This window comes from Microbacterium kyungheense (assembly GCF_006783905.1).
Classification (GTDB): Bacteria; Actinomycetota; Actinomycetes; order Actinomycetales; family Microbacteriaceae; genus Microbacterium; species Microbacterium kyungheense.
On the sequence record NZ_VFPE01000003.1, the window covers coordinates 225,397 to 283,067 of the forward strand.

Below are 57,671 nucleotides of genomic sequence, written 5' to 3' on the forward strand. Positions count from 1 at the left end.
ACTGCGCGCGGTCGTGCACGCCGGCGGATCCGTGAAGGGGCACGTCAGCCAGGAGTTCTGGGATGCCGGCGTGCTCGTCACGAGCGCCGCCGAGGCCAACGCCGTCCCGGTGGCCGAATTCACGGTCGCCACGATCCTCCTGGAGGGCAAGCGCGCCGCCCGCTATGCCGAGGGGTACGCGCAGGAGCGCACCATCGACGGCCGGTGGCGGGATCGGATCGCTCCCACCGTCAACTTCGGCGGCACGGTCGGGATCGTCGGACTGTCACGGGTCGGAAGGCGCGTCGCCGCACTGCTACGTCAGTTCGACCTCGAGGTGCTCGCCAGCGATCCCCTCGTGGACGCGCGGCAGGCCGCCCTGCTGGGCGCCGAACTCGTCGACCTCGACGACCTGCTCCGCCGCAGCGACATCGTGACGCTCCACGCTCCGGAGCTGCCCGAGACCCGTCACCTGCTCGATGCCCGGCGGCTGTCGCTCCTTCGTGAAGGGGCCGTGGTCGTGAACACCGCCCGAGGGCCGCTGATCGACGGCGAGGCGCTCGTGGCGCGATGCCGCGCGGGAGTCCTGCGCGCGATCCTCGATGTCACCGACCCCGAGCCCCTGCCGCCGGATTCGGTGCTGTTCACGACGCCCGGCGTGGTGCTGACCCCTCACATCGCAGGAGCCATGGATGCCGAGACGCACCGATTGGCCGACGCGGTACTGGACGAGCTCGAACGCATCGCGCAGGGCCGCCCCCCGCGCCACCCGGTGGACCGCAGGAGCCTGGAGTTCATCGCGTGACGGGTCGACGGAGGGAGCGACGATGATCGGGGACGCCGAGTTCGTTAGTCTGGGCGCGCAGCGGGAACGGAGGGGACACATGCTCGCAGCGGAGCGGCGTGCTCGGATCCTGGATCTCGCGCGCCAGGACGGCGCCGTCAGCATCTCGCGTCTGGTGAGCGACCTCGGCGTCTCGCACGTGACCGTGCGCCGCGACCTGGACGCGCTCGTGGCCGATCGACTCCTCGACAAGGTCCGTGGCGGGGCCATCATCGCGTCGGAACCGGGCGACACCGCCGGCCTCGCGACCACCGTGACGATCGGCGTCGTCATCCCGACGTCCTACTACTACCGCTTCGTGGTCGACGGCATCGGCGACGCCCTGAGCGGTCGCGGAGAGATGAAGCTGGCGATCTCCGAGTACGACCTGTCCGAGGAGTACCGCCTCGTGCGCGAACTCGTCGACAGCGGCGTTGACGGTCTGCTGTGGGTCCCCTCGATCTCGGAGCGCGAAGAGTCCGCGGACTTCGACGCGTTCGTGGACGAACTGAGCGTGCCGGTCGTGTTCGTGGAGCGCGAGACCCCCGGCGGCGGACTGGGCTCGGTGTCGTCGATCCGATCCGCGCACGAGCGTGGCGCGATAAGCGCACTGCGCCACCTGCGCGACCTCGGCCACCGACGCCTCGTGATGGTGAGCCGGGGCAGGTCTCAGAGCGCCGAGTTCGTCCGTCGCGGATGGGTCGACGCGCTCGGCCGGCTCGGCCTGGACCCGGCGAGCACCATCCTCGGCCCGAACGAGCTGGGCGCCGGCCCGACGTGGGAGCGCGGCAGCGCGGACGTCGTCCTCGACACCGTGCAGCGCATCGGCGCGACGGCGGTGTTCAGCCACGGCGACGAGAACTCACTGTTCGGGCTCGTCCAGAACGCGCGCGGCCGTGGGCTTTCGGTGCCCGAGCAGTTGTCGATCGTCGCGTACGACGATGACGTGTCGGCCCACGCCGATCCGCCGATCTCAGCGGTCGCGCCCGACCGACGCCGCGTCGGCGCCCACGCCACCCGCATGCTGCTCGAGCTCATCCGCGAACCCAGCGCAGAGCCGCCGCTGCAGCTGCAGGTCGAGCCGCGCCTCATTCTGCGTGCGTCGACCGCGCCGCCGTCAGCGGAGTGATCAGCGGTCGGATGCCGCGGCCAGCAGCCGCAGCTCGCGCAGGCGCGGCGTCGCCAGGCCGGCGCCGTCGATGCGGACGGTCAGGTCGACCGTGCCCGGCTCGAGGTGCAGCGGCACGTCGCGCGCGCGTGAGGGCGATCCGGACGGGACGGCCTCGTCGAGGACGACGGCATCCCCCACCGTCACCCGCAGACGAGCGTCCTCGTCGCCGCCGAGCCACCACAGTCGCAACGAGTCGGCAGTGCCGCTCCAGTCGCGCAGCGCGAGGGTGATGGTCCCGTGCGTGCGGCGCCAGCGGGTGTCGCCGTCGACCCCGGTGTGCTCGTCCGAGGCCGTGAGCCCGTGGTCGGACTCCGGCTGCTGCTCCCCGAACGTCACCAGGTCGCGAGTGCGCGCTTCGAGGCCGAGAGAGGCGGCGTCGATCGCCTCGAGCGCGGCCCGCCGTTCGGCGACGGATGCGAGGGCGATCGGCCATGACACGGTGTACCGCGCGTCGTGGATGCCGGAGAACGGCTCCAGCTCGACGTGGCGACCGTCGGCGGCCCGCACCCGGACGCGCCCCGGCCCCCGCCGCACCGCGCCGTCGAGCGCGTCGGGCGCGAGCACCGGCGTCTGAGCGAGCGGGCGGAGCGGCCCGGTCGCGATGTGGCCCATCCGCGCTCCGCTCCCCCGGTACGCGATGTCGTCGTCGGGGATCCGCTGCGCGAGCACGTCGGGTCCGTCGACGATCCACGCCCATTCCGAGCCGTCGGCCGGGCGCTCGATGCGGAGCCGACGCGGCAGGGCGAACCGCACGACGGTGGACCCGGCGTCGACCTCGACCACCGCGCGCGTGCCGGCAGGGACGCGGCGGGACGCGGCATCCATCGTCACGACGGCGTCACCGTCGACCCAGTCCGGGATCAGCACCCCGACGCGGGCGCGATGCTCGGCCTCCACCTCGAGCGTGGCGTGCACGACGGAGGCATCGCCCGCGTCGTCGACGGCGAGCACCAGCCGGACCGCCTCGAACCGCGCCCGAGACGGCACGAACGCGTTCACACGCACCTCGTCCGCGGCCTGCGAGTACACCAGCGCCGCGTGCCGCGCCTGCGCCTCGAACCCCGAGCCCATGCAGCACCAGAAGCCCTCGGCCTCCGGGGAGTAGACGCGGTAGTGCCCGGGGCGCTGCGGCGTGAAGTACACGAGGCCGCCGTGCTCGGGATGCTGCGCAGAGCGCAGGTGGTTGGCCCGGGCACGCTCGGCCCACAGCAGATACGCGTCGTCGCCCGTGAGCAGATGCAGCTCCGCGGCGAGCTTCACCATGTTGTGGGTGTTGCAGGACTCGGGCCCCTCGCGCGCGATGAACATGCTCGCGAAGCCGGACGGGAAGTGCTCGCGCACGCTGTCGCCGCCGATCGCGGCGCTGCGGTGCCGGGCGACGCGATCGAAGAACACGCGGGCCGCCGCTCCCTCGCGCGCCTCGACCTCGGGCAGCAGCTCGGGGGCCAGCGCGCGCGTCGCCCGCTCGATCGTCGCGAAGCCGACGGCGACCGGGATCTGCGTGTTGGCGTGTAGGCCGTCGAGCTCATCCCGCCCGGCGGCGAGAGGCTCGACGAGCCCTCGGCGCGCGAATCGCCGCGCCAGACGCAGGTGGGCGGAATCCCCGGTGACCAGCGCAAGCCGCGCGAACGCCTCGGTCATGCCGCCGAACTCGCACTCCAGGATGCGGTCGAACGTCGTGTCGTCGAGGTCGGCGGCCACGCGCAGCCACCACGCCCCGAGCTCGTCCCGCGCGGCGCGCGCCTCGGGGTCGGCCGTGAACTCGGCCGCGTCGATGAGCCCGGCGAGGATCTTGTGCAGGTTGTACAGCGGCACCCAGCGGCCGTTGAGGTGGAACGCGCCCGCGTCCACGCGGCCGGCGCGCAACTCGTCCCACAGCGCCTCACCGTCGGGCACGCCGCCGACATAGCCGGTGCCGGCCGCGAGCTGGCACTCCCGGATGCCGTCGACGAGCGTCCGCACGAGCGTCGCGGCCGCCGCATCCCCTCCCGCGGCCAGCGCGCTCGCGGCCGAGAGCACGTGCCCGGCGGTGTGGCCGTCGAGGCCGTCGGACTCCCAGCCGGGATACGTGTCGGCGTGCGCGAGTCCCGCCTCGCGGCGGAACGGGGCGAGCAGACGCTCGGGGTCGAGTCGCATGAGCGTGGCCGTGACGGTGCGCTGTGCGTCGAGATCGATGCCCGGCTCCAGCCGCACATGCGTCGACGTCGCGAACGCCGGCGGGACGATGGCGGGCATCATGCTCCTTCGCGAGGGTGCGGCTGCGGGTGCAGATGCGCGGGCAGTGCGGTTCCCGATGTTACCGGTAACGCGGAAATCGCTTCCCGGGCTCGATGGCGCAACCGGACACAGGCTCTAGACTCTGCCCTGTGAGCGACTCATCCGCGCCCTCCCGAGGCGCTGCCACCCTGCACGACGTCGCACGCGAGGCGGGCGTCTCGCTGGCCACCGCGTCGCGGGTGCTGAACGGCTCCACCCGCAAGGTGGCCGAGAGCTATCGCGAGCGCGTCGAGACCGCCGCCGAGAAGCTCGGCTACACCGCGAACCTGTCAGCGCAGGCCACGGCGCGCGGCACCGCGGCGATCGTCGCACTGCTGGTCGCCGACATCGCCGACCCCTACTTCGGACAGCTCGCGTCCGGCGTCGCGCGCGGCGCCGACGAGGCCGGCCTCGTCGTGACGATCGCCATCACCGAGCGAGACCCGCAGCGCGAGGTGCGCCTGGTCCGGGCGCTGCGCGGTCAGCGGCCGAGAGGGCTCATCCTGGCGGCATCCCGCACGGAAGGAACCGACGCGGTCGGGCTGGCCGGCGAGCTCGAGGCCTTCTCGAACATGGGCGGCCGCGTCGTCGTGGTGGGTCCCGGAGGAGGGACGGCACGCAGCGTCGCGCTCGACAACCGCGGCGGCGCGGCGGCGCTGGGCGCCGAGCTGGCACGCCTCGGATATCGCGAGGCGGTCGTGGTCGCGGCCTCCGAGGGGATCCGCACCTCCGACGACCGCGTCGCCGGCTTCAGCGAGGGCTTCGGCGCCGGCGGCGGGACGGTGCGCGACGTGCGACGCGGCGGCTTCACCCGCGACGCCGGGTACGAGATCGCGCAGCGGCTGCTGGCCGACGGGCTGCCCGAAGGGACCCTCGTCTTCGGCATCAGCGACGTGGTCGCGATCGGCATCATGTCGGCGATCCGGGATGCCGGACGCCAGGTGGGCTCGGACGTCGCGGTCGCGGGGTTCGACGACATCGCGACCGGCCGCGACATCCGCCCGGGCCTCACGACCGTGCACGTCCCGCTGGAGGAGCTCGGCTACCGCGCCCTGCACGCGGCGACCGATGCGGAGTGGGACGACACCGCACCGCCCCTCGCCCTCGACGTGGTCGTGCGGGGCTCGACCCCGCCGCGCGGCTGAGGGTTCCACAGGAAGCGTTTCCTGCCCGGCTAGGCTGAGCCGACCGGAAGGAGACGCATGACCCGACGCAACGACGGCGCGACCCGCGTCACGATCGCCGACGTCGCCGCGCGGGCCGGAGTGTCGCTGTCGACCGTGTCGCGCGCGCTCAACGGCAATCCGACGGTGGATCCCGCACTCGCCGAGCGGGTGAAGGATGCCGCTGCCGCCCTGGACTACACCGCGAGCCCCGTCGCCCGCAGCCTTGTGCTCGGGCGCACGCAGACGGTCGCGGTGGTGGTGCCTGACCTCGGCAACCCCACCTTCCAAGAGATCCTGCGCGGACTCAGCCGCGCGGCCGCGGCCGACGACTACCACGTGCTCGTGGCGGACTCGGCGGAGTCCGTCGACGAGGAGCGCGTGCTCGCGGGCACCACCCGCCGCCGCACCGACGGCGTGATCCTGTGCGCGCCGCGCCTGCCGCAGGACGAGCTCGATCGCCTGGTCGGAGGCCTGCGCCCGGTCGTGCTGATCAACCGCAGCGCCGGTGAGGCGCCGTCGGTGCGCGCCGACTACCGCAGCGCGCTGACGGCCGAGCTGGAGCACCTGCACGATCTCGGACACCGTCGCGTCGTGTATCTCGCCGGCGCCGCCGGCAGTGTCGCCAACGCCGCGCGCCTCGACGCGATCGCGGAGTTCGTCGCCGCCCACCCCGACACCCAGGTGTCGGAGATCCCGTGCGGCGTCGACTTCGAAGCGGGGGCCGAGGCGGGTGCGGCGGTGCTGGCGTCCGGCGCGACGGCGGCCCTCGCCTTCAACGACCTCGTGGCGATGGGCCTGCTCAGCGCGGTGCAGGAGAGTGGATGCCGCATCCCGGCCGATCTGTCGATCGTCGGCTTCGACGACATCCCGTTCGCCCGGTACACCACGCCGCCGCTGACGACCGCCGCGGTTCCGGCGGCAGAGCTCGGCGCCCAGGCGTGGGCGCGCATGCACGACCTGCTGGAGGGCGCCGAGCCGGGGCATCCGCTCACCCTCCGCCCCGAGCTCACGGTGCGCGGCTCGACCGGCCCGGCGGCCTGACCCAGGAGTCGCCAAGCGAGGAACCGCTTTCTCTCTTCCGTGGTAGTCTGAGAAAACGTTTCCTGAAGGAGTGAGATGAGCCATCGCCGGTATGCCCTCGTCGGTGCAGGTCACCGCGCCCAGATGTACGTCGAGGCGATCATCGGTCGCTACGCGGACGACGCCGCCCTGGTGGCGATCTGCGAGCCGAACCCGGTGCGCGCGCAGTACTACGTGGACCGCGTGACCGAGGCGGGTCACCGCGCGCCGGCGGTCTACGGGCCCGACGATCTGGAGGCGATGGTCCGCGACCAGCAGGTCGACCGTGTCGTCGTCTGTGCGCGCGACGACCTGCACGCCCCGCTCATCGTCCGGTCGCTGGATGCCGGCGCCGACGTCGTGGTCGAGAAGCCCCTCACGATCGACGGGCCGAGCGCCGCGGCGATCGAGGATGCGATCGACCGCACCGGCCGCGAGGTCGTCATCACGTTCAACTACCGGTACTCGCCGCGCAATTCGGCGCTGCGCCAGGTGATCCAGGACGGCACGATCGGCGAGGTCACCTCCGTCGACTTCTCGTGGGTGCTCGACACCAAGCACGGTGCGGACTACTTCCGCCGCTGGCACCGCGAGAAGGAGCACTCGGGAGGCCTGCTCGTCCACAAGGCCAGCCACCACTTCGACCTCGTCAACTGGTGGATCCGGTCGGCCCCGCGCCGGGTGTACGCGTCGGGCGGGCTGCGGTTCTACGGCGCCGACAACGCCGCCGCCCGCGGCCTCGGCGATCGTCCCGCCCGCGGCACCCATGACGGTGGCGACGCCTTCGAGCTCGACCTGCGCGACGATGCGCGGCTGAAGGCGCTGTACCTCGACGCCGAGCAGCACGACGGTTACCTGCGTGACCGCGACGTGTTCGGCGAGGGCATCACCATCGAAGACAATCTCGCGCTCGTCGTCGACTACGCCTCCGGCGCGACGCTCAGCTACTCCCTCAACGCGCACTCGCCGTGGGAGGGCTACCGCGTCGCGGTCAACGGCACCCTCGGCCGCGCCGAGCTGGAGGTCGTCGAGCGCGGCGCCGTGCTGGCCGACGAGGGCCTGCACCCCGTGCTCGATCCGTCGGCCGTGCACGCCGGCGCGTCCGGGTCGCTGCGTCCCGCGGGCGAGCGCCTCGTCGTGCAGAAGCACTGGGAGGCCGCGTACGAGGTTCCCATCATCAGCGGCGACGGCGGTCACGGCGGCGGAGACGCCCTGCTGCTGGCCGATGTCTTCGAAGGGCCCGGCGACGACCCGCTGGCCCGCCCCGCGGACTGGCGCGACGGCGTGCGCTCCATCGCCGTCGGCATCGCCGGAAACCGGTCGCTCGAGACCGGCCTGCCCGTCCAGGTCGCCGACCTCGGCATCCGCTTCCTCGCGTCGGGCGCCGCAGCGGCGGTCCGAGGATGACCCGCATCGCCGTCACCGGCGGCGCCGGCCGCCTCGGTCGGAGCCTCGTCGCCGGGCTCGCGGCATCCGGGCACGACCTGGTCTCGCTCGATCGCGCCGTCTCTGACGCCCCCGAGCTCGCCGGCGTCGAGCAGGTCGCCATCGACCTGAGCGACGCGGATGCCACGGTCCAGACGCTCGCCGGCACGCGCGCCGACGCGCTCATCCACCTCGCCGCGATCGCCGTGCCGTTCAGCGCACCCGAGGACGTCATCATGCGCACGAACGCCGGGCTCGCCGTCTCGGTGCTGGGCGGAGCGGTGAAGGCCGGCATCCGCCGAGTCGTCGCGGCATCGAGCCCCACCGTGCTCGGCTACGGTGCTCCGACCGGCTGGGTCCCCGACCGCTTCCCGCTCGACGAGAGCACCCCGGCGCGGCCTTGGAACGCGTACGCACTGTCGAAGCTGCTCATCGAGCAGACGATCGCCATGCTCGCACGCCAGACCGGCGACGCGACGCGGTTCGCGGCGTTCCGCCCCTGCTACGTCATCGCCCCCGAGGAATGGGCCGGCGCGCTCACCCAGCAGGGCCACACCGTGCGCGAACGGCTCGACGACCCCGCACTGTCGGCGCCGGCGATCTTCAACTACGTCGACGCGCGCGACGTCGCGGTGTTCGCCGACACGCTGCTGGCGGCGCTCCCCGAGATCCCGAACGGCGAGACGTTCTTCGTCGCCGCCGACGACGCGCTGGCCCGCGAGCCCCTCGCCGAGCTCGTGCCCCGCTTCTACCCGGGCACCGAAGAGGTCGCCGCGGTGCTCACGGGCACGACCCCGGCGTTCTCGAACGCGAAGGCCCGCGACGTGCTGGGCTGGCGTCCCGCGCACTCGTGGCGCGGCGAGCTCCGCGACGCTCCGACAGGCCCAGCGACCGCGACTGATTCGGTGACCGCGACCGATCCCCTCCCCGACCTCGCCCGAAAGGACGTGCTGGCGTGAACTTCGACGGCATCCTCTTCTTCCCCGTCACCCCCTTCGACGCGCAGGACCGCGTCGACGAGGACCTGCTGCGGCAGCACCTCGAGACCACGCTCGCGCACGCGCCGGGCGGCGTGTTCCCGGCGTGCGGCACGGGCGAGTTCCACGCGCTGTCGACCGAGGAGGCGACCCGTGTCGTGCAGGTCGCGACCGAGACCGTCGCCGGGCGCGTGCCCGTCGTCGCGGGCACCGGCGGTCCGCTCGGGCACGCGAAGGCACTCGCCCGCGCGGCCGCCGACGCCGGAGCCGACGCGCTGCTGGTGCTGCCGCCCTACCTCGTCTCGGGTCCGCAGGCGGGGCTCGTGGCGTACGTCGAGGCGGTGGCCGCGGCATCCGATCTTCCCGTCGTGATCTATCACCGCGCCAACGCGCAGTTCTCGGCCGACTCGGTGCGCCGCCTCGCGCAGAACCCGAAGGTCGCGGGCTTCAAGGACGGCGTGGGCGACGTCGGCCTCGCGCAGCAGATCGTGCGGGCGGTCGCCGCCGAGGGGCGCGACGACTTCGCGTTCTTCAACGGCCTGCTCACCGCCGAGCTGACGCAGGGCGCCTATCGCGGCATCGGCATCCCGCTGTACTCGTCGGCGGCGTTCGCCATGATCCCCGAGGTGGCGAACGCGTACTACCGCGCGTATGTCGCCGGCGACGAGGACCACCGCAACGCCCTGCTCGACGGCTTCTACTCGCCGCTCGTGCGCCTGCGCGACGAGACGCCCGGCTTCGGCGTCTCGCTCATCAAGACGGGTCTGCGCCTGGGCGGCCTGCCCGTCGGCTCGGTGCGCGCACCGCTGGTCGACCCGACCCCCGCGCAGCAGGACCGGCTCGCCGAGATCCTGGCCGCTGGACGGGCGCTGCTGTGACGAGTGCGTCGGTGGATGCCGCGGGCGCGGCCTTCGACGCCGGCCCGACGATCGCCCGCTTCGAGGCGCGGCTGCTGCGGGTCCCGCTGACACGGCCGTGGGCCGCCGACGTCACGTCGGTGGGCGTCGTCGCGACGCACGTGGTCCGATCGGACGGCGCGGAGGGCTGGGGCTTCTCGTGGACCCCGCAGATCGGCGCCGAGGCGGTGCACGCGCTGCTCGCCCATGACATCGCGGCCTTCGCGCTGGGCCGGTCCGCCGACCCCGGGTCGGAATGGCTCCCCCTGTGGCAGCACCTCCACGAGGCCGGCGGCGGCGGCATCACGACGATCGCGATGGCCGGGCTGAACCTGGCCCTGTGGGATGCCGCCGTCCGGGCTCACGGAACCTCGCTGTCGGGATTCCTCGGCGCGCAGCGCGACAGCGTGCGCGCGTACGGCTCGGGCGTGAACCTGCATTACAGCATCGACGAGCTCGTCGCCCAGGTACGCCGCTGGGTGGACGCGGGCTACGAGGCGGTGAAGGTCAAGGTGGGCAAGCCCGATGTCGCCGAAGACCTCGACCGCATGCGGGCCGTGCGGGAGGTTCTGGGTCCCGAGCGAGCGCTCATGATCGACGCGAACCAGCGGTGGGAGCTCGACCGGGCGACACGCTCCCTCGAGGTGCTCGCCGAGGTCTCGCCCGCCTGGATCGAGGAGCCGCTGCGGGCAGACGACCTGTACGGGCACGTCGAGCTGGCGCGCCGGCTGGCGGTCTCCAGCGGAACACCGATCGCCGTCGGCGAGAACCTGCACACCACCTATCGCTTCGACGACTTCCTGCGCACGGGCGCCGCCCAGATCGTGCAGCCCAACGTCGTGCGGGTCGGCGGCATCACGCCGTTCCTCGGCATCGCCGCGATCGCGGCCGAGTATGGAGCCGCCCTGCACCCTCACCTGCTTCCCGAGCTCTCGGGGCAGCTCGCGCTCACCCTTCTCGCCGTCGCCGGGGTTCCCGCGCCGATGGCAGAGGACGTCGAGGATGCCGGCTTCGGCGCGCTCGGCGCCCTCGCCGATCCGTCGCCCGTGCGCATCGTCGACGCCACCCTCACCGAGACGCCGCACGCAGGCCTCGGCCTCCGCTTCCGCTGACCCCGCTCCCCGCACCTCGTCTGCTCCCCGCAAAGGACACACCATGACCACTACGACCGCCGAACTCGATGCTCTGACCGCCGCAGCCGCAGCCGCAGCGCCGGTCTGGCGCGCCGCCGACGCCGCCACCCGGGCCTCGTGGCTGCGTGCCGCCGCCGACACGCTCGACGCCCACCTCGACGAGCTGGTCGCCATCGCCGACGAAGAGACGCGGCTCGGCGAGACCCGCCTGCGCGGCGAGGTCGGACGCACGACCGGCCAACTGCGGCTGTTCGCGACGGTCGTCGAAGAGGGCTCGTATCTGGAGCTGACCGTCGACGACGCCGACGCGTCCGCCGCCCGGCCGGAGCTGCGCCGCATGCTCACCGGCGTCGGTCCGGTGGCCGTGTTCTCGGCCTCGAACTTCCCCTTCGCCTTCTCGGTCGCCGGCGGCGACACCGCGTCCGCGCTCGCCGCCGGCAACCCGGTCATCGTGAAGGCGCACTCGGGGCACCCGCGCCTGTCGGAGCGCACCGCCGAGCTCGTGGCCGCAGCGCTGGTCGAGGCCGGGGCGCCCGAGGGCTCGCTCGGGCTCGTCGAAGGCCGCGAGGCCGGCAACGCGCTGGTGCAGCATCCCGTCATCCAGGCGGCGGGCTTCACCGGTTCGCTGGGCGGCGGCCGAGCCCTGTTCGACCTCGCGTCGGGGCGCCCCGACCCCATCCCGTTCTACGGAGAGCTCGGCTCGGTGAACCCCGTCGTGATCACGGCTGCCGCCGTCGCCGCCCGAGGCGAGGCGCTCGCGCAGGGCCTCGTCGGCTCGTTCACGCTCGGCGTCGGCCAGTTCTGCACGAAGCCCGGGGTGGTGTTCGTCCCGGAGGGGGCGGGCTTCGAAGAGCTCGTGGCCGGCTTCGCCGCGGGCGCGGCGGGCGGTCCGCTGCTCACCGAGCGCATCACCGAGGCCTTCCCCTCGGGCGTGGCCCATCTGGAGGGCGATCCGTCCGTGGCCGTGGTCGCACAGGGCCTGCCGGCAGAGCCCGGGTCGGCGCAGCCGGTCGTGCTGTCGACGGATGCCGCGGCCGTCGCCACCCGCCCCTCGGTGCTGCTGGAGGAGTGCTTCGGTCCGGTGACCCTCCTCGTCCGCTACTCGTCGCAGGACGAGCTGCACGCGGCGCTGGAGGCGGTGCCCGGTTCGCTCACCGCGACCCTGCACGCGGAGGACTCCGACGACGTCGCGGCCGTCCTCGAGGTGCTGACCCGCAAGGCAGGGCGCGTGCTGTTCGCCGGCTGGCCCACGGGCGTCGCGGTCACCTGGTCGCAGCACCACGGCGGTCCGTGGCCCGCGACGACGTCACTGCACACCTCGGTGGGCGCGACGGCGATCCGCCGCTTCCTGCGGCCCGTCGTGTTCCAGGACGCACCGGCCGCTCTGCTGCCCGCCGTACTGCGCGACGAGTCCCTGGCGCGCCTGCCCCACCGCCGCAACGGCGTGCTGCAGGTCCCCTGAACACCCTGAACCCGCTCGACGACCGGGAGTGCTGACCCGGTCGTCGAGCGATCGCCTCACAGCCAGCGCTTGAGCTTGAACACCCCGTACAGCCCGAACCCGAGGCCGACCATCATCAGCAGGGCGAGCGGATAGCCGAACGTCCAGTGCAGCTCGGGCATGTGGTCGAAGTTCATGCCGTACACGGTGCCGATGAGCGTCGGCGCGAACAGGATCGCGGCCCACGACGAGATGCGCTTGATCTCCTCGTTCTGCGCGAGCCCGGCCTCGCTCATGCGCCGCATCTCTTCGTTCTGGCGCTGCGCCACGAGCGTCGACTGCACGTTGAGCGCGTTCTCGAGGATCGAGCGGAACGCCCCGGCGCGCTCGACGATGCGCAGCACGTGGTCCAGCACGTCGCGGAGGTACCGCTGCAGCTCGAGGTCGACGGCGTACTTGTCGGAGCCGCGACGCAGCGCCTCGAGCATCCCGGCGAGAGGCTGCGCGGCCCGCTGGAAGTCGATGACCTCGCGCGACAGGTCGTAGATGCGGCGCGACACCGCTTCGACGTCGGCGTCGGCGTTGCCGAAGAGCTGGTCCTCGATCTCGTCGATGTCGTTCTCGAGCCCGGCGATCACCGGCCCGTACTCGTCGACGACCTCGTCGAGCACGGCGTACAGCACCGCCTCCGGTCCCATCGCCAGCAGCTCGGGTGCGGCTTCGAGCCGGCGGCGCACCTTGCCGAGGTTCGGCGCCTCCGCGTGGCGGATCGTCACGACGAAGCCCGGGCCGACGAACACGTGCAGCTCGCCGAACTCGACCTCTTCGGCGGCGTCGAGGTAGCGCGCGGGGCGCAGCACGACGAACAGCGTGTCGCCGTAGCGCTCCAGCTTCGATCGCTGATGACCGGTCAGCGCGTCCTCGACCGCCAGCGGGTGCAGGCCGAACTCGTCGGCGATGGAGCGCACCTCGCCCGCCGTCGGGCGGTACAGCCCGATCCAGGCCATTCCGCCGCGGTCGCGCATGACCTCGTACGTCGCGTTCAGGTTCGCCGGGTCCTGTGTACGTCGCCCCTGGACGTACACGGCGTTGTCGATCAGGGCCATCATGATTCACCTCGATTGCTCGCGCGTCGGCACGGCGCCGCAGGCACCGTGAAGGAGGGCGCGCGCAGACGCGCGCACCGGCGCCACCGCTCGCCCGCGAGGGATCAGTGCATCGAGATGCCGACCAGCGAAGACGAAACGGTGGCGCGGCGACTATCACTGGACATCGCGCATCACCTGCCTTCCTGGTCTGAGGGCCGAAACGGCCTCCGCCACCTTAGGCGACAGTTCCTGAGAGGTCAACCGGCGCCGGGCAACGTGCGCGCGAGCTCGCGCCCCGCGGCCACCAGCCAGCGGACCGGGTCGGACATGGCCGCCTGCGCCGACCCCGCGAGCTCTGTGAGCGAGGCGGTCGCAGCGAATCCCGACACGTCCGCGTCGGCCGTGATGCGCCCCGCCACGAGAGCCACCGGCACGCCTGCCGCGGCCGCGAGCGCACCGACGTGCGCGGGGACCTTGCCGGCGGCAGACTGCCCGTCGTAGGACCCCTCGCCCGTGACGACGATGGATGCCGCCGCCACCGCGTCGCCGAGCCCCACCAGCTCCGCGACCGCCGCCGACCCGGGCACGAGCTCGGCGCCCCACGCCAGCAGGCCGAAGCCGGTGCCTCCGGCCGCACCTGCGCCGGCGGCACTCGTGCTGAGCGAGGCCGCTTCGTCTCGCCGGCGCTCGCTCAGCGACCGACTCGACAAAGCATCCCGATCCGCGGCGGCGGCGCCGAGCACGTCGGCCCAGCGGGCGAGTCCGGCGTCGAGCACGGCCACGTCGGACGCCGACGCCCCCTTCTGCGGGCCGAACACGGCCGCGGCGCCGCGCTCTCCGAGGAGCGGATTCGTGACGTCGCTGAGGACGGTGACCCCGCCGGGCGGAAGCGCCGCGAGCTCTGACAGGTCGGCGGTCGCCACGTCCGCCAGCCCTCGGGCGCCGTCAGCGATCGGTCGTCCCGCGGCGTCTGCGAACCGGGCGCCGAGCGCCGCGAGCATGCCGGCACCGCCGTCGGTCGACGAGCTCGAGCCGATCCCCAGCACGAGCCGCGAGACGCCGTGTGCGAGGGCGGCCGCGATCGCCTCGCCGAAGCCCCACGTGTGCGCGTCGAACGGCCGCAGGCGGGCCGGCGTGCCGAGCAGCTCGATGCCGCTCGTGCACGCGAGCTCGACGATGCCGGTGCCGGCGGGCGCCTCGGGCGTGGGCGGCAGCAGCACCCAGGACGCCTCCACCTCTGTTCCTTCGGGTCCGGTGACCGCGATCGGCATGCGGCGGGCACCGGGCACCGCGGTCGCGAACGCGTCGACGGTGCCCTCGCCGCCGTCTGCCATCGGCAGGAGCCGCACGTCGTCCGCCGGCCGCTCCTCGGTCCACCCGGTCGCCAGCGCCTGGGCGGCGGCCGCGGCGGCGATGGTGCCCTTGAACGAGTCCGGGGCGATCACGACGGTGTGTGCCATGGTTCTCCTCCACGCGGGAAAGCGTTATCCTGCAGATCATGGTACTCATGGAACGCCCGACGCGCCCCCGTGCCGTGATAGCCACCGGGACCGGCCGGTACGCCGACCCGTGGCATCCCTATCCGACCACGTCGGCCCGCATCGCCGAAGTCCTGCGCGCCGACGGATGGGACGCCATCGTGGACGACGACGTCGACCACGCTCTCGCGCACCTCGACGGCGCCGACCTGCTCGTCGTGAACGCGGGCGATCCGTGGCGCAACGACGGCGCGCCCCGCGCGGACCCCGCGGCCGAGGCGGGGCTCACCTCCGCCATCGCGCGCGGCATCGGGCTCATCGGAGTGCACGCCGCCCTGTCGAGCCTGCGCGACCACCCCGCATGGCGCGCGGCGATCGGGGGCGAATGGGTTCCCGGGACCTCGTGGCACCCGCCCATCGACGAGGCCCGCGTGCGCGTCGTCGACGCCAACCACACGATCACCGACGGGATGCCGCACCTCGACGTCTTCGACGAGCGCTACAGCGACCTCGTGGTCGACGCCGACGCCCGCGTGCTCGCCGTGCACGACGTCGACGGCGCCGAGCACCCGGCCGTGTGGGTGCGCGAGCAGCCCACGCGCGCGGTCGTGTCGTCGCTCGGGCACGACGAGCGCGCGTACGACTCCCCCGCCCTCGCGGCGCTGCTGCAGCGCGCCGCCCGCTGGGCCGCCCGGCTCTGACTCCCGATCGCCCCGGGACGAGGCATCCACTCGCGACCGGGCACAATGGAACGCGAACCCGCCCCCGACCCGACGGAGTGACATGTCCTGGCTCGTGACCGGAGGCGCCGGCTACATCGGCGCCCACATCGTCCGCGCGCTCGTCGAGGCGGGCCTGGCGCCCGTCGTCATCGACGACCTGTCGAGCGGTCACGCCGAGTTCGTGCCCGAGGGCGTGCCGTTCGTGAACGGGTCCATCCTCGACACGGCGCTCGTCGAGAGCACGCTGCGCGAGCACGGCGTGGTCGGGGTCATCCACCTCGCGGGGTTCAAGTACGCGGGGGTCTCGGTGCAGCGCCCGCTCCACACGTACGCACAGAACGTCGAGGGCACGCGGTCGCTGCTGGAGGCCATGCAGAACGCGGCGGTGTCGAACCTGGTGTTCTCGTCGTCGGCCGCGGTGTACGGCACGCCCGACGTCCCCCTCGTCACCGAGGACCTGCCCAAGCGCCCCGCCTCGCCCTACGGCGAATCGAAGCTCATCGGCGAGTGGCTCATCCGCGACCAGGCGGTCGCGACGGCCGAGACGCAGCATCCGCTGCGGCACACCGCGCTGCGGTACTTCAACGTCGTCGGCTCAGGCGACCCGGTCGTGTACGACACGAGCCCCCACAACCTCTTCCCGCTCGTATTCGAGGCCCTCATCGAGGGCCGCACCCCTCGCATCAACGGCGACGACTACGACACCCCCGACGGCACCAACGTGCGCGACTACGTGCACGTCGCCGACATCGCCGCCGCCCATGTCGCCGCTGCCCAGCGCCTGCTCGCCGGCGAGCCGCTCGAGCCCGCGTACAACCTGGGCTCGCAGAACGGGCTGAGCGTGCGCGAGATCATGGATGCCATGGCCCGCGTCACGGGCATCGACTTCACACCCGAGATCGGGCCGCGCCGCCCCGGCGATCCCGACCGCATCGTCGCGACGGGCGAGCTCGCCGCCCGCGACCTGGACTGGAAGAACCGCTACACCGTCGACGAGATGGTCCGCACCGGCTGGGAGGCCCGCAGCCACGCGACCTCCGGTCGCTGAGCGAGCGGTCGGTCCCCGCTCGATCGCTCAACGCGCGGAAGACGCAGGCCCCGTACTGTCACGCACCACGAGCCGGGTCGGCACCGTCTCGAAAGACGTCGGCGCACCGGTCTCGATCGCGTCGACGAGTGCGGCGACCGCCCGGGCGCCCAGGGCGTCGAAGTCCTGATGCACCGTCGTCAGCGGCGGACGGTAGTCGGCGGCATCCGCCACATCGTCGAAGCCGACGACGCTCACGTCGCCGGGGATCTCGCGACCGGCCTCGGCGATCCCGCGCAGCATGCCGAGCGCCATCTGGTCGTTCGCGGCGAAGACCGCCGTCGCCTGTGCGGCGAGGAGAGTGGATGCCGCACCGCGCCCCGACGCCGAGGTCCAGTCTCCGCGCACGAGGTCCGGCACGGGCAGGCCGGACCCCGCGAGTGCCTCGCGCCAGCCGCGCTCGCGCTCGTCCGCCGCGAAGGAGCCGGCAGGTCCGGCCAGATGGTGGACGGTGCGATGCCCGAGGCCGAGCAGATGGGCCACGGCCGAGGCCGCCCCGCCCGCGTGATCGGTCTCGACGACTCCGAACCTGTCGTCGCGCGGCGAGTCGACCACCACCAGGCGCAGTCCGGCTCCGGTCACGTCGGCGTCGCGGACGCGGGCGGTCGCCTCGTTCAGCACGATGGCGCCGTCCACGCCCTGCTCGCCGAGTCGTTCGAACGCCGCCGACACGTCCCCGTCGGCGCCGAGCGTCACGACCGTGAGCGCATAGCCGCGCGAGGCGGCGGCATCCGCCACCGCCTGGAGCATCCGCGAGTTGCCGACCGACGCGAGGCTCGACACGACGAGCCCGAGCGTCTGCGTGCGGCCCGTCCGCAGGGCTCGCGCGGCACGGTGGGGGCGGTACCCGAGGTCGGCCATCGCGGTCTCCACCCGGACGCGGGTCTCGGGGTCCACACGCGGACTGCCATTGACCACGCGCGACACCGTCTGCCCTGAGACGCCGGCGCGTGCGGCGACGTCGGCCATCGATACCCGCCTGTCGGCCATGCTCCCCCGATTCGTGTTGACGCTAACATAGCGCCCCGGCTAGCATGTTGACGTGAACACACCTGAGTTCGGGACGGATGCCGTCACCCTCGGCGCCGGCGTCGTCAAGCGCCCCACGCGCCTGGCCGACGGCCGCGAGCTGATCTACTACGACGACCCCGACACGACCCTCGGGACCGAGCGGGCGATCGACGCCCGCGAGCTCGGCCCGCGCCCCGAGACGGCGACCATGCGCCGCGACGTGCTCACCGGCGACTGGGTGTCGATCGCCGCGGCCCGGCAGAACCGTGCCTTCCTGCCGCCTGCCGAGCTCGACCCGCTCGCGCCGCAGACGCCCACGAACCCGTCCGAGATCCCCTCGCGCTACGACGTCGCCGTGTTCGAGAACAAGTCCCCGTCGTTCGGCCCCGCGCTCGCCGTCGCCCACGGCGATGCACCTGCGGGCGTGGATGCCCCCCGAGACCTCGACGACCTCGTCGCCCCGGGACTCGGCCGCACCCGCACGAGCGTGGGCCGCTGCGAGGTCGTGTGCTTCAGCCCCGAGCACTCCGGGTCGTTCGGCTCGCTCACCCCGACGCGCGCCCGCACCGTGATCGAAGCGTGGGCCGACCGCACCGCGGCCCTGTCGGCGCTCCCGGGCATCGAGCAGGTGTTCCCGTTCGAGAACCGCGGTGAGGCGATCGGCGTGACGCTCCCCCACCCGCACGGGCAGATCTACGCCTACCCCTACATCACGCCGCGCACGACGAGCCTGCTGGCCTCGATCGACCGTGAGGGACCCGACCTGTTCGACCGCATCCTCGAGTTCGAGCGCGCCGGCGAGCGGGTGATCCTCGAGGGCGAGCACTGGACCGCGTTCGTCCCGTTCGCCGCACGCTGGCCCATCGAGATCCACCTGCTGCCCCACCGCCAGGTCGCCGACTTCGCCGAGACCACCGACGCCGAGCGCGACGAGCTCGCCCCGCTGTACCTGCGGCTGCTGCGCGGCGTCGACGCGCTGTACGACTCGCCGACCCCCTACATCGCGGCGTGGCACCAGGCGCCCGTGCACCGCGCACGCGACACCGCCCGGCTGCACCTCCAGCTCACCTCGCCGCGTCGCGCCGCCGACAAGCTGAAGTTCCTCGCCGGATCCGAGGCCGCCATGGGCGCCTGGATCGGCGACATCCCGCCCGAGGCGGCCGCCGCGAAGCTGCGCGAGGCCGTCGCACTCATCCCCGAGGAGACCCTGTGACCGCCGCCGAGACCCGTGCCCCCGAGGCCCACGACACCACGGCCGCCGCACGCGCCCTGTTCGCCGAGCGCTTCGGCGCCGAACCCGTCGGCACGTGGTCTTCGCCGGGTCGCGTCAACCTCATCGGCGAGCACACCGACTACAACGACGGCTTCGTGCTGCCCTTCGCGATCCAGCACCGCACGCACGTGGCGCTCGCGCCGCGCACCGACGGCGTGTTCCGCGTGCGGGTCGCGTCGACGTTCGACGACGCGACGGCCGAGCTCGCGCTCGACGTGCTCGACGTCGTCTTCCCCGACCAGCGCGACGACGTCCCGGAGTGGGCCCGCTACCCCCTGGGCGTGGCGTGGGCGCTGCTGGCGGCATCCGAGACCGACCCGGCCGACGTGACCGGCGTCGACCTCGCCTTCGCGTCCGACGTGCCCGTCGGCGCCGGCCTGTCGTCGTCGGCGGCGATCGAAGGGGCGACCGCGGTCGCCCTCGCCGAGACATGGGGCATCGACCTCGACCGCGTGGCGCTCGCCAAGGTCGGCCGCCGCGCCGAGAACGAGGCCGTCGGTGCGCCCACCGGCATCATGGACCAGATGGCGTCGCTGCTCGGCCGCCCCGACGCGGCGATCTTCCTCGACTGCCGGTCCCTCGACGCGCAAGTGATCGACCTGGGCTTCGCCGAGGCCGGCCTGGAGCTCGTCGTCATCGACACCGGCGTCAAGCACTCGCACGCGACCGGCGGTTACGGCGAGCGGCGCGCCGCGTGCGAGCGCGGTGCCGCGGCGCTCGGCGTGCCGGCGCTGCGCGACGTGTCGCTGGAGGATCTGCCGCGCCTGCAGGAGCTCGTCGACGACGTCACCTTCCGCCGCGTGCGCCACGTCGTGACCGAGAACCAGCGCGTGCTCGACACCGTCCGGACGCTCCGCGAGCAGGGTCCGACGGCCATCGGAGACCTGCTCGTCGCGTCGCACGCGTCGATGCGCGACGACTTCGAGATCTCGGTGCCCGAGCTCGACACGGCGGTCGAGGCGGCGCTCTCGGCCGGCGCGATCGGCGCCCGGATGACCGGCGGCGGCTTCGGGGGTGCGGCGATCGCCCTGGTCGCCCACGACAAGGTCGACGCGGTTCGGGATGCCGCCACCGCCGCGTTCGCCGCAGCCGGCTTCGCCGCCCCCACGATCTTCACGGTCACCCCGTCCGCCGGGGCGGCCCGCGACTGAGTCTCGTCGTCGTCGGTCCGGTTCTCGAAACGCCTCGCCACGTTTCGTCTTCGCTCGTTCCTCGCTCCGCTCAACGACCGGGTAGGGCTGAACGACGTGTGAACGCCTGTCGCGCAGCGACACGCGGACTGGCGCGGAGGGATGCCGCGGCCTAGCGTCGGACGCAGGGCTGCGGCACTCGTGCTGAGCGAGGCGCGAGACGAAGCATCCATCGCGGCCCGGAAGGAGCGATCGTGGCGTACATCACCGTCGGGACCGAGAACTCGGTCGACGTCGACCTCTACTACACCGACCAGGGGCCGGCCGACGCGCAGCCCATCGTGTTGATCCACGGCTTTCCGCTGGACGGCGAGTCGTGGGGAAAGCAGCAGGCTGCCCTGCTCGGCGCCGGGTACCGCGTGATCGCGTACGACCGCCGCGGGTTCGGTGCGTCCAGCAAGGTGGGCTCAGGGTACGACTACGACACCTTCGCCGCCGACCTGCACGCGCTGATCGAGGACCTCGACCTGCATGAGGCGATCCTCGTCGGGTTCTCGATGGGCACGGGCGAGATCGCCCGGTATCTGTCGCGCTACGGCTCGTCGCGGATCGCGAAGGCCGCGTTCCTCGGATCGCTCGAGCCGTACCTGCTCATCACCGACGACAACCCCGACGGCGCGGGCCCGCAGTCGTTCTTCGACGGCATCGCCCAGTCCGTGCGCGAGGACCGCTACGCCTTCATCGCCGGATTCTTCCAGGACTTCTACAACCTCGACGACACCCTCGGCTCCCGTACCTCGCAGCAGGCGCTGGACGCGAGCGTGCAGGTCGCGAACCACGCCGGCAACACCGCGATCGCCGCCGCTCCCCTGACGTGGCCGACCGACTTCCGTGGCGACATCCCCGCGATCGACGTGCCGACGCTCATCCTCCACGGCACCGCCGACAACATCCTCCCGATCGACAAGACGGCGCGCCGGTTCAAGGAGCTGCTCCCCGACGCGACCTACGTCGAACTCGAGGGTGCCCCGCACGGCCTGCTGTGGACGCACGGCGCCGAGGTCAACGAGGCGCTGCTCGCCTTCCTCGCGAGCTGACGTCAGGGGCCGTCGGTCACCCTGTCTGCTCCCGGCGAGCGCCGCGCCCGGTCATCGCCGCGGAAGCCGGTCGCTTCCCTTCCTCTCCCTTCCCTTCCCGCAGGCCAGTACGAAGAACACCGATGAACTTCCGGTTCACACGACACCTCGACCGCCGTGTGAGCCGGAAGTTCACCGCCGTGTGAGCCGGACGTGCATCGAACAAGTGAGCGGTGCGCCATGTGAACAGGAAGTTCATCGCCCGCGGAACGGCGAGTTTCCCTCACTCGTGTGAACCGGAAGTTCCCTCACCACCGTGTGAACCGGAAGTTCATCGCGTAAAACGGACCACCACTTCTGGGAGCAGCCCCACGAACGGCGGATGCCGCGGCCCCGGCGCCCATGGCCGACGGGGTCGCGGCATCCGCGTTCGAAGGGGTCAACCCTGCGGCGGTACGCCTCCCGCATTGGCCATCGCGATGAGCCCGTCGATCATCTCGGGGCCGACGCCTGCCCCGTCACCGTCACCGGCGAGCGCACCCATCATGCCGATGCGGCCGATCGGGAACGACTCCATCATCTTCGAGAAGTCCACGCCCTCGGGCATGATCGACGCCGCGCTGTCGCCCATGCCTCCCATCATCTGTGCGATCGCGGCCTGCACGATCGGCCCCGCGACCGGGTGGCGCAGCACTTCGCCCATCGACGACGAGCGCGTCAGCGGCAGCGTGAACACATCGCCGTCCACGGCGACCTCGACACTCGAGCGCAGGTCACGGCTCGACGCACCGACCGACACCGTGTACGAGCCCCCTTCGACGACCCAGCGGTCGGCGCGGATGTCCCAGTACGCGAGGTCCTGGCGGCGCACCGTGAGGGTCACCGTCTGCGTCTCGCCCGGCTCGAGAGCCACCGACGCGAACCCCTTGAGCTCGCGGGGCGCGCGCTGCACCTGCGACGACGCGAGGCCCGTGTAGACCTGCACGACCTCGCGGCCCGCGCGCTCACCGGTGTTGGTGACGGCGACGGTCACCTCGACGTCGCCCGACGGCGAGACCGAGGCGGCGGCATCCCCGTACGCGAAGGTCGTGTACGACAGGCCATGGCCGAACGGGAAGGTGACCTCGAGGCGGCGTGCGTCGTACCAGCGGTAGCCGACGAACAGGCCCTCGCCGTAGCGGACGTGCGAGAACTCTCCCGGGAAGTCGAGGAACGCCGGGGTGTCCTCCAGGCGCACCGGGATCGTCTCGGTGAGCTTGCCCGACGGGTTGACCTCGCCGAACAGGACGTCCGCCGTCGCACCACCGCCGGCCTGCCCCAGCAGCCAGCCCTCGACGATCGCGGGCACGCGGTCCGCGAACGGGAGCGCCACGACGCCGCCGTTGGAGATCACGACGACCGTGTTCGGGTTCGCCGCGAGCACCGCGTCGAGCAGCGCCAGCTGCGCGGCCGGCAGGTCGATGTCGTCGCGGTCGTACCCCTCGGACTCCAGACGGGCCGGCAGGCCCAGGAACAGCACAGCGACCTCGGCGTCCGCCGCCGCGGCCACCGCCTCGTCCCGCAGGCGCCCCGCCTCGTCGGCGGGAACGTCGAGGGCGTTGCTGAAGCCCTGCGCGTACGCCACATCGCCGGTCGCGAGCGCGCGGATCTCGTCCAGCGCGTTGTCCAGACGCGTCGGGTTGATCATCGAGGACCCCGCGCCCTGGTAGCGAGGGGATGCCGCGAACTCGCCGATCACCGCGATGCGCGCGTCGCGTGCGAGCGGCAGGAGGGGTCCCGAAGCCTGTCGAGGGGCCTCGTTGCGCAGCAGCACGATCGACCGACCGGCCGCCTCGCGCGCCAGCGCGTGATGTGCGTCGACGTCGAGCGGCCCCGCCACGGCACCCGCACCATCGGACGCCTTGCGCACCAGGTCGAGCACGCGGCCCGCGGCCACGTCGAGCACCGACTCGTCGAGCGACCCGTCCTTGACGGCGGCGACGAGCTGGGCGTCGGTGACGCCGTTCGACGACGGCATCTCGAGGTCCATGCCGGCGGCGAGTCCCGGCACGCGCTCGTTGACCGCGCCCCAGTCCGACACGACGAGACCCTCGAAGCCCCACTCATCGCGCAGCACCTGCGTGAGCAGCCACGGGTCCTCCGACGCGTACACGCCGTTGATGCGGTTGTACGAGCACATCACGGTCCACGGCTGGGCGTCCTCGACCACGCGCTGGAAGCCGCGCAGGTAGATCTCGCGCAGCGGTCGCGGGTCGACGTCCGACGACGCGCGCATGCGGTCGTTCTCCTGGTTGTTCGCCGCGAAGTGCTTGAGCGAGGTGCCCACGCCCTTCGACTGGATGCCCTTCACGATGGCCGCGCCCAGCACGCCCGAGACGATCGGGTCCTCCGAGAGGTACTCGAAGTTGCGGCCGCACAGCGGCGAGCGCTTGATGTTGATGCCGGGGCCGAGCAGCACCGCGACGTTCTCGATCGAGGTCTCGGTGCCGAGCGCCTCACCCACGCGGTGGATCAGGTCGACGTCCCACGACGAGCCCAGACCGACCGCCGGAGGGAAGCAGGTGGCGGGCACGCTGTCGCCGATGCCGAGGTGGTCGCCGCCCTCACGCTGCTTGCGCAGACCGTGCGGGCCGTCGGTCACCATGATCGCCGGCACGCCCACGCGCTCGACCGCCTTGGTGTACCAGAAGCTCGCGCCGCTGGTCAGCGACGCCTTCTCTTCGAGGGTGAGTTCCGTCACATCGGGGATGCTCATGGGGTTCCTTTCATCGGGGTTGTCGAGAGGCAGCGAGGCCGAGACGGCCGACGTCATCGGACGGCCTTGATCGGCCAGATCGCGATGGCACCCAGGATGCCGAGCACGATGGCGACGGGGAAGAGGCCCTGGTAGCCGAAGACGAGCACGATGACGCCCGACACGGCGGGGGCCAGCGTCTGGGGCAGTGTCGCCGCGATGTTCACGACGCCGAGGTCCTTGGCGAACGACTTGGCCGACGGCAGCACCTCGCTGATCAGCGCCGTGTCGACCGCCTGGAACATGCCGAACCCGAAGCCGGCGATGAAGGTCATGATCATCCACGCGTTGATGTCCTGCCAGAACCACGGCAGCAGGAACGCGAGGCTCACGACGGCGGCAGAGCCGAAGACGAACGGCTTGCGGCGGCCGACCTTGTCGGAGAGCGGCCCCGACACGACGGTCGAGATGATGATGCCGACGAGGCTCAGCAGGCCCAGGAGCGGGATGACGGTCTTCGGCTCGTCGATGTGGAAGTAGTACTGCAGGAGGTACAGCTGGTAGCCGGTCACCGCGAAGTATCCGGTGTACAGCAGCAGGCGTCCCGTGAAGGCCCAGAAGAAGTCGGGGTGCTTGGTCGGGCTGACCCAGAACGTGCTGAGAAACTCCTTCAGGTCGAACGGCTCGGGCTGGAGCTTCGTGCTCGGGTAGTCGGGGTTGAGCACCACGAAGAGCAGCAGCACGACCACCGACAGCGCCGCGAACACGATGTAGCCGAACGAGATGCTGTCGAAGAACAGGGCGCCGACGATCTGACCGCCGATGGCGCCCAGCATGAGGCCGATGCCGGTGAGGGCGGCGAACGTGCCGCGGCGCTTGATCGGCACGCGGTCGGGCATGACGGCCGACAGCGGCCCCTGCGCGAAGTTGAAGCAGACCTGCACGAGCGTCCACGCGATGATGAAGCCGACCAGGCTGTTCGCGAAGGCGAGGCCGACGAGCGACAGCGCGCCCGCGAGCGACCCGAGCACGATCCACGGCGCGCGGCGCCCGAAGCGGGAGCGGGTGCGGTCCGAGATCTGTCCCGCGATGGGCTGCGCGATCATCGCGGCGAAGGCGCCGATGGTCGAGATGATCGCGAGGTTGGCGACGTTGATCTGATTCTCGTCGCCGAATGCGAGTGTCACCTGCTGGGGAAGCAGGATGCCGGGCACCGCTCCCCACACCATGAAGATCGCGATGTTCGCGGGGACGATCGACCACATCAGCCGCCGCAGGCCCTTGACGGGTGCCGGCGGATCGTCGATTCCGGTCGCGTTCTCGACGAAGGTGTTGGTGGTCATGGGGGCGATGGGCTCTGACGGCGCTGTCATGGACGGTCCTTGCTTCGGGTGGCGGGCACTCCTCATCGAGCGCCTCGAGAGAAAACCATATGTCACTAGGTTTTGAGAAATCAAGCGTTGTTCGGTTTACTTCTCCTATGGCAGAAAGCCGAACGGGGCGACGAGGCTCCTACGCCAAAGGCGTGGCCAAGCGCGAAGAGATCCTCACGCGCGCACTGGACGTGATCGCCCGCGAGGGCTACCGGGGGGCGTCGGTCAAGGAGCTGGCGGATGCCGTCGGCCTCAGCCAGGCCGGGCTCCTCCACTACTTCGACAGCAAAGAGGAGCTCTTCACCGAGATCCTCCGCAAGCGCGACGAGATCGATTCGGTCAGCCTCGGCGTGAACGGCGACCCCGTGCAGGGCCTGACCGCGGCGGGCGACCTCGACCTCGACGCGGTGCGCACCGGCTACCTCGGCGTCGTCCGGCACAACGCCGACGTGCCCGGTCTGGTCCACCTGTTCGCCCGCCTGTCCGTCGACGCCGCCGATCCCGAGCACGCCGCCCACGGCTACTTCGTGCAGCGCGGCGCCGACCTGCGCGGCTTCTTCGCCGCTGCGATCGCCGCCGGCCAGGCATCCGGCGACATCGACGACCGCGTCGAACCCGACGTGCTCGCACGCCTCTTCCAGGCCGTCGCCGACGGCATGCAGGTGCAGTGGATGCTGGAGCCCGATGTCGACATGGCGACCACCGTCGACGCACTGTTCGAGTTGCTGACCCCGAGGAAGACGTCATGACCGACACCACCACCCGGTACGCCGAAGCCGACACGGTCACGGGCCGTGTGCGCGGGTTCTGGCGGGGCGAGCCCGGCGACGGCGGCAGCGCCGCGTTCCTCGGCATCCCGTTCGCCCAGCCGCCCGTCGGCGACCTGCGCTTCGCCGCGCCGGTGCCGGCCGAGCCGTGGCAGGGCGTGCGCGACGCGCTGGAGTACGGTGCCACGGCGCAGCGCGGCGACCCGGGCGTGACGCTCATCCCCGAGCCGTCGGTGCCCGGCGACGCGACGCTCAACGTCAACGTCTTCACCCCTGCGCCGGGCGAGACGGATGCGGCTCTGCCCGTGCTCGTCTGGATCCACGGCGGCGGCTACTTCGCCGGCTCGCCCGCGAGCCCCTGGTACGACGGACGCGCGTTCAACCGCGACGGCGTGGTGACCGTCTCGATCTCGTACCGTCTCGGGTTCGACGGCTTCGGGTGGATCGAGGACGCACCCTCGAACCGCGGCGTACGCGACTGGCTGCTGGCCCTCGAATGGGTGCAGGCCAACATCGCGCAGTTCGGCGGCGACCCCGCGCGCGTCACGATCGCGGGGCAGTCCGCCGGTGGCGGGGCGGTGCTGACGCTGCTCGGGATGCCGGCGGCCCAGCACCTCTTCCACTCGGTGTGGGCGCTGTCGGCCGCCACCGCCGACGTCCCGGCCGTGACGGCCGAGCGGATCGGCCGCGACGTCGCCACCCGCGTGGGCGTCGCGCCCACGCGGGCGGGGCTCTCGACCGTGCCCGAGGAGCGCATCATCGAGGCGCAGAAGGCCGCGACCGAGGTGTCCGGGGCGGGGGCGGTCACGAAGCTGCTCGACGACGGCCTGACCCTGGGTCCGGCGATCGACGGCGACCTCATCGCACGCCCGACGCTCGAGTCCATCGCCGCGGGCGTCGGCGCCGGCAAGCCGCTCGTGCTCGGCGCCACCGAGGACGAGTTCTCGATGATCGTGTCGGGCGCGGCGAACAAGCTGCGCTGGATCCCCCTCGGCCTTCTGCTCGGCAAGTCGGGGTTGAAGGGCGCCCGGCGCCCGGCGTACCTTGCGGCGAACCGCGACGTCGTGGCCCGCGGCCATGCCGCAGTGCTCGGCCGGTACATCACCGACCGCGTGTTCCGCACGGCCGTGGTGCGCACCGCGACCGCGCGGGGCGAGGCCCCGACCTGGGTCTACCGGTACGCGTTCCGCTCGACGCAGCCCGGCATGACGCATGACATGGCCGTGCACTGCATCGACGTGCCGTTCTGGTTCGACTGCCTCGACGCGGTGCGCATCGACCACCTCACCGGTCCGAACCCGCCGCAGGCGCTCGCCGACCAGACGCACCGAGCCGCCGTCGCGCTCATCACCGGCGGCGACCCCGGGTGGCCCGCGTGGTCGTCGACGCCCGGCACGACCCGCGTGTTCGGCGGCGGCCCCGGCATCCCCGTCATCGACCCCGACGGCTACGCCCCGGTCGCTCCCCTGCTCTGAGCCGATCGCGGCGAGCCCCGTTTCGCCTGCGGGCGCCAGAGCGCCCTCCGCTCGACGACCGGTGCGCGGGCACCGGTCGTCGAGCGGAGCGAGGACACTTCGTCTCGTCGCCAGCGCTCCTCGCTCAGCGACCGACTCGCGAAGACGACGCGGCTCAGCTCAGCGCGGGGATGACCTCGTGCTCGAACAGCTCGACTCCGGAGAGGTCGTACGCGGCCTCGGGGAAGTAGTGGATGCTGTAGCCCAGGCCGTGCTGGGCACGCTCGGCGAGGCGCTCGGCGACCTGCTCGGACGTGCCGAAGCCGGGCGACGAGAGGAAGTCCTGCTCGATGTGGGCGGCACGCTCGTCGCCGACGTGCGGGCGCAGGCGCTCGATCACGACGGCGAGCCGATCGCGGGCCTCGGCCTCGGTCGCGCCGACGACGGTGTTGAAGTTTGACGAACGCGTGATCGACGCGAAGTCGCGGCCCAGGGCGTCGCAGTGACCGCGCAGCACATCGCTCTTGTGGTCGAAGTCCTCCAGCGATCCGGCGAAGTTCGTGTACGACGCGTACTGCGCCGCGATCTTGAGCGTGACCTTCTCGCCGCCGCCCGCGATCCAGAACGGGATGCCGCCGTCCTGCAGGGGAAGGGGCTGCACGATCGCGCCGTCGACCTGGAAGTGGCGGCCGTCCAGCGTCGCACGGCCGGTCGTCCAGGCCTGGTTCATGATGTCGACGCCCTCGCGCAGCATGCGCAGCCGGTCGGCGACGGGCGGGAAGCCGTAGCCGTAGGCCTTCCACTCGTGCTCGTACCAGCCGCCGCCGATGCCCATCTCGGTGCGGCCGCCCGACACGATGTCGACGGTCGCGGCGACCTTGGCGAGGTACGCGGGGTTGCGGTAGCCCATGCACGTGCACATCTGCCCGAGGCGGATCCGGCTCGTCGATGCGGCGAACGCGGCCATGAGCGTCCACGCCTCGTGCGTGGCCTCGTCGGAGGGGACCGGCGTGGTGTGGAAGTGGTCGTAGACCCACAGCGACTCCCACGGTCCGGCGTCGGCCCGCTGCGCGAGTCCGCTCATCACCTCCCAGTGCTGAGCGGGGTCGATGCCGACGAGATCGAATCGCCAGCCTTGAGGGATGAAGGTTCCGAAACGCATGTCCCCAGCCTAGGGAAGCGTTTGCTCGTGCTCCATGCCGAACACCCGGGCATGCGGCATCCGCTCCCGCATCACCGCGATCGCCGCAGGGTTGTGGTCGACGAGCACGGCGTCGCGGCCGAGCGTCGACGCGACGGCGCCCGTTGTGCCGCTGCCGGCGAAGAAGTCGAGCACACGGTCGCCCGGGCGCGACGACGCCTGCACGATGCGGCGCAGGATGCCCTCGGGCTTCTGCGTCGGGTAGCCGGTCTTCTCGCGCCCCGTCGTCGGCACGATCGTGTGCCACCACACGTCGGTGGGGAGCTTGCCGCGCTCGGCCTTCTCGGGTGTGACGAGTCCCGGTGCCATGTAGGGCTCGCGGTCGACGGCATCCGAGTCGAACCAGTACGCCTTCGGATCCTTCACGTACACGAGGATCGTGTCGTGCTTGGTCGGCCAGCGCTTGCGCGTCTTGGCGCCGTAGTCGTACGCCCAGATGAGCTCGTTGAGGAACCGGTCGCGGCCCACGAGCGCGTCCATGAGCACCTTGGCGTAGTGGGCCTCGCGGTAGTCGAGGTGCAGGTACAGCGTGCCGTCGTCGGCGAGCAGCCGCCAGGCTTCGAGCAGCCGCGGTTCGAGGAAGCCCCAGTAGTCGTCGAACGTGTCGTCGTACGCGCGCAGATCGCCGCGGATCCGCTCGTACTCCCGCCCGTGGAACCCCCGCCGCACGACCCCGCCGGTGTCGAGCCCGCGAGGGGTCATCTGCTCGCCGAGGGGCCGCGATCCCGCCGCACCCTCGTCCGCCAGCTGGCCCCTCGCGGCGGGAGGGACGGATGCCGTCGAGCGCGCGGTCTCGACGGCACGTTCCTGCGGGCGGCCGGTGTTGAACGGCGGGTCCAGGTAGATCAGGGTGAACGAGGCATCCGCCAGCGAGCGGATCACGTCGAGGTTGTCGCCGTGGTGGATGTGCACGGACCCCGGCGCGACGGCAGACTCCGACCCGGTCACGGAACGCGGCGCAGCCACGCGTCGGTCGAGAACTTGGAGTCCACGAGCGCCTCCGCCTCTGCGTACTCGTCGGGCGTGATGTGCCCGGGCACGGCGCCGTACAGGTTCGTGAAGGTCTCTTCGAGCTTGGCGATGATCGCCTCGCGCGGCAGCCCGGTCTGGCGCCGCAGCGGGTCGACGCGCTTGGCGGCCGAGGTGGTGCCCTTGTCGCTGAGCTTCTCGCGCCCGATGCGCAGCACCTCGGTCATGACCTCGCCGTCCATGTCGTAGCTGAGGGTCGCGTGATGCAGCACTCCGCCGTTGGCGAGCCGCTTCTGTGCGGCGCCGCCGATCTTGCCCTGCGGCGAGGCGATGTCGTTGAGCGGCTGATACGTCGCGTCGATCCCGAGGGCGCGCAGCGCCTGCAGCACCCAGTCGTCGAGGAAGGCGTAGGAGTCCGCGAACGTCAGCCCCTGGACGAGGGATGCCGGCACGTACAGCGAGTACGTCACGATCGAGTTCGCGCCCATGAGCATCGCGCCGCCGCCGGAGATGCGGCGGACGACGTCGTAGCCGTGCTTGGCGGCGCCGTCGGGATCGACCTCGTTGCGCAGCGACTGGAACGAGCCGATCACGACGGCGTTCTCGTCCCACTCCCAGATGCGCAGTGTCGGCCGGCGTCGCCCGTCGCCGACACGGGCGGTGAGCACCTCGTCCAGCGCGAGGTTCATGCGCGGCGACACCGGCGCGTCGTGGACGATCTCCCAGTCGAAGTCGCGCCACCCCGGCGCGGTCACGAGGGCTCGCCGCACGGCGGTGCCGACGGCCTCGGGCGTGAAGCCCAGCAGCTGCGCGCCCTCGGGGAGCGCGCCGCGCACGGCGGCCGCGATGGTGGCCACGTCGGCCTCGATCGGCAGGCCGTTGACCGCGGCGTCGATATCGAGCAGCGCGTCGTCGGGCTCGAGGAAGAAGTCGCCCGCGAGCCGGAAGTCCGCGATGCGCCCGTCGCGCTCTTCGAGGTCGACGACCACGAGCTTCCCGCCGGGCACCTTGTATTCGCCGTGCATGCTTTCAGCCTATTGCGCGGGTGGCGCCGGGCGGCCTGCCGCCTGCGCGCGGACGGGCCGGGCCCCCGTGGGTCCCGGCCCCGCCTCTCTCGCTCAGTTGATGCCGGGGATGACCAGCCAGTGGTTGACCAGCACGATCCACAGCGCGATCACGGCGAGGGCCGCGATCGCGATGCCGACGCCCTGGCGTCCGCGGAACACGATCCCGATGACCACGACGATGAGCGTCGCAATGGCCAGGACCAGGGATCCGAACGGGATGCCGGGCAGGAAGAGCGACAGCACGAACAGCGCCGCGACGACGATCTCGATGATGCCGACGATGGTGTTGCCCTTGCCCCGGACGCGGAGGATGCCGTCGATGAGAGCGAGGATGCCGCCGACGAGGGCGATGAGCAGGAGCCAGCTGAGGGTGATCAAGGCGGGGGGACCCTTCTCGAGGAACGCCGCGGCGGTCGCCGGGGCGCCGGTCAGCCTATCGACGGGGCGCACCGCGCTGCCCGGCAGCCCTGGGGGCTGGACGCGGGGCCCTGCCGACTGGTATTGCGCGATGGCGACGGAGCCGAGGCATCCGTCGCCATCGCATGTCAGCGGGTCGTCCGGCGCCGCTCTACGACGTGCAGGCGCGCCCGTCGAGCAGGAACTGCCACGGCGTCGTCAGCACGCCCTTGGCGTGGACGACGGTGTCGGGCGCGTTGCCGGTGCGCTTGGTCGCCCCCGTCACCGTGACGACGTCGGCGGACTGCGCCACCGCCGCGCGCGTCGCCCTCGCGATGTGCTGTCCGTCGGGCACGGCGAAGCTCAGCGAGAACCCGTCGCCGACCTCGCCCGACAGGCGCACCGCGGCAGACGTGCCATCGGCCGACGGAGTCCACTCGACGTGGCAGTCCAGAGGCGCGATGGCCGGGTCGGCGAGCGCGATCAGCTCACGCGCCTGCTGCACGAACCACTGGCAGGCGGCGGGGTCCTCGTAGCCTCGTTCGGGATCGATCGGGCCGGCCGTTCCGCGGTAGCACTTGCCGTCGGACTCGCCCGGCACCTTGATCCACAGGTACGCGTCGATCAGCGGGTCGCCGGTGTCGGTCGACGGACGCTCCCCGAGCCCGCGGCCGGGCGGGTTGCACCAGTCCTCGGGGTCGCTGTAGACGCCTGCGGGCGGGGTCCACGTGCCCTGTCCGTTGCGGCTCGTGTCGATGACGAAGTGCGCCATCGCCGCGGGGTCCATGGTGCGCCCGGTGTCGGCGTACGCCTGGGCGAAGGCCGCGTCCGACAGCCCCCACGTCGAGAAGTCCGAGGGGCTCGCCGGGTAGTACTGGCTCGCGCACCACTGCGGCTGCCACCAGGTGTGCTGCGACAGGTCGAGGCACTGCGAGATCCACGAGCCGTACTTCTGCAGCCGTTCGGTCGGCACGTAGTTCGAGGCGTTCAGGAAGAACCCGTCGGCATCGGCCACGCCCGCCTTCATGAGCCGGTCGGTGATGTCGCCGACCCCGAGCCAGCCGGAGTGCGTGCCGTCGAGGTAGACGGAGGTCGCGGCTCCGGACTTCAGCGCCTGGACCGCGTGGTTCAGCTGCACGAAGCGCTCGGATGCCGCGGTCGCGGGATCGGCCTCTGCGGGCTTGCACCACTCGCTGTCGCCGTTGATGGTCGTGTACCAGGGGATGATGCCCAGCCCGTCGGGCTCGAGGATCACGCTGGCCGGGCGATCGCCGATGCCCGCGGCGACGGCGTCGATCCACGCCTCGTACTCGGCGGTGCTCGTCGCGCCGCCGGCCGAGTACTGCGCGCAATCGCGGAACGGCAGGTTGTAGGCCACCAGCACGGGCATGCGTCCCTGCGCCGCGGCGGCGGTGACGATCGCGTCGGCGGCGGCCTCCGCCTCGGCCGGGGTGCCCGAGGTCAGCCATTCGGCCGACGGGATCGAGCCGAGCAGCTGCGCGTCGTCGCGCGCCTGCCCGCTCAGCGACTGCGCGGCTTCGAGGGTCGTGCTCCACGGGTTCACGTAGAGGTCCGAACCGGCGAGGCCGGTGGCGTCGTCAGCGGCCGCGGCCGTCGCGGTCAGCGGCAGGGCCATCGCCGCGGCGAGCAGGGCCGTCGCAGCGATGGCGACCGCGCGCCGGCGATGCGGCACGCGGCGGGTGGATGCGGGGATCACGGTTTCTCCTGAGGTCGTCGTCGACCGCCGGGCGTCGTCGTCCGGGGAGCGGGCATCGCCGAGCGTGGGAGCGCTCCCACGATGTTCACTGGGGCCAGGATCGCGCACGCGCACTCGCCACGTCAATGGGGACGGATGCCGCCGCTCAGCCGCGTGCGGGGAAGCGCTGGTCGAGCCACGCCAGCAGGTCCGCGCGCACATCGGCCTGCATGACCTCGTTGAAGATCTCGTGGCGTGCGCCGGGGTAGACGAGCGTCGTCACATCCGTGAAGCGTGAGCGCGTGCGGTACGCGTCCGCCAGGCGGTGGACGCTACGGGGCCCGCCGACGGTGTCGTCGCGTCCGACCATCAGGAGCGTCGGGATGCCGCGCCCGACGCGCTTACGGGGACGGCCGAAGATGCGCAGCACCTCTATCGGACCGAAGAGCGCCATCGGCGACTCCTCTGTGGTCAACGGGTCATCGCGGAACGCCGCACCCACCGCGGGATCCGTCGAGAGCCACTCCAACCCGGTCGCCGTCGGCGATTTCCAGGGGTCGTTGTGCCCGCCGGTGCGCAGCGATCCCGGCATGCGGTAAGCCGAACCGCTGAGCACCAGGCCGTCGAACCCATCGGGATGGTCGTTGACCAGCATCTGCGCCAGGAACGAACCGCCCGAGTGCCCGAACAGCACGAGGGGAAGATCGGGGGCCTCGGCCCGAATGAGCTCGCTGAGCTGCCACATCGCCGCCAGCGTCGCCCGGACCCCGCCCGGACCGAGCTTGCCGAGCTTCGACACGTCGCCGCCGTGCTGCTTCATGCCCGTTCGGCCGTGTCCACGAAGGTCGGCCGCATACACCGTGATACCGCGCGCGGTGAGCGCCTCGATCAGCGCGGCGTACCGCCCGGCGTGCTCACCGACGCCGTGGATGAGCTGCAGGACCGCCCGAGGCTCGGTCGCCGCGTGGACGTCGTAGACGATCGTGACACCGTGCGCGTCGATGAACTCGGGCATGCCAGGAGTCTAGGGGTGCGGCATCCCGAAACTATCTTTAGCAAGGCTAATGAGCTAGGCTAACTATCCGGATGAGCAGCCACGGAACACTTACGACAGAACCCACGACGCCCGACGACCACGCAGACCTCTCCGCCGCCGCCTCGCAGCTGAGGATCGCGACCTTCCGCCTCGCGCGACGCATGCGCACGCAGCGCGCCGTCGACTCCATGAGCGACGGGCAGTTCGCCGTCCTCGCCGCCCTCTGGAAGCAGGGCCCGCACACGCTCGGCGAGCTCGCCGAGCGCGAGCGGGTGTCGGCGCCGTCGATGAACCGCACCGTCAACTGCCTGCAGGACTCGGGCTGGATCACCCGCACCGCCGACGAGAAAGACGGACGCAAGGTCGTGATCTCGCTCACCGACGCCGGCCGCTCCGTCGTCGACGAGACCGCGCGCCGGCGGGACGCGTGGGTCGAGTCCGCGCTCGCGCAGCTGACCGACCAGGAGCGCGCCACCATCGCCCAGGCCGCCGAGATCATGGCTCGGATGGTGACGCTGTGAAGGCGATGTTCCGCTCGCTGTCGCTGTACAACTTCCGCGTCTGGTTCATCGGCGCGCTCATCTCGAACATCGGCGGCTGGATGCAGTCGACCGCCCAGGACTGGGTGGTGCTCACCGAGCTGACGAACCACGACGCCACCGCGATGGGCGTCACGATGGCGCTGCAGTTCGGGCCGCCGCTCGTGCTCGTGGGCGTCACCGGGTGGATCGCCGACCGGTTCGACCGGCGCAAGCTGCTCATGCTGACGCAGTCCGCCCTCATGCTCCTCGCCGTCGCGGTCGGCGTGCTGCTGCTGACCGGCGTGATGACGCTGCCGCTGATGTGGCTGTTCGCCCTCGGCTTCGGCATCGCCAACGCGTTCGACGCCCCGGCACGGCAGGCGTTCGTCTCGGACGTCGTGGCGAAGGAGAACACCTCCAACGCCGTCGCCCTCAACGCCGCGTCCTTCAACACCGCCCGCCTCATCGGGCCCGCGATCGGCGGCATCATGATCGTGCTCGTCGGCACCGGCTGGATGTTCCTGGCCAACGCCGTGACGTTCCTCGCGATGCTCATCGCGCTGTGGGCGATGCGCACGGACGAGCTGGTCCCCCGCGTGCGGGCTCCCGGTGCGGCGCGCCTGGCCGACGGCTTCCGCTACGTCGCCCGCCGCCCCGACCTCATCGTCACGTTCGTCATGGTGTTCCTGATCGGCGCCTTCGGCATGAACTTCCCGATCTTCGCCTCGACGATGGCGCTCGAGTTCGGCCGCGACGCCGACGGCTACGGACTGCTGAGCTCGGTGCTCGCGATCGGCTCGCTGGCCGGCGCGCTGCTGTCGGCGCGACGCGACCGCGCGCGACTGCGCGTGGCGATCTACGCCGCCGGAGGCTTCGGCGTCGTGTCGCTCGTGTCGTCGCTGATGCCGGAGTACGTGCTGTACGCCGCGACCCTCGTCTTCGTCGGCTTCTGCACGGTGACGATGCTCACGACCGCCAACGGCTACGTGCAGACCTCGACCGATCCGTCGCTGCGGGGACGCGTGCTCGCGTTGTACATGGCGGTCATCATGGGCGCCACCCCGATCGGCGCGCCGATCGCCGGCTGGGTCGCCACGACCTTCGGCCCGCGCGCCGCGATCCAGGTCGGCGCGGTCGCGGGGCTCCTCGCCTGCGTGATCGGCATGACGTGGATGATCGCGTCCGGCCGGATGCGCCGCCACGAGTCGCGACGGTTCCTGCTGACCGTGGACGAGACGCGTCCGCTCACGATCGTCGCGCCGGAGGAGTTCAGCGACGAGGTCGCCGCCACCACCCCGATCCGGTCGATCACCGACGACGAGAGACGCGCCGCCAAAGCCCGCTGAGCTGCAAGGGGGCGAGGCGCCCCGGCAGCACCTGCGGGGGTCAGCGCGGCTCGCGCACCCCCACGCGCTCGAGGTGCGCGTTCGTGAACCGGCCGTCCGGGTCGAGGCGTTCGAACACGGCACGCGCGTCGGCCAGCCGCGGGTGCACGCGCTCGATCGCGGCACGGTCGAAGCCGTGCACCTTGCCCCAGTGCGGGCGGGCGCCGAACGGCTCCAGTGCGGCCTCGATGCGCGCGACGGCGGCGACCACGTCGTCGGGCCGATCGGAGTACCACGTGAAGTGGATGATCGCGCTGTCGCGTCCGTAGGCGGGGCTCAGCCACAGCCCGTCGGCGGCCGCCGTGCGCAGCTCGGTCCAGAAGAGGAGCGGACGCAGGCCGTCGGCGAGCGCCCGCACCGCGTCCAGTGCGGCGGGGGCCAGTGCGCGGTCGACGAAGTACTCCGTCTGGATCTCGTCGCCCAGCGAGGGCTGCGCGTCGAGCCGGAAGTGCGGCAGCCGCAGCAGCCACGGACCGGGCACGCCGCCGATCTCGGTGGCGTTGTCGCCCTCGACGAAGGGCGACACCTCGCCGTGGGTGCGCACCCCGTCCAGGAGCGCGTCGGGCACCGCGTCGTCGTCGGCCTCGAGCCGGGTCTTGACCCAGACGAACCCGACCGACGGCTCCTCCCACCGCGAGAACACCGACACGCTGTATCCGGCGGCCGTGAGCTCGTCGTAACGCGCGAGGGCGGCATCCCACGACACTCCCGTGTACAGGTCCTGCCGCAGGCGGAACGCGGGCACGAGGTCGAGGGTCAGCGAGACGACGATGCCGTACGCGCCGAGGCCGACCACCAGGGCGTCGAAGTCCGGATCGCCGCGGCGCACCTCGTGCACCTCGGCGTCGGCGCCGACGTAGCGCAGGGCGCGAACCGAGGCCGACAGCACCGGGTTGGCATCGCCGGAACCGTGCGTGCCGGTGGCGGTCGCGCCGCCCACGTTGATGTGCGGCAGCGACCCCATGTTGCGCAGCGCCCAGCCGCGCTCGTGCAGCCAGACGGCCAGGACGCCGTAGCGGATGCCGGCGGGCACCGTCACGGTGCCCGCGCCCTCGTCGAGCTCGAACTCGGGGGCGAAGCCGGTGACGTCGACGAGCGTGCCGGTCGTGTCGGGGAGGTCCGTGAACGAATGGCGCGTGCCCAGCGCGCGCACGCGGCCGGGCTCGGCGAGTGCGCGCCGCACGTCGTCGACGGTGGATGCCGTCACGATCCGCGGCGCCGTGTACTCGTAGTTGCCTGCCCAGTTGCGCGGCATCGCACTCCCTCTCGTCTCTGCGATCGACCATTCCATCCTGCCTCGCGGCGCGGGAGCGGCCGACCGTATGTCGGAGGTTCTCCGTACCGTCGAACACGTCTTCGACGGCGTGCGCGTCATGTCGGAACCCGAGCGAGAAGGTGGGCGAGAATGAGTATCGTGCCGGAACTGCTGGAGCGAGCCGCCGACGACACGGCGGGTGCGCGAAAGGCGCGCGGCGCGTTCTTCACGCCCCCGGCGATCACCCGCTTCCTCGCGCAGTGGGCGATCCGGGAGGGGACGGATGCCGTCCTGGAGCCGTCGGCCGGCGACGCGGCGTTCCTCGTCGAGGCGGTGCGCCGGCTCCGCGACCTCGGGGCCGCCGAGCCGCCCGCGGTGAGCGGCATCGAGATCCACCCGCACAGCGCAGAGGTCGGCCGCGAGCGCATCCAGAGCATCGGCGGCTCCCCCGCCCTGATCGTCGACGACTTCTTCAACGTCGAGCCCGAGGCGCGGTTCGACGCCGTGATCGGCAATCCTCCGTACATCCGCTACCAGCAGTTCACCGGCGAGGCGCGTGCGCGGGCGCGCGAGGCGGCGTTCCGCGCCGGCGTGGCGCTGACCGGGCTCGCCTCCAGCTGGGCCGCGTTCACCGTCCAGTCGGCGCTCCACCTGCGGCCCGGCGGGCGGCTCGGCCTGGTGCTGCCGGCCGAGCTGCTGAGCGTCAACTACGCGGCACCCGTGCGCCGGTTCCTCTTCGAGCGGTTCGCCCGGCTCGAGCTCGTGCTGTTCACCGAGCAGGTCTTCGCCGAGGCCGAGGCCGATGTCGTGCTGCTGATGGCATCCGGCTTCGACGAGGGGACGAGCCGCCATGCCACGGTGTACGAGACGACGAACGCGGCGGGGCTCACGGCGCTCCCTGAGGGCCTCACCTTCACACCGACCGACCCGTCCGACAAGTGGAACGCCGCGCTCGTCGATCCCGACGCGATCGAGCCGCTCCACTCCCTGCGGGAGGCGGGCTCGTTCGTGCCGCTCAAGGAGTGGGGCGAGACGACGCTCGGCATCGTGACCGGCAACAACGGCTACTTCACGCTGAGCCCCGAGCGGGCCGCCAAGCTCAAGCTCGACGCCTCCGAGGTGGTGCCGCTGTCTCCTCCGGGCAGCAGCCACCTGCGCGGCCTCGTGCTGTCGCCGGAGCTCATCGCCGAGCTCGGCGCCGCAGGGCGCGCCACCCTCATGTTCCGCCCCACGGGCGACGCACTGTCGGCCGCGGCGAAGCGGTACGTGCGCTCGGGCGAACGCGACCGCGTGCACGAGGCCTACAAGTGCCGCACGCGCTCGCCCTGGTACCGGGTTCCGCTGGTGCCGCCGGCCGACCTGCTGCTGACGTGCATGAACGCCGACACCCCCCGCCTGACCACCAACGAGGCCGGCGTGCACCACCTGAACTCGGTGCACGGCGTCTACCTCGACGCGGCGCTGCGCGACCTCGGACAAGAGCTGCTGCCGCTGGCCGCGCTCAACTCGGTGACGGTGCTCAACGCCGAGATGGTGGGTCGCGCCTACGGCGGCGGCATCCTCAAGATCGAGCCGCGCGAGGCGGACCGCTGGGCCATGCCGTCGCCGGCGCTCGTGCGGGAGCGGGCCGGCGTCTTGCGCGCGGTACGCGAGCTGGTGGCCGCCGACCTCGCGGAGGGGCGCCTGTGGCACGCGGTCCACCGGGTCGACGACGCCCTCTTCGGGGACCGCGAGCTGCCGTCTGCCGCCGACCTGCAGGCCGTGCGCGCGGCGCACACCCGCCTCATGGAGCGGCGCATCGCCCGCTCCCGCACCGTGCGCTGAGCCGCGCGTCCACCTGACCACCCGGAACCGAAGGATCCCCTCCGTGCCGACCAGAAAGCCGTCGATCGCCGAACAGGGGTGGCAGCTGTTCGACCGCATCGTCGAGCGGGCCTCCGTCGCCGGACACACGTCGCCGTGGACCGCGGACGAAGGCGAGGTGGCCTACCGCCCGGACTTCGAGACGCTGCGCCTGCTGCTCGGCGTGCCGCTGCATCTGAACGCCAACTCCCAGTCCGGCGTACCTGCTCTCGCACTGGACGTCTGGATCGCGTACGAACTGCGGCGCGCGGGCTTCGACCCCGACGCCGTGTGGCCCCGCGAGAGCGACCCGAGGATCATGCCGGCCGCCCTGGGCGCACTGCTGGAGGCGACGCCGGTGCGCGGGGGTGAGCGCGCCCTGCTCGAAGAGCGCATCCGCATCAGCGGGTCGAAGTCGGGCCTCGTCGGCGGCAAGGCGAAGATCCTCGGCAAGAACTACCAGAAGCAGGTCGACGTCGTGCTGTCGGACTGGCGCACCGGTCCCGAGATGCTCATCAGCACCAAGCGGATGGACTCGTCGTTCGGCAAGAACGCCGCCAACCGCGTCGAGGAATCGTATGGCGATGCGAAGAACCTGCGGCTGCGGCATCCACTCGCCTCGCTCGGATTCGTGTTCGGCCTGCGCACCACGATCTACGAGAAAGAGGCCGCCAAGGCCGCGTGGCTCATCGACCTGCTCGGCAAGCTCGGCCAGGAGGACGACGCGTACCACGCCGTCGCCCTCGTGCTGATGGAGTACGCGCAGGATCCGCCCGCGGACGGCGACGACGTCAACGAACCCGAGACCGGACCCGAGGTCGGCTCGGAAGCGGCGCTCGAGGCCGGCGACGACCCCGACCAGCTGTTCGCGCTGGACGATCCCGGCGAGGCGGACGCCGTGCGCGCCGAGCTCGACGCCGCCATCGCCGCGCTGCCCCCGGTGTCGATCGTCCTCGACGATCGGGTGCCCGACGAGCTGCACCCGGCACGGTTCCTGCGTGCCATGGTCGAGCGCACGCTCGCCATCACGCCGGTCGATCATCACGCCGAGGCCCGCGTGCGCCGCGACACCGCACTGCGCGCGGCGCGCGCGACCGCTCGCTGAGCACGAGCGGGCCGTTCCTTGCTAGGTTGTGCGGATGCCTCAGCCCGCCCTGCTGCCGCGCGCGGAGCCCGCTGACGTCGGCGTCTCGGCCGTCGCGCTCGGAGCCCTGCTCGACCGGCTCGACGAGAAGGGCATCGAATGCCACTCGGTCATGGTGGTCCGCCGCGGCCACGTGGTCGCCGAGGGTTGGTGGGCTCCGTACTCGGCGGACCGGCCGCACCTGCTGTACTCGCTGACCAAGTCGTTCACGGCGATGGCCGTCGGGCTCGCCGTCGCCGACGGTCTGCTGTCGGTCGACGACCTGGTGGTCGACGTCCTGCCCGACGGCATCCCGGATGACATCCCCGCGCAGGCACGCCGGCTCACGGTGCACCACCTGCTCACAATGACGGCCGGGCACGACACCGACACCCTCGGTCCCGCGTGGGAGCTCGAGCCCGGCGACCTCGTCCGCGGGTTCCTGCGGATGCCGTTCGCCGCGCCCGAGGGCACGATGCACACCTACGACAACGCGACGACGTTCGTGCTGGCGAGGATGGTCGAGCGCGTCACCGGCTGCAGCCTGCCCGAGTACCTCGACGAGCGACTGTTCGCCCCGATGGGCATCGGTCCCGCGGAGTGGGACCGCGTGTCGAGCGGCGCCGCGTTCGGCTTCCACGGACTGCACCTCACGACCGAGGCCGTCGCCGCCTTCGGCGAACTGCTGCGCTGCGGCGGCCGATGGGGCGACGCGCAGCTGCTCCCGGAGGAGTGGGTCGAGCTCGCGACGAGCAGCCACATCGACAGCCGGCACTACGCCGACGGTGCGGACGGTGCCGACTACCTCGCCGGCTACGGCTACCAGATCTGGCGGTCGCGCCACGGCTTCCACGGCAACGGCGCGTTCGGGCAGCACTGCATCGTCGTCCCTTCGGACGAGCTGGTCGTCGCGGTCACGTCGGCGCAGCACGAGGTGCGCCAGGCGCAGGACGTGCTGGATGCCGTGTGGGACTGCCTGCTGCCGGGCCTCGACCACCCCGACGCCGCGCGCGAGGACGCGCTGCTCGCCGAGCGGCTGCGGGGCATGGCGCTTCCGGTCGTCGCAGGAGAGCCCGGACCGACCCGCACGGTGGCCGCTGTCGTCGCGGCCGTCGACGACGAGGTCACCGCGGTCGCGGAGGGCACGGCGGTCGTGGTCGAGGGCTGCGACGGCGCGTGGCGGGTGGACTTCAAAGGCCTGTTCGCGCTCGACGTAGGACACGGGCGCTGGCGCGAGAGCGCGCCGCTGGGTCGCCCGGTGTGCGCGACAGGAGCGTGGCAGGGCGACGTGTTCGTCGCCGACCTGCGTGTCATTCGCAGCCCGCATCACGTGCGACTGCGCATCGACGCCCGCACCGGCGTGGCGACCGCGACGTGGGTCACCGTGCCCCTCACGAGTCCGCTCCTGGAGCTGCATCTGCGGGCGCCGCTGATGACCCGCCCCGACGTGGCGTAAGCGGCGTCGGCAGCCCCGCAGCCGATGACGACACCCGGCCTGACCGCGGGTCAGCCGGCCGCTACGGCGGCCAGTCGCTCGGAGGCGGTGGCCATGTGGGTCGCCATCGCGGAGGCTGCGGCATCCGCATCCCCCGCCTCGACCGCGCGGAAGACCGCGCCGTGCTCGTCGATCGCGGTGCGCGCCTCAGCCTCGTCGTGGACGGCGCGGTCCGCGTACACCTGCAGGAGGGAGCGCACGACGTGCAGCAGATCGACGAGCGTGTCGTTGCCGGCCGCGGCGGCGAGCGCGTTGTGGAAGTCGAGATCCGCGCGGGCGAAAGAGGTGAGGTCCGAGACGCCGGTGCGCATGCGCTCGAGTGAGGACTGCAGCGCGTCACGATCGGATGCCGCAGCCCGCCCCGCCGCCAGTCGGGCGACGTAGATCTCGAGCCCGGAGCGCAGCTCCAGCAGTTCGGCGGTGTTCTTCCGGCCGATGAGCAGCCCCCAGCGGAGCGTCTGCGGGAGCAGCTCGCTGGCCGTGCCACGGAGGTATGTGCCCGACCCCGGCCGCACGTCCACGATGCCGAGGATCTCCAGTGCGGCGAGCGCTTCGCGCACCGCGGAGCGTCCGACGCCGAGTGTGGCGGCGAGCTGCCGCTCGGGCGGGAGACGGGTGCCCGCTTCGAGGTCGCCGCCCGTGAAGAGATCCATGAGCCGCCGCGCGACCTCGGACACCGGCGTCCCGCTCGGAAGCGCCCCGAGAGCGGCCGTGATCTCGGCGGAACGGTCGGCGGGGTACGCAGGCATGCGAACAACTTACGACAGTGGCACGCGGACCCGGGATTGCATTTGGTCAACCGGTTTGTCAGACTGTGGGCAGGCGACGCAGGTCGCCCTTCTTGCGCCCTAGCCAGAAAACGTTTCCTGATTCTCAGCGAAGAGGTCCCGACATGAAGTTCCGCAGCGGCACGATCACAGCAGGAGTGGCGCTGGCCACCCTCGTCGCTCTCACCGGATGTGCGTCGCAGACGCCCGCGACCGGCCAGCCCACGCTCGACCCCGACGAGGAGGTGTCGATCAGCTTCGCCTTCTGGGGCAACGACGTGCGCGCCGAGCTCTACGACGAGGCGATCGCCGAGTTCGAGGACCAGCACCCGAACATCGACGTCTCGGTGCTCTTCCTCTCACCGAACGACTACTGGGAGAAGCGACAGATCGAGGCCAGCGGCGGCGGGCTCCCCGACGTCCTCACGATGGATGTCGCCTACATCCGGCAGTACTCGCAGAGCGGGTCGCTCCTCGACCTCGAGCCCTACCTCGGCACCATCATCCAGACCGACCCGATCGAGCCGTCGGTGCTCGGAGCCGGCGTCGTCGACGGCGTGACCACCGCCGTCCCGCTGTCGACGAACGCCTGGTCGATGTTCATGAACACCACGATCCTCGACGAGATCGGCGTCGAGCCGTTCGCAGGCGGCTCGTGGGACGACTACTACGACTGGGTCGCCGACACGAGCGACGCGGCGAAGGCCGCCGGCATGACGGACGTGTGGGGCGGCGTCGACCCCACGTCACGCTTCGTGAACTTCGAGATGCAGCTGCGCGCCGAGGGCAAGGAGCTCTTCGACGACGACGGGGAGCCCGGGTTCGATGAGAAGCGCCTGAAGCAGTACTGGGAAGAGGCGGCAGGGGTGCGAGAGGCGGGCCAGTTCGTGCCGCAGCAGCGCACCGCCGAGGTGCAGCCGATGACCGCGTTCGACAGCGCGATCAGCGCCAGCGACACGCAGACCGACAACTTCGCCGCCGGCTTCCTCGCGAACCTCGGCGACGGCTACGAGATCGCGCTGCAGGCTCCGCCGCTGTCGGTCGACGGCGCGAAGGACCTGTACCTCAAGGCGTCGCAGCTGTACTCGATCGCCGCGAACTCCGATCACCCCGAGGCCGCCGCGACACTGATCGACTTCTTGATCAACTCGCCCGAGTCCGGCGAGATCTTCGGCACCAACCGCGGACTGCCGGCATCGGCCACTGCTCGCGAGGCCGCCGACCTCGACCCCGTCAGCCAGGACATCGTCGCGTACGAGGAGTCGATCTCGGACCGTCTGGGCGACGCCCCGCCCGCGCCGATCGTCGGCTACGGCTCGCTGCACGAGAAGTTCCGCGAGCTCACCGAGGAGCTGAACTTCGGGACCATCACGGTGGACGAGGCCGTGGACCGGTTCTTCTCCGAGATGGACGAAGTGGTCAGCCAGAACCAGTAGGAGCATCGTGCCCGCACTCCCACCCACTCCCGCGCCTGCGCCGAGGCCGGTTCTCGGCATCCAGGGCCCCGTGGTCGCTTTCCACGATCCGTGGGCGGGGGATGCCTCGGACGAGGTCATGCGCACGGGGACCGGCATCCCGATTCCCGCGCAGGATCCGGCGCCCACCCCGGCCGAGTTCGTCGCGGCGCTGGGCGACCTCGGCGCCGACTTCTACGTGCACCACGTCCTGCCGGGCCACGCGGACCCCCGGGCGATGCTGCGCGATCTCACCGCCGGCGGCATCGACGTGGTGCTCGGCAACGAGTACGGCAACATCAACGGCCCCTACGTCCCGGGAACGAACCGGTGGGACGTTCCCGCCGACGTGGTGCGCGAGGCGGCCGCGTCAGGCCGCCTCGCGGGGGTGCTGTACGACGAGCCCGAGCACCTGCAGATCCACGCCGACCAGTACCGGCACGACGACCACCTTCCGCACTTCGGGCAGACCGACGGGCTGTCGGCGCCGGAGGCCGTCGAAGTCATCGATCGCACCGTCCGCGCCGTCGTGCACGACGTCGACGAGGCGACGGCAGCCGTCGGCACGGCGCCCGTGCCGGTGCTGGCCGAGCAGGTGTTCCCGGTGATGTTCCATACGCTCGCGCGCGCGGGCATGACCCCGGCGCCCAAGGTGATGAAGGAGTCGTTCCAACCCCTGCAGCTGGGGACCGCCCTGGGCGCGGCCCTCCAGTACGACCGCGAGCTCTGGATCTGCGCCGACCTGTGGGGCCCCGACATCGGGCCGTGGCCGACCCGGGCGCCGGGGTTACCCGGGCACTCCCCCGCCGAGTTCGCCTCGGCCCTGCGCCTGGCCTACCTCTTCGCCCCCACGCGCCTGTTCGTCGAGAACATCGACGTGCTCGTCCGACACCGCGGCGGCGGCAGGTTCGACGCCACCGCGCATGGCGAGGTGTGGCGCGAGTTCGTCCGGGACTTCGTGCCGCGGCATCCGCTGCTCTGGAGCCACCGCGATGCACGCGCCGACATCGCGCTGGTCCACGCCGACGACAGCGACTTCGGACGCGGCGAGCGGCCGTTCGGCAACCGCGCCGCGACCGCACCGGTCGAGTCGCGCAGCGTGTTCGCGGCATGGCACGCGCTCAGCCACGGGCAGCTTCCGGCGACAGGGAGCTGCATGCACATCCCGGGGTTCGACTTTCCGCGCCACCGGCTGAACGGCGTCCCGCGTTCGCAGTTCCCCCTTCCGTCCGGCGCGGACGAGCCGACGGCACTGCACGGACTGTTCCAGGCGACACGCGGCGTGCTGGTGTTCGACGAGCACGTCCGCGCCGATCAACTGGGCCACGCCGGACTGATCGTCGTCGCCGGCAGTCGGCTGCCGGAGATGACGCTCGTCGCGCTGCGCACGCGGGCGGAGCACGGCGCGACGGTGCTCATCCCCCGGTGGCTGTGCGATGCGGCGCACGCCCGGTCGGAGCGCCTCCAGGCCGGCCGATGGGTCGTGTACGACAGCCTCGACGACGGCGATGCGACGGCCGCCCTGGCTCCGCACCTCGGCCCGGACGACGTGTGGACGCAGCGGTTCGGCGACCACGAGCTGAGGATCCGCGCGGCGAGCCCCGGTGGCGAGACGCTCGACTTCGAGGTCACGCGGCACGGCTGACGTCAGCGGCCGGGCGACGTCTGGATCGTCGATGGCGCCGTCTTGCAATTGGTCAACCGGTTTGTCACAATCGTCTCGGCAGCACACGCCGGCGCACCCATCGGACAAGGAGCCGCGATGACGCGACTGTGGAACGATCCCGCGGAATTCGCGGACGAGATGATCGACGGCTTCGTCGCGGCCCACGAGCGCTACGTGCGCCGCGTGCCCGGCGGAGTGGTGCGCTCGACGGTGTCGCCCGCGGGGCAGGTGGCGGTCGTGGTGGGCGGCGGCTCGGGGCACTACCCCGCATTCGGCGGCCTCGTCGGCCCGGGGCTCGCGCACGGCGCGGCGATGGGCAATCTGTTCGCCTCGCCGTCGACGCAGCAGGTGGTGTCGGTGGCGAAGGAGGCGGACAACGGCGGGGGCGTGTTCTTCAGTTACGGGAACTACGCCGGCGACGTGCTGAACTTCGACGCCGCGCAGGAGCGTCTGCGCGCGGACGGCATCCCGTGCGAGACGGTGACGGTCACCGACGACGTCGTCAGCGCGAAGCCCGATGAGCGGCACCGGCGCCGCGGCATCGCGGGCGACCTCACGGTGTTCCGCATCGCCGCCGCAGCCGCCGAGGCCGGCGCCGACCTCGCCGAGGTCGCGCGGCTCGCGCGGCTGGCGAACGAGCGCACACGCTCGTTCGGCGTCGCCTTCACCGGGTGCACGCTGCCCGGCGCCGCGGCGCCGCTGTTCACGGTGGCCGAGGGCCGCATGGCGGTCGGGCTCGGCATCCACGGCGAGCCGGGCGTCGACGAGACCGGCATACCCACGGCCGACGGCCTGGCCGAGCAGCTCGTCCAGACGCTCCTGGCCGAGGTTCCCGAGGGGGTCGACGCGGTCCGGGGGGCCCGCGTCGTCCCGATCCTCAACGGGCTCGGTTCACTGAAGTACGAGGAGATGTTCGTCGTCTACCGGCGCATCGCTCAGCTGCTGTCCGACGCCGGCGTCGAGGTGGTCGATCCGCACGTCGGCGAGTACTGCACGAGCTTCGACATGGCCGGCACCTCGCTCACGCTGTTCTGGCTCGACGAGTCGCTCGAGGCGCTGTGGCAGGCTCCCGTCGACACCCCGGCCTATCGTCGCGGCTCGGTCGCACCGCGAGAGCGGACGGATGCCGTCGCCGCCGCGCCCACGGCGACGGCCGCCGTCGCACCCGGGGACGAGGCATCCCGCGCCGTCGCCGGCACGGTGGTCGCCGCGGTGCGGACGATCGCCGAGACCGTCGACGCCCACGTCGACGAGCTCGGCCGCATCGACGCGATCGCCGGGGACGGCGACCACGGCATCGGCATGCAGCGCGGGTCGCACGCGGCGCTCGGCGCGGCGAGTGCGGCGTTCCACGCCGGCGCCGGAGCCCGTACGACGCTGCAGCGCGCGGCCGACGCGTGGTCCGATCGCGCCGGCGGGACGTCGGGCGCCCTGTGGGGCGTGATCCTGACGGCCGTCGCGGCACGGCTCGGCGACGAGGGCACGCCCGAGGCGGCCGCCGTCGCGGCGGGAGTCGCCGCCGGCGCGCAGGCCGTCATGGACTACGGCAAGGCCGGGGTCGGCGACAAGACGCTCGTCGACGCGCTCGTGCCGTTCGCGGCGCGGCTGTCGCACGGCGTCGACGCCGGAGCCGGTCTGGTCGACGCGTGGAGGGTCGCGGCGGCCGCCGCGACCTCGGCCGCGGAGGCCACCGCCGACCTGCTCCCCCGCATGGGACGCGCCCGCACGCACGGCCGGAACAGCGTGGGCACGCCCGACCCCGGCGCGATCTCGCTCGCGCTCATCGTGACCGCCGTCGGAGAGACGCTCGCCGCCGACGCACTCGCGACCCACGACGACGACAAGGAGAACGCATATGTCGACTGACGACGCGCAGCCGCTGCGGATCGTGATCGGCGCCGACGACGCCGGCTTCGACTACAAGGAGGTCCTCAAGCGAGACCTCGAGCACAACCCCGGCGTGGTGTCGGTGGTCGACGTGGGCGTGGACGCCGACGGGCACACCCCGTACCCGAAAGTCGCGATCGAGGCGGCGCAGCGGGTGGCCGCCGGCGACGCCGACCGGGCGCTGCTGATCTGCGGCACGGGCCTGGGCGTCGCGATCGCCGCCAACAAGGTGCCCGGCATCCGCGCCGTCACCGCGCACGACTCGTTCTCGGTCGAGCGCGGCGTGCTGTCCAACAACGCCCAGGTGCTCACGATGGGCCAGCGCGTGGTGGGCATCGAACTGGCCCGCCGCCTCGTGCGCGAGTGGCTGACCTACCGCTTCGACACCGCGTCGGCGTCGGCCGACAAGGTCGCGGTCATCGACGAGTTCGAGACCACGGGCAGCTGCTGATGCCGCAGGTCACGGTCGGGGTGAGCCTGAAGACGTACTTCGGGCACGAGAGGGCGCGCGCGTGGTTCCAGGACCTCGCGCAGCGCGCGGCCGTGCACCCCGCCGTGACCACGGGCGCGGTGCGCGTGTTCGTGATCCCGACGTATGTGCAGATCCCCGCTGCTGTCGAGGCCTTCGCGGGCACGCCCGTCCTCGTCGGCGCGCAGGACGTGTCGGAGTTCGAGCCCGGCGCGTTCACCGGCGAGGTCACGGCCGCCGAGCTCACCGAGGTCGGCGTGGCGGTCGCCGAGATCGGGCACGCCGAGCGCCGCCGCCTGTTCGGCGAGACCGACGAGATCACCGCACGCAAGGCCGCGGCGGCGCTGTCCCACGGACTGACGCCGGTGCTGTGCGTGGGCGAGCCCTCGCGGACGGACCCGCTGGATGCCGCCACCGCGACGGTCGCGCAGCTCGCGGCCGACCTGTCCGGCGCACCCGCAGGGCCGGTCATCGTGGCCTACGAGCCGGTGTGGGCCATCGGCGCACCCGAGCCGGCGCCGGTCGACCACATCACGGCGGTGACGAGCGCGCTCACGGCGGCGCTGGGGGCCCGGGCCGGCCGCGCCGGCTCCGTGGTCATCTACGGCGGCTCGGCGGGGCCGGGCCTGCTCACCCGGCTCGGCGAGAGCGTCGACGGGCTGTTCCTCGGCCGGTTCGCGCACGACCCCGACGCGCTCCTGGCGGTGCTGGACGAGGCGGCCGCGCTCGCTGCCCTTCGACAGGCTCGGGGAGCGGTGCGGGCTCAGGAACCGGTGCGGGCTCAGGGGCCCGGGCACGCTCACGGACCGGATGCCGGAGCGACCTCGTGATCGGCCTGGGAACCTACGCGTTCTTCTGGCAGCACTCCGACCTCGTCGACGAGCCGCTGTCGCTGATCGGCGCGTTCGAGGCGACGAAGGCCCTGGGCGTGGAGCTGTTCCAGATCTGCGACTACGCCCCGCTGGAGGCGATGGACGACCGCGAGCTCGCCGACGCCGCCGCAGCCGCGCGCGACCTCGGCCTGACGATCGAACTGGGCACGAAGGGCGTCGAGCCCGACCGGCTCGCCGGCTTCCTCGACCTCGCCGCGCGCTTCGGGGCGCGCCTGGTCCGCAGCATGCTGCACTCGGCCGATACGCGTCCCACTCTCGCCCAGGCCGAGGAGTGGCTGCGCGCCGCGCTGCCCGCGTACGAGGCATCCGGAGTCGAGCTCGCCCTGGAGACGTACGAACAGGTCGCCACCGCCGACCTCCTCTCGCTGATCGAGCGCATCGGCAGCCCGCGCCTGGGCGTGTGCCTCGACCCCGCCAACGTCGTCGCACGACTCGAACGGCCCCGCGACTGCGTCGAGGTCACCGCCGCACTCGTGAAGAACGTTCACGTCAAGGACTTCGCCTTCGCACGCCAGCCCGGCTGGGTCGGCTTCACCTACGGCGGCGCGCCGATGGGCGACGGGCTGCACGACTACGAGCACCTGCTGCAGACCGTTCGACCGCGCGAGCTCGGCGTGAACGAGATCGTCGAGCACTGGCTGTCGTGGCAGGGCGACGCCGAGACCACCGTCCGCACCGAGCGGGACTGGACCCGCACCACCGTCGAATACCTGAGGAGCCACTCATGAGCACCACCACCGACACTCCGACAAGCTCAGCGCAGGGCACGTACAAGATCGCCGTCATCGGCGCCGGCGGCAAGATGGGCATGCGCGTGTCGAACAATCTCGTCAAGACCGGCCACCAGGTCGCCTATGTCGAGAACTCCCCCGCCGGTCAGCAGCGCACGATCGACGCGGGTCGTGAGCTGACGGATGCCGCCACCGCCGTCGCCGACGCCGACATCGTGGTCCTGGCCGTCCCCGACCTCGCGCTGCAGTCGGTGACCGCCGAGCTCGTGCCGCAGCTGCGCTCCGGCGCGATCGTGCTGACCCTCGATCCGGCCGCCGCGTACGCCGGCCTGCTGACCACGCGCGAGGATGTCGTGCAGGCCGTTGCGCACCCGTGCCACCCGTCGATCTTCCTGCAGCGGCAGACGCCCGAGGAGTGGGCAGACACCTTCGGCGGCATCGCCGCCCCGCAGGACGCCATCGCCGCCGTCGAGTCCGACGATCCGGCCCACCGGGCGATCGTCGAGGCCACCGTGCGCGCGATCTACGCGCCCGTCATCGACGTGCACTGGGTGACCGTCAAGCAGCTGGCGCAGCTCGAGCCGACGCTCGTCGAGACCGTCGCCTGCATGATCGGCGCACTCCTCAACGAAGCGCTCCACGAGACGGTCAACACCATGGGCGTTCCCGAGGCGGCGGCCCGCAGCATCCTCTACGGCCACACGCAGGTGGCCCTCGCCAACGGCCTGCGCGGCGACAACCCGTTCTCGGACGCGTGCCTCATCGCCATGGACTACGGCCGCGAATCGATCATCAAGGACGACTGGAAGAAGATCTTCCGCGACGACGAGCTCGACAAGAACCTGTCGCGGATGCTGCACCTCGACCACATCGAGCGCTGACGTGGACCGGCTCGAAGGCAGGACCGCGCTGGTCACGGGCGCGGCGCTGGGCATCGGCCTGGCCGTCGCGACCCGGTTCGTCCGTGAGGGCGCGCGGGTCGTCCTCGCCGACCGCAACGGCGACGGGGCGCACGCCGCGGCCGGCGAGCTCGGCAGGAACGCGCGTGCCGTGACGATGGACATCTCGGACGAGGATGCCGTCGCCGCCGCGTTCGCGGAGGTCGAGGCGGCGGGCTGGGCGCCGGACGTCGTGGTCGCCAACGCCGGCGTGCAGCTGTTCGGCCAGGACGCGCAGGCCGCCGACCTCGACCTCGACGTCTGGCGGCGCACGATCGACATCAACCTGACGGGGACGTTCCTGACCGTCAAGCACGCCGTGCGCTCCATGCTCCCTCGGGGCGGCGGGTCCATCATCCTCACCGGGAGCCCGACGGGCGTGAACGGCGAGGGCAAGGACTTCACCGCGTACAGCGCTTCGAAGGCCGGCATCCACGGACTCGCGCGCACCGTGGCGGCGGCATATGCCGATCGCGGCATCCGGGTGAACACGGTGCAGCCGGCCTACACCGAGACCCCGCTCGTCGCCGCGATCAGCGAGGATCCCGCGTCACGCGCCGCGATCATCGGGCGCATCCCGCTCGGCCGCGCCGGGACGCCGGACGACGTCGCGGGCATCATGGTGTACCTCGCGAGCGACGACGGCGCGTTCGCCACCGGGGCGCTGTTCTCGGTCGACGGCGGCATGACCACCATCTGACCCGGGATTCCTCCCGGCTCCCCTGTCGCGAACTGCCGCCGGGTGGCGCCCATCGCGACAGGGGAGCATCCGAAGACGAGGATGGAGCGCATGACCGAGGCATGGCACGCGGATGAGGCGCAGCAGTGGCGCAGCGGCCGCTGGTCGCTGGAGGTGCGAGGAGACGAGTTCGCCGACCTCGCCTACGACGATCGGGTCGTGCTGCGCTCGGTGCGCGCAGTCGTGCGCGATCGCAACTGGGACACGGCGACGCTCGTCGTCGACCGCATCGATGCGAGGGACCTTGCACTGACCCTGCACGTGCACTCCACGGGCCTCGGCAGCGACCTGCGCGGCATCGTGCGCGCCGAGGTCCGCACCGGCGGGCTGCGCGTGCTCACCGATCTCGAGTCCCAGACCGCGTTCTCGACCAACCGCACCGGGCTGGTCGTGCTGCACCCGCCCGTGCTCGCCGGGTCGCCGCTGCGCGTGACGCACCCGGACGGCCGGGTCGAGGCATCCACCTTCCCGTCCCGGATCAGCCCGCACCAGCCCGCCGTCGACATCGCGAGGCTCGCGTGGTCGCACGACGGGCTCGACGTGGCGCTGGGCTTCGAGGGCGACGTGTTCGAGATGGAGGACCAGCGCAACTGGACGGATGCCTCGTACAAGACGTACAGCCGGCCGCTCGCGCTCCCGTTCCCCTATGCCCTCGCCGCGGGCGAGCGGGTCTCCCAGTGGATCGACGTGAGGGTGGCAGGCGAGCCCGTCGCGCCGATGGTGGACGCGGTGACCCGTCTGCGCCTCACCGCGGGGCCCCCCTTCCCGGCGATCGCGGTGGCGGCGGCCACCGCGCCCGACCCGGCTCCTGCCACGCCCGCCGCGCCGGCGCACGCGGCCGCGGTGCTGGTCGAGCTCGACCTCGCGACGCGCAACTGGCGTGCCGCGCTCGCGCGCGCGACGGCCTCGGGGCTTCCGCTCGACGTGCGCTTCGTCCTCGCCGACGACGACCCGGCGGCGATCCGCGAAGGTGCACGGGCGCTGCAGGACCTGGCGGTGGTGCGCGCCACGGCCTTCTGGCCGACGGGGCCCGCGCGGCACGTCTCGGACCTCGACGCGATCGCCCTGCTGCGCGAGGCGCTCGACGACGCCGGTGTGCAGACGCACGTGGTGGGCGGCGCACGCTCGCACTTCACCGAGCTCAACCGCGAGCACCACCGCCTGCCGCGCGGGCTCGACGGGATCGTCTTCAGCAGCACGCCGCTGTTCCACAGCCGCGGTACGGCCCAGCTGGTCGAATCCCTGCCGATCCAGCGACTCGTCGCGACGCAGGCTGCCGGGATCGCGGGCGGGCTGCCGGTGCACGTCGGCCCGATCTCGCTGCGCCCGCATTTCAACGACGTCGCGACCACCCCGCCGCCGATGCCCGCGCACGACGACCTGCGCGACGGGTACGGCCCGGCGCTGACGGACGGGAGCGCGGACCGGCGGCAGGACGCGCCCGAGCTCGCGGCGTGGACGGTCGCGAGCGCGGCCGCCCTCGCCGTCCCCGGCGTCGCGACCCTCGCGTACTTCGAGGAGTGGGGACCCCGAGGCCTCCGCTCCGCCGCGGGCAGCGCGCGACCCGTACTCGAGGCCGTGACGGCTCTGGCCGCCCTGTCGGGCGCGCCGGGCCTGCGAGGCGACACGCCCGACGGCCTCGTGTGGGCGATCGGGGCGCGCACCGGCGACACGACCACGGTGCTCGTCGCCAACCTGGACCGGCGTCCGCGGACGGTCGACGTGGAGCTGCCCGATGGCGGCAGCCGTCACGTCGACGTGGAACCCGGCACGTTCACGCGCGTCTGAGCTCCAGGCCCGCCGGACTCCCCCGGCCGGCGTCAGGCCTCGCGCCAGACCCGGACGCTCCACGGCGCGAGTTCGACCTCGTCGCCCGCGGCGAACGCGCCGTCGTCGATGAGGGATGCCGCACCCCGCGCCAGTCGCACCGCCCGGGGCTCGGGCGACCAGTTGTGCACCACCCACACCCGGCCCTGCGGGCCGGTCAGCGAGTGCGCGGTGACCGAGCTCGGGCGCTCGACGAGCGGACCGGAAGCGGGCCCCGCGACCGACGCCGTCACCGAGGCGAGCGTCGCCCGGTCCAGGAGCGTGCCCACCACGGTGATCGAGCCGGCGCCGACCTCCCGGCGCGTGACCGCCGCCCACCGGCCGAACAGCTCGTGACGGTAGCCGAGCATCACGTCGGCGCCGTCCGGCTCGAGCCCGTCGATCCAGCCGTGCGCCCGTCCGGCGGCGTCGCCCGCCGGCGAGACCACGTCGACCGGCTCGGCGAGCGCGGCGAACTCGCGATAGGCGACCCCGGCCGCGGTGCCGACGATCGCCGGGGCGGCAGTCGCCCGCAGGCGTCCCTCGTCGTCGCCGTAGCCGGTGCGCGGCCCGAGCACGAGCCGGCCGCCCCGCCGCGCGTACTCGACGAGCGTCTCGAGCGTGGGATCGGAGGCAGCGACCAGTCCGGCCACGATCAGCACCGGGAAGCGACGCACGAGCTCGTCCGTCTCGGGCAGCTGCCGCTCGTTCACGAAGCCCACCTGCAGGCCGGCATCCACGGCGGCCCGGCCGAAGGCACCGACGATGCGCGCGTACGAGCCGCGATCCCCGTCGACTCCGCCGGGTGCGACCAGCGGCGGCTCGAACGCCATCGCCCACTCGCTGTCGTGCGCGTACACGAGGCCCACGTCGGCGTCGGGTGCGGCATCCCGCAACGCGGCCGACGCCGCCGCGAACTGACGGCCGATGCCGGCGATCTCGCCGTACACGCGCCCGGGCGTCAGGTCATGGCCGAGGATGCCGCCCCAGTGCACCTCGTGCCCCGAGTGGAGCGTGTGCCAGTGCCAGTACGACACGAGACGCGCGCCGCGCGCGACGAGCAGCCACGCGGCCTGGGCGAGCTGACCGTCGTACGGCGGCCGGGTCAGCCACGCCGGACCGATGGAGGCCGCGCCCGTCTCGGTGACGAGGAACGGCGCCTGCCTCGTCGCGCGCATGCGGTCGGCCATGAGCACGAACTGCGGCACGTCGTCGGCGAACCACTGGCCGCCCGCGCCTTCGCGGTCGAGGTCGAGGGCGTCCTGGGCCAGGTAGTACGCGTTGCCGCTCGCGATGTCGAGCTGCGCGCCCACCGCGACGTCGTCCATCGCGGGGCGCCCGTAGGCGATGCAGGTCGTGAGGAACACGTCGTCGTCCACGAGCTCGCGGACCACGCCCGCCTGCCACCCGATGAAGTCCGCGGTCAGCTCGGCCTGGAACCGACGCCACGCGAGGTCGTACGCGGGGGTGGTGTTGCCCGCGGGAGCCCACAGCTCGTCCCACTCGGCGATGCGGTGCGACCAGTACGTCAGGCCCCACTCGCGGTTGAGGGTCTCGACGTCGCCGTACCTCTCGGCCACCCAGTCGCGGAACCGCGCGATCACGTCGTCGTTGTGGATGAGGTGCAGGCCGGCCTCGTTGTCGAGCTGGACCCCGATGACGGCACGATGCCGGCCATGCCGCCCGATGACCGCTCGGATGACGCGTTCGGCGTAGGTCCGGAACACCTCGGACGTGTAGTCGACCTCCTGCCGCCCGCCCCACGGCACCGACGAGCCGTCCCGTCGTACGACGGCGAGCTCGGGATGCCGTCGCGCCAGCCACGGCGGCACCGCGTAGGTCGGCGTGCCGAGGATGACGCCGATGCCGTGCCGGTGCGCGGCATCGAGGATCGGTGCCATCCATTCCAGGTCGAACTCGCCGTCGCGCGGCTCCCACGTCGACCACACCGATTCGCCGACACGGATGACGGTGATGCCCGCCTCGACCATCAGGCCCAGATCGGTCTCGAGCCGCGACGGATCGGGCAGATACTCGTTGTAGTACGCCGCGCCCAGGCGCGGACCGCCGCGCCACTCGTGCAGCCGGTCGCCCGCGGCGCCCATGTCAGCCGCCGACCCGTGTGATGCGCAGCGCGATGCTCGCACCCTCGGGCAGATCGATCGGCGCCGAGGCGCGGTCGTAGGCGTCGTTGCGCTGCACCTCGGTGAGCGTGAAGCGGCGTCCGACCGGTGTGACGGTCATGTTCCAGGTGTCGATGACGTCGACCTCGAAGCGGTCGCCCTCCTGCAGGCGCTCACCGGGCACACCGATCGGCAGGCGGAACGGCCACGAGGTCGGCGCGGACCGTCCGAGGTACTGCACGTACTGACGGCGGGGGATGCCTGCCACGTACGCGGGATCGTCCCACTTGTCGATGGGGTCGAGCCCCGCGATGTCGAGCCCGTCCAGCACTTCGCGGAGGAACCCGAGGCGTGCGGGCGCGTCGCCGCGCAGCGGTCCGCCCTCGACCATGTGCAGGCTTCCCGACGGCGTCACGAAGCTCTCGCCGTGCGAGGCGTAGCACCCCGCGGCGGTCGAGACCCAGAACTGGTGCACGAGCTGCTCGGCGTCCAGGTGCCCCCAGCGCTCGGGGATGTCGCCTTCGTACTTGATCTCGTCGAGCACGACCGGCTTGCCCCACACGTCGCGGTAGAGGTTCGCGCGCCCGAAGTCGGTGGTCACCGAGCCGTTCTGGATCGAGGCGTGCGTCACCCACGGCTGGTTGTTGTCGTAGAGCTCGATCCAGTTGTGGATCGAGCGCAGGTGGTCGTACGGGTCGATCTCGGCCAGCAGCGCGCCGGTCCGGTCCCAGCGGTCGTCGGGGCGCTCGAGCTGGTCGAACTCGTTGCACAGCGACCACCACACGTGCGGGTACGCGGCCAGGCGGGCGACGAGGTAGCGCAGGTAGGCGGCATCCTCTGATTCGGTCAGTTCGTTCAGCCCGAACTGTCCGCGGTCGTAAGCGTTGTAGATGAGGACGTCCGCCTGGATGCCGTGCTCCCCGAGCATCTCGACCGCGCGCTCGAGGCGCTGGAAGAAGGCGGGGACCGGGCGGCTCACATCCCACCGTCCGTCCGTCTTCTCGAAAGGCATGAGCGCCGGGACGTGCTCGACGTAGCCGCCGCCCTGCGGGAAGACCATGAAGCGGAACTTGTTGAAGCCGGCCGCGGCGATCGCGTCGACGGTCTGCGTGAACAGCGGCTCGTCCTGGTGCAGCCAGTTGTACGCGGTCGCGCCGACCGGCCGGAACGGCGTCCCGTCGGCGTGCGCGAAGTGGAACCGGTGGGCGACGCGCACCGGGCCGCGGTCGTCGCCGCGCTCGACCGCGAACGCGCCCGATCGTCCCGCGAGCGACGGGTCGGCGCTGTCGGTCTGCCACGTCCACTCCCCTTCGAGGTCGGCCGCGAAGCGCGCGCGGTACGTGGTGCCGCCGTCCCAGAATCCGGGGACGACCCGTTCGGCCTGGGATGCCGCGTGCCGCAGCCGCACCGTCAGCGGCGTGCGATCGGCGGGGATGACGGCGGCGCCGTCGAAGGTCAGCTCGATCGGGCGGTACAGCTCGGGGGAAGACACGGAGTTCTCCTTCGATGTCGTGTCGGTCGGTCGGGGTCGGTCGGAGGTGCTCAGGCGCGCCGCGAGCTGTCGCGCACGACCAGCTCGGGTGCGAAGACGCGCTGCGCGGCGGGCAGCTCCGTCGCGGGGTGCGGCCAGTGCTCGATGGCCTCGAACAGGAGGTCGACGGCGGTCGCGCCGAAATCGTCGTGGCGCGCCCGCACGCTCGTCAGCGGGATGAGCGAGGCCTCGGCGAACTCGTTGTCGTCGTAGCCGACGAGCGCCACGTCGTGCGGCACCGTGACGCCGCCGCCGACGAGCGCCTGCAGAAGTCCGAGCGCCAGGACGTCGTTCGCGGCGAACACGCCGTCCGGCCGTTCGTCGGCGGGACGTGCCGCCAGCGCGGCGCCGACGGCGCGTCCGGCGGCGATCGAGCGTTCCTGCACCTCGATGACCTCGATCGTCCGCCCGTCCGCGGCCGCATCGAGCGCGGCCCGCGCGCCCGCGAGCCGGTCGGCCACCTGCTGCACCGGCAGCGGGCCGCCCACGAACGCGAGGCGGCGGCATCCGCTCGTCACGAGGTGGTCCACGGCCTGGCGGCCCCCTGAGACGTCGTCGATCGAGACCGAGGGCTGACCGGGTTCGCACGCGCGGCGTCCGACGAGCACCGACGGGGTGCCGCGCTCGCGCATGGCGGCCAGGCGGTCCTCGATCGGGGCGAACGACGACACCAGCAGGCCGCGCACCTGGCGCTGCTCGAACGCCTCGAGGTACGCGTCCTCGCGGTCGCGGTCGCCGTGCGAGTGGGCGAAGAACACGGTCATGCCGAGGCGCTCGGCGCGGTACTCCACCTCCTGCGCGATCTCGCTGAAGTGCGGATTGCTCACGTCGGGCGACAGGTAGCCGATGAGGCTGCTGACCCCGAGCCGCAGCTGGCGCCCGGCGATGCTGGGCACGAACCCGAGCTCGTCGATCGCCTCGGCGATGCGTCGCGCCCGCTCCGCCGACACGCGATCGGGGTGGTTCAGGTACGCCGAGACCGTGCCGACGGCGACGCCGGCCCGCGCGGCGACCTGCCGGATCCCCGGACGCTGGCCGCTGCCGCTCTGCCGTGACATGTCAGCGCCAGCCGTGCTCGGCCACGAAGCCGAGCTGCTCGCGGATGCGGCGGGTCGACATGAGCGACTCGAACTCGCCGAGGTCGTCGGCCACCGGGGTGCCG

The 57,671-nt window shown here is 72.2% G+C and carries 48 protein-coding genes (2 of these 48 only partly in view); 30 read left to right on the forward strand and 18 right to left on the reverse strand.

Annotated features, from left to right (window positions below; genetic code table 11):
- A protein-coding gene (locus tag FB391_RS13520; protein WP_141895117.1) for a hydroxyacid dehydrogenase crosses the window boundary here: on the forward strand, positions 1–784 show its 3' portion. It extends 245 nt beyond the left edge of the window; the window shows 784 of its 1,029 coding nt (coding positions 246–1,029); the start codon falls outside the window, past its left edge; the stop codon is at positions 782–784.
- A gap of 79 nt (positions 785–863) precedes the next feature.
- A complete protein-coding gene (locus FB391_RS13525; protein ID WP_185843073.1) occupies positions 864–1,931 on the forward strand; it encodes a LacI family DNA-binding transcriptional regulator in 1,068 nt (355 codons plus the stop codon).
- Here the strand turns inward: FB391_RS13525 and FB391_RS13530 are convergent, their stop codons facing one another.
- Positions 1,932–4,208, reverse strand: coding sequence for a beta-L-arabinofuranosidase domain-containing protein (locus FB391_RS13530; RefSeq protein ID WP_185843074.1), 2,277 nt, complete (start codon positions 4,206–4,208; stop codon positions 1,932–1,934).
- A gap of 131 nt (positions 4,209–4,339) precedes the next feature.
- Here FB391_RS13530 and FB391_RS13535 point away from each other — a divergent pair, with 131 nt between their 5' ends.
- From FB391_RS13535 to FB391_RS13565, 7 genes are all read left to right on the forward strand, one after another.
- Entirely contained in the window at positions 4,340–5,374 is a 1,035-nt protein-coding gene (locus FB391_RS13535) for a LacI family DNA-binding transcriptional regulator (protein WP_185843075.1), read from the forward strand.
- A 57-nt stretch (positions 5,375–5,431) separates the two neighbouring features.
- A complete protein-coding gene (locus FB391_RS13540) occupies positions 5,432–6,436 on the forward strand; it encodes a LacI family DNA-binding transcriptional regulator (RefSeq protein ID WP_141895125.1) in 1,005 nt (334 codons plus the stop codon).
- Positions 6,437–6,511: 75 nt separating this feature from the next.
- Positions 6,512–7,861 carry a Gfo/Idh/MocA family protein gene (locus FB391_RS13545; protein ID WP_141895127.1) on the forward strand — a complete coding sequence of 450 codons (1,350 nt, stop codon included), beginning with the start codon at positions 6,512–6,514 and terminating at the stop codon, positions 7,859–7,861.
- Positions 7,858–8,838 (forward strand): NAD-dependent epimerase/dehydratase family protein, encoded by a 981-nt coding sequence (locus tag FB391_RS13550; RefSeq protein ID WP_141895128.1) that lies wholly within the window; start codon positions 7,858–7,860, stop codon positions 8,836–8,838. The genes FB391_RS13545 and FB391_RS13550 overlap by 4 nt, the downstream gene beginning before the upstream one ends.
- Positions 8,835–9,734: a 5-dehydro-4-deoxyglucarate dehydratase gene (locus FB391_RS13555; protein WP_141895130.1), complete on the forward strand. Its 900-nt coding sequence runs from the start codon at positions 8,835–8,837 to the stop codon at positions 9,732–9,734. Before FB391_RS13550 ends, FB391_RS13555 begins: the two co-directional genes overlap by 4 nt.
- Complete coding sequence (locus tag FB391_RS13560; RefSeq protein ID WP_246093514.1) at positions 9,731–10,864, forward strand: mandelate racemase/muconate lactonizing enzyme family protein; 1,134 nt, start codon at positions 9,731–9,733, stop codon at positions 10,862–10,864. The genes FB391_RS13555 and FB391_RS13560 overlap by 4 nt, the downstream gene beginning before the upstream one ends.
- 43 nt (positions 10,865–10,907) lie before the next feature.
- Positions 10,908–12,347 (forward strand): aldehyde dehydrogenase (NADP(+)), encoded by a 1,440-nt coding sequence (locus tag FB391_RS13565; RefSeq protein ID WP_141895132.1) that lies wholly within the window; start codon positions 10,908–10,910, stop codon positions 12,345–12,347.
- Positions 12,348–12,403: 56 nt separating this feature from the next.
- On the opposite strand, the gene FB391_RS13570 is transcribed toward FB391_RS13565, so the two are convergent.
- Both FB391_RS13570 and FB391_RS13575 read right to left on the reverse strand, forming a co-directional pair.
- A complete protein-coding gene (locus FB391_RS13570; protein WP_141895134.1) occupies positions 12,404–13,432 on the reverse strand; it encodes a magnesium and cobalt transport protein CorA in 1,029 nt (342 codons plus the stop codon).
- Between the two features lie 239 nt (positions 13,433–13,671).
- Complete coding sequence (locus tag FB391_RS13575) at positions 13,672–14,874, reverse strand: glycerate kinase (RefSeq protein ID WP_141895136.1); 1,203 nt, start codon at positions 14,872–14,874, stop codon at positions 13,672–13,674.
- A gap of 47 nt (positions 14,875–14,921) precedes the next feature.
- Between FB391_RS13575 and FB391_RS13580 the strand changes: the two genes are divergently transcribed.
- Both FB391_RS13580 and galE read left to right on the forward strand, forming a co-directional pair.
- Positions 14,922–15,593: a ThuA domain-containing protein gene (locus FB391_RS13580; RefSeq protein ID WP_141895138.1), complete on the forward strand. Its 672-nt coding sequence runs from the start codon at positions 14,922–14,924 to the stop codon at positions 15,591–15,593.
- Positions 15,594–15,675: 82 nt separating this feature from the next.
- Positions 15,676–16,662 (forward strand): UDP-glucose 4-epimerase GalE, encoded by a 987-nt coding sequence (galE, locus tag FB391_RS13585; RefSeq protein WP_141895140.1) that lies wholly within the window; start codon positions 15,676–15,678, stop codon positions 16,660–16,662.
- Positions 16,663–16,689: 27 nt separating this feature from the next.
- On the opposite strand, the gene FB391_RS13590 is transcribed toward galE, so the two are convergent.
- On the reverse strand, positions 16,690–17,670 hold the full coding sequence (locus tag FB391_RS13590; RefSeq protein ID WP_185843076.1) for a LacI family DNA-binding transcriptional regulator: 981 nt from the start codon (positions 17,668–17,670) through the stop codon (positions 16,690–16,692).
- Positions 17,671–17,743: 73 nt separating this feature from the next.
- On the opposite strand from FB391_RS13590, the gene galT reads away from it, so the two are divergent.
- The 3 genes from galT to FB391_RS13605 all read left to right on the forward strand — a co-directional run bounded on the left by galT (position 17,744) and on the right by FB391_RS13605 (position 21,212).
- Positions 17,744–18,925 carry a galactose-1-phosphate uridylyltransferase gene (gene galT, locus FB391_RS13595; RefSeq protein ID WP_141895145.1) on the forward strand — a complete coding sequence of 394 codons (1,182 nt, stop codon included), beginning with the start codon at positions 17,744–17,746 and terminating at the stop codon, positions 18,923–18,925.
- A complete protein-coding gene (gene galK / locus FB391_RS13600) occupies positions 18,922–20,136 on the forward strand; it encodes a galactokinase (protein WP_425462956.1) in 1,215 nt (404 codons plus the stop codon). The genes galT and galK overlap by 4 nt, the downstream gene beginning before the upstream one ends.
- A 233-nt stretch (positions 20,137–20,369) precedes the next feature.
- Complete coding sequence (locus tag FB391_RS13605; protein ID WP_141895147.1) at positions 20,370–21,212, forward strand: alpha/beta fold hydrolase; 843 nt, start codon at positions 20,370–20,372, stop codon at positions 21,210–21,212.
- Between the two features lie 418 nt (positions 21,213–21,630).
- Here FB391_RS13605 and FB391_RS13610 read toward each other — a convergent pair whose 3' ends face one another.
- Positions 21,631–23,946 carry a glycoside hydrolase family 3 C-terminal domain-containing protein gene (locus FB391_RS13610; protein WP_141895149.1) on the reverse strand — a complete coding sequence of 772 codons (2,316 nt, stop codon included), beginning with the start codon at positions 23,944–23,946 and terminating at the stop codon, positions 21,631–21,633.
- A 53-nt stretch (positions 23,947–23,999) separates the two neighbouring features.
- Positions 24,000–25,298 (reverse strand): MFS transporter, encoded by a 1,299-nt coding sequence (locus tag FB391_RS13615; protein WP_141895151.1) that lies wholly within the window; start codon positions 25,296–25,298, stop codon positions 24,000–24,002.
- A gap of 152 nt (positions 25,299–25,450) precedes the next feature.
- On the opposite strand from FB391_RS13615, the gene FB391_RS13620 reads away from it, so the two are divergent.
- Together FB391_RS13620 and FB391_RS13625 are read left to right on the forward strand one after the other, a co-directional pair.
- Positions 25,451–26,047, forward strand: a complete 597-nt coding sequence (locus FB391_RS13620) for a TetR/AcrR family transcriptional regulator (RefSeq protein WP_141895153.1) — start codon at positions 25,451–25,453, stop codon at positions 26,045–26,047.
- Entirely contained in the window at positions 26,044–27,540 is a 1,497-nt protein-coding gene (locus FB391_RS13625; RefSeq protein ID WP_141895155.1) for a carboxylesterase/lipase family protein, read from the forward strand. Before FB391_RS13620 ends, FB391_RS13625 begins: the two co-directional genes overlap by 4 nt.
- Before the next feature lie 154 nt (positions 27,541–27,694).
- Here the strand turns inward: FB391_RS13625 and FB391_RS13630 are convergent, their stop codons facing one another.
- From FB391_RS13630 to FB391_RS13655, 6 genes are all read right to left on the reverse strand, one after another.
- Positions 27,695–28,681 carry an LLM class F420-dependent oxidoreductase gene (locus tag FB391_RS13630; protein ID WP_141895157.1) on the reverse strand — a complete coding sequence of 329 codons (987 nt, stop codon included), beginning with the start codon at positions 28,679–28,681 and terminating at the stop codon, positions 27,695–27,697.
- A 9-nt stretch (positions 28,682–28,690) separates the two neighbouring features.
- Positions 28,691–29,668, reverse strand: a complete 978-nt coding sequence (locus FB391_RS13635) for a DNA-methyltransferase (protein WP_246093515.1) — start codon at positions 29,666–29,668, stop codon at positions 28,691–28,693.
- Positions 29,665–30,714 (reverse strand): lipoate-protein ligase LplAB, encoded by a 1,050-nt coding sequence (gene lplAB / locus FB391_RS13640; protein WP_141895159.1) that lies wholly within the window; start codon positions 30,712–30,714, stop codon positions 29,665–29,667. Before lplAB ends, FB391_RS13635 begins: the two co-directional genes overlap by 4 nt.
- Before the next feature lie 93 nt (positions 30,715–30,807).
- Positions 30,808–31,134, reverse strand: coding sequence for a hypothetical protein (locus tag FB391_RS13645; RefSeq protein ID WP_141895161.1), 327 nt, complete (start codon positions 31,132–31,134; stop codon positions 30,808–30,810).
- Between the two features lie 190 nt (positions 31,135–31,324).
- Positions 31,325–32,869 carry a glycoside hydrolase family 6 protein gene (locus FB391_RS13650; protein WP_246093516.1) on the reverse strand — a complete coding sequence of 515 codons (1,545 nt, stop codon included), beginning with the start codon at positions 32,867–32,869 and terminating at the stop codon, positions 31,325–31,327.
- A 145-nt stretch (positions 32,870–33,014) separates the two neighbouring features.
- Positions 33,015–33,863 (reverse strand): alpha/beta fold hydrolase, encoded by an 849-nt coding sequence (locus tag FB391_RS13655; RefSeq protein ID WP_141895163.1) that lies wholly within the window; start codon positions 33,861–33,863, stop codon positions 33,015–33,017.
- A 71-nt stretch (positions 33,864–33,934) separates the two neighbouring features.
- Here FB391_RS13655 and FB391_RS13660 point away from each other — a divergent pair, with 71 nt between their 5' ends.
- Complete coding sequence (locus FB391_RS13660; RefSeq protein WP_141895165.1) at positions 33,935–34,405, forward strand: MarR family winged helix-turn-helix transcriptional regulator; 471 nt, start codon at positions 33,935–33,937, stop codon at positions 34,403–34,405.
- Between the two features lie 5 nt (positions 34,406–34,410).
- The gene (locus FB391_RS13665; RefSeq protein WP_141895249.1) at positions 34,411–35,751 is read left to right on the forward strand and encodes an MFS transporter; all 1,341 of its coding nucleotides are present in this window, start codon (positions 34,411–34,413) and stop codon (positions 35,749–35,751) included.
- Positions 35,752–35,791: 40 nt separating this feature from the next.
- Here the strand turns inward: FB391_RS13665 and FB391_RS13670 are convergent, their stop codons facing one another.
- Positions 35,792–37,045, reverse strand: coding sequence for a D-arabinono-1,4-lactone oxidase (locus FB391_RS13670; RefSeq protein WP_141895167.1), 1,254 nt, complete (start codon positions 37,043–37,045; stop codon positions 35,792–35,794).
- Positions 37,046–37,195: 150 nt separating this feature from the next.
- On the opposite strand from FB391_RS13670, the gene FB391_RS13675 reads away from it, so the two are divergent.
- Genes FB391_RS13675 through FB391_RS13685 form a run of 3 tightly spaced genes read left to right on the forward strand, consistent with a single transcriptional unit; the run spans position 37,196 to position 41,466 of the window.
- Positions 37,196–38,869: an N-6 DNA methylase gene (locus tag FB391_RS13675; RefSeq protein ID WP_185843078.1), complete on the forward strand. Its 1,674-nt coding sequence runs from the start codon at positions 37,196–37,198 to the stop codon at positions 38,867–38,869.
- A 43-nt stretch (positions 38,870–38,912) separates the two neighbouring features.
- Positions 38,913–39,992: a hypothetical protein gene (locus FB391_RS13680; RefSeq protein ID WP_185843079.1), complete on the forward strand. Its 1,080-nt coding sequence runs from the start codon at positions 38,913–38,915 to the stop codon at positions 39,990–39,992.
- 34 nt (positions 39,993–40,026) lie between these two features.
- Positions 40,027–41,466 (forward strand): serine hydrolase domain-containing protein, encoded by a 1,440-nt coding sequence (locus FB391_RS13685; RefSeq protein WP_141895169.1) that lies wholly within the window; start codon positions 40,027–40,029, stop codon positions 41,464–41,466.
- Between the two features lie 50 nt (positions 41,467–41,516).
- Here FB391_RS13685 and FB391_RS13690 read toward each other — a convergent pair whose 3' ends face one another.
- Positions 41,517–42,254 carry a FadR/GntR family transcriptional regulator gene (locus FB391_RS13690; RefSeq protein ID WP_141895171.1) on the reverse strand — a complete coding sequence of 246 codons (738 nt, stop codon included), beginning with the start codon at positions 42,252–42,254 and terminating at the stop codon, positions 41,517–41,519.
- A gap of 143 nt (positions 42,255–42,397) precedes the next feature.
- On the opposite strand from FB391_RS13690, the gene FB391_RS13695 reads away from it, so the two are divergent.
- The 9 genes from FB391_RS13695 to FB391_RS13735 all read left to right on the forward strand — a co-directional run bounded on the left by FB391_RS13695 (position 42,398) and on the right by FB391_RS13735 (position 52,837).
- A complete protein-coding gene (locus tag FB391_RS13695) occupies positions 42,398–43,708 on the forward strand; it encodes an ABC transporter substrate-binding protein (RefSeq protein ID WP_141895173.1) in 1,311 nt (436 codons plus the stop codon).
- 7 nt (positions 43,709–43,715) lie between these two features.
- Positions 43,716–45,371 carry a hypothetical protein gene (locus FB391_RS13700; protein ID WP_141895175.1) on the forward strand — a complete coding sequence of 552 codons (1,656 nt, stop codon included), beginning with the start codon at positions 43,716–43,718 and terminating at the stop codon, positions 45,369–45,371.
- Positions 45,372–45,488: 117 nt separating this feature from the next.
- Positions 45,489–47,258 (forward strand): dihydroxyacetone kinase family protein, encoded by a 1,770-nt coding sequence (locus FB391_RS13705; protein ID WP_141895177.1) that lies wholly within the window; start codon positions 45,489–45,491, stop codon positions 47,256–47,258.
- Positions 47,248–47,730, forward strand: coding sequence for a ribose-5-phosphate isomerase (locus tag FB391_RS13710; protein WP_141895178.1), 483 nt, complete (start codon positions 47,248–47,250; stop codon positions 47,728–47,730). Before FB391_RS13705 ends, FB391_RS13710 begins: the two co-directional genes overlap by 11 nt.
- On the forward strand, positions 47,730–48,578 hold the full coding sequence (locus FB391_RS13715) for a triose-phosphate isomerase family protein (RefSeq protein WP_141895180.1): 849 nt from the start codon (positions 47,730–47,732) through the stop codon (positions 48,576–48,578). Before FB391_RS13710 ends, FB391_RS13715 begins: the two co-directional genes overlap by 1 nt.
- The gene (locus tag FB391_RS13720) at positions 48,575–49,369 is read left to right on the forward strand and encodes a sugar phosphate isomerase/epimerase family protein (RefSeq protein WP_141895182.1); all 795 of its coding nucleotides are present in this window, start codon (positions 48,575–48,577) and stop codon (positions 49,367–49,369) included. The genes FB391_RS13715 and FB391_RS13720 overlap by 4 nt, the downstream gene beginning before the upstream one ends.
- Entirely contained in the window at positions 49,366–50,253 is an 888-nt protein-coding gene (locus FB391_RS13725) for a phosphogluconate dehydrogenase C-terminal domain-containing protein (protein WP_141895184.1), read from the forward strand. Before FB391_RS13720 ends, FB391_RS13725 begins: the two co-directional genes overlap by 4 nt.
- A gap of 1 nt (position 50,254) precedes the next feature.
- Positions 50,255–51,010 carry an SDR family NAD(P)-dependent oxidoreductase gene (locus FB391_RS13730; RefSeq protein WP_141895186.1) on the forward strand — a complete coding sequence of 252 codons (756 nt, stop codon included), beginning with the start codon at positions 50,255–50,257 and terminating at the stop codon, positions 51,008–51,010.
- A gap of 90 nt (positions 51,011–51,100) precedes the next feature.
- Entirely contained in the window at positions 51,101–52,837 is a 1,737-nt protein-coding gene (locus tag FB391_RS13735; RefSeq protein WP_141895188.1) for a D-apionate lactonase family protein, read from the forward strand.
- A gap of 32 nt (positions 52,838–52,869) precedes the next feature.
- Here FB391_RS13735 and FB391_RS13740 read toward each other — a convergent pair whose 3' ends face one another.
- The 4 genes in view from FB391_RS13740 to FB391_RS13755 are tightly spaced (at most 50 nt apart) and all read right to left on the reverse strand, a layout consistent with a single transcriptional unit that may run on beyond the window.
- Positions 52,870–54,960 carry a beta-galactosidase gene (locus FB391_RS13740; protein ID WP_141895190.1) on the reverse strand — a complete coding sequence of 697 codons (2,091 nt, stop codon included), beginning with the start codon at positions 54,958–54,960 and terminating at the stop codon, positions 52,870–52,872.
- Between the two features lies 1 nt (position 54,961).
- Positions 54,962–56,470 (reverse strand): apiosidase-like domain-containing protein, encoded by a 1,509-nt coding sequence (locus FB391_RS13745; protein WP_141895191.1) that lies wholly within the window; start codon positions 56,468–56,470, stop codon positions 54,962–54,964.
- Positions 56,471–56,520: 50 nt separating this feature from the next.
- On the reverse strand, positions 56,521–57,567 hold the full coding sequence (locus tag FB391_RS13750; RefSeq protein WP_141895193.1) for a LacI family DNA-binding transcriptional regulator: 1,047 nt from the start codon (positions 57,565–57,567) through the stop codon (positions 56,521–56,523).
- Between the two features lies 1 nt (position 57,568).
- Positions 57,569–57,671, reverse strand: partial view of an NAD-dependent epimerase/dehydratase family protein gene (locus FB391_RS13755; protein ID WP_141895195.1) — the end only. It continues 728 nt past the right edge of the window; only the last 103 of its 831 coding nucleotides appear in the window; its start codon lies off the right edge, out of view; the stop codon is at positions 57,569–57,571.

What these genes read in the sequence shown, in the direction of transcription:
- FB391_RS13525 (WP_185843073.1), top strand. Translation starts at nt 864, where the DNA reads ATGCTCGCAGCGGAGCGGCGTGCTCGGATCCTGGATCTCGCGCGCCAG.
- FB391_RS13530 (WP_185843074.1), bottom strand. Translation starts at nt 4,208, where the DNA reads ATGCCCGCCATCGTCCCGCCGGCGTTCGCGACGTCGACGCATGTGCGG.
- FB391_RS13540 (WP_141895125.1), top strand. Translation starts at nt 5,432, where the DNA reads ATGACCCGACGCAACGACGGCGCGACCCGCGTCACGATCGCCGACGTC.
- FB391_RS13545 (WP_141895127.1), top strand. Translation starts at nt 6,512, where the DNA reads ATGAGCCATCGCCGGTATGCCCTCGTCGGTGCAGGTCACCGCGCCCAG.
- FB391_RS13550 (WP_141895128.1), top strand. Translation starts at nt 7,858, where the DNA reads ATGACCCGCATCGCCGTCACCGGCGGCGCCGGCCGCCTCGGTCGGAGC.
- FB391_RS13565 (WP_141895132.1), top strand. Translation starts at nt 10,908, where the DNA reads ATGACCACTACGACCGCCGAACTCGATGCTCTGACCGCCGCAGCCGCA.
- FB391_RS13570 (WP_141895134.1), bottom strand. Translation starts at nt 13,432, where the DNA reads ATGGCCCTGATCGACAACGCCGTGTACGTCCAGGGGCGACGTACACAG.
- FB391_RS13575 (WP_141895136.1), bottom strand. Translation starts at nt 14,874, where the DNA reads ATGGCACACACCGTCGTGATCGCCCCGGACTCGTTCAAGGGCACCATC.
- FB391_RS13580 (WP_141895138.1), top strand. Translation starts at nt 14,922, where the DNA reads ATGGAACGCCCGACGCGCCCCCGTGCCGTGATAGCCACCGGGACCGGC.
- galE (WP_141895140.1), top strand. Translation starts at nt 15,676, where the DNA reads ATGTCCTGGCTCGTGACCGGAGGCGCCGGCTACATCGGCGCCCACATC.
- FB391_RS13590 (WP_185843076.1), bottom strand. Translation starts at nt 17,670, where the DNA reads ATGGCCGACGTCGCCGCACGCGCCGGCGTCTCAGGGCAGACGGTGTCG.
- FB391_RS13610 (WP_141895149.1), bottom strand. Translation starts at nt 23,946, where the DNA reads ATGAGCATCCCCGATGTGACGGAACTCACCCTCGAAGAGAAGGCGTCG.
- FB391_RS13615 (WP_141895151.1), bottom strand. Translation starts at nt 25,298, where the DNA reads ATGACAGCGCCGTCAGAGCCCATCGCCCCCATGACCACCAACACCTTC.
- FB391_RS13625 (WP_141895155.1), top strand. Translation starts at nt 26,044, where the DNA reads ATGACCGACACCACCACCCGGTACGCCGAAGCCGACACGGTCACGGGC.
- FB391_RS13630 (WP_141895157.1), bottom strand. Translation starts at nt 28,681, where the DNA reads ATGCGTTTCGGAACCTTCATCCCTCAAGGCTGGCGATTCGATCTCGTC.
- lplAB (WP_141895159.1), bottom strand. Translation starts at nt 30,714, where the DNA reads ATGCACGGCGAATACAAGGTGCCCGGCGGGAAGCTCGTGGTCGTCGAC.
- FB391_RS13655 (WP_141895163.1), bottom strand. Translation starts at nt 33,863, where the DNA reads ATGCCCGAGTTCATCGACGCGCACGGTGTCACGATCGTCTACGACGTC.
- FB391_RS13660 (WP_141895165.1), top strand. Translation starts at nt 33,935, where the DNA reads ATGAGCAGCCACGGAACACTTACGACAGAACCCACGACGCCCGACGAC.
- FB391_RS13665 (WP_141895249.1), top strand. Translation starts at nt 34,411, where the DNA reads ATGTTCCGCTCGCTGTCGCTGTACAACTTCCGCGTCTGGTTCATCGGC.
- FB391_RS13670 (WP_141895167.1), bottom strand. Translation starts at nt 37,045, where the DNA reads ATGCCGCGCAACTGGGCAGGCAACTACGAGTACACGGCGCCGCGGATC.
- FB391_RS13675 (WP_185843078.1), top strand. Translation starts at nt 37,196, where the DNA reads ATGAGTATCGTGCCGGAACTGCTGGAGCGAGCCGCCGACGACACGGCG.
- FB391_RS13685 (WP_141895169.1), top strand. Translation starts at nt 40,027, where the DNA reads ATGCCTCAGCCCGCCCTGCTGCCGCGCGCGGAGCCCGCTGACGTCGGC.
- FB391_RS13690 (WP_141895171.1), bottom strand. Translation starts at nt 42,254, where the DNA reads ATGCCTGCGTACCCCGCCGACCGTTCCGCCGAGATCACGGCCGCTCTC.
- FB391_RS13695 (WP_141895173.1), top strand. Translation starts at nt 42,398, where the DNA reads ATGAAGTTCCGCAGCGGCACGATCACAGCAGGAGTGGCGCTGGCCACC.
- FB391_RS13705 (WP_141895177.1), top strand. Translation starts at nt 45,489, where the DNA reads ATGACGCGACTGTGGAACGATCCCGCGGAATTCGCGGACGAGATGATC.
- FB391_RS13710 (WP_141895178.1), top strand. Translation starts at nt 47,248, where the DNA reads ATGTCGACTGACGACGCGCAGCCGCTGCGGATCGTGATCGGCGCCGAC.
- FB391_RS13715 (WP_141895180.1), top strand. Translation starts at nt 47,730, where the DNA reads ATGCCGCAGGTCACGGTCGGGGTGAGCCTGAAGACGTACTTCGGGCAC.
- FB391_RS13725 (WP_141895184.1), top strand. Translation starts at nt 49,366, where the DNA reads ATGAGCACCACCACCGACACTCCGACAAGCTCAGCGCAGGGCACGTAC.
- FB391_RS13735 (WP_141895188.1), top strand. Translation starts at nt 51,101, where the DNA reads ATGACCGAGGCATGGCACGCGGATGAGGCGCAGCAGTGGCGCAGCGGC.
- FB391_RS13740 (WP_141895190.1), bottom strand. Translation starts at nt 54,960, where the DNA reads ATGGGCGCCGCGGGCGACCGGCTGCACGAGTGGCGCGGCGGTCCGCGC.
- FB391_RS13750 (WP_141895193.1), bottom strand. Translation starts at nt 57,567, where the DNA reads ATGTCACGGCAGAGCGGCAGCGGCCAGCGTCCGGGGATCCGGCAGGTC.